This window comes from Finegoldia magna ATCC 53516, from assembly GCF_000159695.1.
In the GTDB taxonomy this organism is placed as follows: domain Bacteria; phylum Bacillota; class Clostridia; order Tissierellales; family Peptoniphilaceae; genus Finegoldia; species Finegoldia magna_F.
Window position 1 is genome coordinate 1,861,567 of the sequence record NZ_CM000955.1, and the last position, 54,635, is coordinate 1,916,201.

57 protein-coding genes, 1 rRNA gene and 1 other annotated feature (1 of these 59 running past the window's edge) are annotated in these 54,635 nt (G+C 31.3%); of the genes, 4 read left to right on the forward strand and 54 right to left on the reverse strand.

Features of this window, described 5'->3' with window-relative positions; genetic code table 11:
- The 4 genes in view from kdpB to kdpF are tightly spaced (at most 26 nt apart) and all read right to left on the reverse strand, a layout consistent with a single transcriptional unit that may run on beyond the window.
- Positions 1 to 427, reverse strand: the 5' end (the start) of a protein-coding gene (gene kdpB, locus HMPREF0391_RS08915; RefSeq protein ID WP_035109614.1) for a potassium-transporting ATPase subunit KdpB. It extends 1,631 nt beyond the left edge of the window; the window shows 427 of its 2,058 coding nt (coding positions 1–427); its start codon is at positions 425 to 427; its stop codon lies beyond the left edge, outside the window.
- 8 nt (positions 428 to 435) lie between these two features.
- Complete coding sequence (locus tag HMPREF0391_RS08920) at positions 436 to 2,172, reverse strand: potassium-transporting ATPase subunit KdpA (protein ID WP_002836772.1); 1,737 nt, start codon at positions 2,170 to 2,172, stop codon at positions 436 to 438.
- A gap of 26 nt (positions 2,173 to 2,198) precedes the next feature.
- Entirely contained in the window at positions 2,199 to 2,501 is a 303-nt protein-coding gene (locus HMPREF0391_RS08925) for a tetratricopeptide repeat protein (RefSeq protein WP_002836773.1), read from the reverse strand.
- Positions 2,502 to 2,523: 22 nt separating this feature from the next.
- Positions 2,524 to 2,601 (reverse strand): K(+)-transporting ATPase subunit F, encoded by a 78-nt coding sequence (kdpF, locus tag HMPREF0391_RS09740; protein ID WP_080545264.1) that lies wholly within the window; start codon positions 2,599 to 2,601, stop codon positions 2,524 to 2,526.
- 285 nt (positions 2,602 to 2,886) lie between these two features.
- Here kdpF and HMPREF0391_RS08930 point away from each other — a divergent pair, with 285 nt between their 5' ends.
- Entirely contained in the window at positions 2,887 to 4,776 is a 1,890-nt protein-coding gene (locus HMPREF0391_RS08930; RefSeq protein WP_002836774.1) for a sensor histidine kinase, read from the forward strand.
- 98 nt (positions 4,777 to 4,874) lie between these two features.
- Here the strand turns inward: HMPREF0391_RS08930 and HMPREF0391_RS08935 are convergent, their stop codons facing one another.
- Both HMPREF0391_RS08935 and HMPREF0391_RS08940 read right to left on the reverse strand, forming a co-directional pair.
- On the reverse strand, positions 4,875 to 5,366 hold the full coding sequence (locus HMPREF0391_RS08935) for a ferritin (RefSeq protein WP_002836776.1): 492 nt from the start codon (positions 5,364 to 5,366) through the stop codon (positions 4,875 to 4,877).
- Positions 5,367 to 5,426: 60 nt separating this feature from the next.
- A complete protein-coding gene (locus HMPREF0391_RS08940) occupies positions 5,427 to 5,702 on the reverse strand; it encodes a hypothetical protein (RefSeq protein WP_002836777.1) in 276 nt (91 codons plus the stop codon).
- A 106-nt stretch (positions 5,703 to 5,808) separates the two neighbouring features.
- Here HMPREF0391_RS08940 and HMPREF0391_RS08945 point away from each other — a divergent pair, with 106 nt between their 5' ends.
- Positions 5,809 to 7,002, forward strand: coding sequence for a S41 family peptidase (locus HMPREF0391_RS08945; protein ID WP_002836779.1), 1,194 nt, complete (start codon positions 5,809 to 5,811; stop codon positions 7,000 to 7,002).
- Positions 7,003 to 7,032: 30 nt separating this feature from the next.
- Here the strand turns inward: HMPREF0391_RS08945 and HMPREF0391_RS08950 are convergent, their stop codons facing one another.
- The 20 genes from HMPREF0391_RS08950 to uraA form a co-directional block, all read right to left on the reverse strand.
- Positions 7,033 to 8,172, reverse strand: coding sequence for a cation diffusion facilitator family transporter (locus tag HMPREF0391_RS08950; protein WP_002836780.1), 1,140 nt, complete (start codon positions 8,170 to 8,172; stop codon positions 7,033 to 7,035).
- 10 nt (positions 8,173 to 8,182) lie between these two features.
- Entirely contained in the window at positions 8,183 to 8,728 is a 546-nt protein-coding gene (locus HMPREF0391_RS08955; protein WP_002836781.1) for a glutathione peroxidase, read from the reverse strand.
- Positions 8,725 to 9,186 carry a MarR family winged helix-turn-helix transcriptional regulator gene (locus HMPREF0391_RS08960; protein WP_002836783.1) on the reverse strand — a complete coding sequence of 154 codons (462 nt, stop codon included), beginning with the start codon at positions 9,184 to 9,186 and terminating at the stop codon, positions 8,725 to 8,727. The genes HMPREF0391_RS08955 and HMPREF0391_RS08960 overlap by 4 nt, the downstream gene beginning before the upstream one ends.
- 43 nt (positions 9,187 to 9,229) lie before the next feature.
- Positions 9,230 to 9,961, reverse strand: coding sequence for an aminotransferase class IV (locus HMPREF0391_RS08965; protein ID WP_002836785.1), 732 nt, complete (start codon positions 9,959 to 9,961; stop codon positions 9,230 to 9,232).
- Entirely contained in the window at positions 9,958 to 11,286 is a 1,329-nt protein-coding gene (locus HMPREF0391_RS08970; RefSeq protein ID WP_002836787.1) for an anthranilate synthase component I family protein, read from the reverse strand. The genes HMPREF0391_RS08965 and HMPREF0391_RS08970 overlap by 4 nt, the downstream gene beginning before the upstream one ends.
- On the reverse strand, positions 11,273 to 11,866 hold the full coding sequence (locus HMPREF0391_RS08975; RefSeq protein WP_002836788.1) for an anthranilate synthase component II: 594 nt from the start codon (positions 11,864 to 11,866) through the stop codon (positions 11,273 to 11,275). The genes HMPREF0391_RS08970 and HMPREF0391_RS08975 overlap by 14 nt, the downstream gene beginning before the upstream one ends.
- A gap of 87 nt (positions 11,867 to 11,953) precedes the next feature.
- Positions 11,954 to 13,159 carry an ABC transporter permease gene (locus tag HMPREF0391_RS08980; RefSeq protein ID WP_002836789.1) on the reverse strand — a complete coding sequence of 402 codons (1,206 nt, stop codon included), beginning with the start codon at positions 13,157 to 13,159 and terminating at the stop codon, positions 11,954 to 11,956.
- Complete coding sequence (locus tag HMPREF0391_RS08985; protein WP_002836790.1) at positions 13,149 to 13,832, reverse strand: ABC transporter ATP-binding protein; 684 nt, start codon at positions 13,830 to 13,832, stop codon at positions 13,149 to 13,151. Before HMPREF0391_RS08985 ends, HMPREF0391_RS08980 begins: the two co-directional genes overlap by 11 nt.
- Before the next feature lie 2 nt (positions 13,833 to 13,834).
- Complete coding sequence (locus HMPREF0391_RS08990; RefSeq protein ID WP_002836791.1) at positions 13,835 to 14,971, reverse strand: efflux RND transporter periplasmic adaptor subunit; 1,137 nt, start codon at positions 14,969 to 14,971, stop codon at positions 13,835 to 13,837.
- Positions 14,972 to 15,018: 47 nt separating this feature from the next.
- Positions 15,019 to 16,416: a beta-Ala-His dipeptidase gene (gene pepD, locus HMPREF0391_RS08995; RefSeq protein WP_002836793.1), complete on the reverse strand. Its 1,398-nt coding sequence runs from the start codon at positions 16,414 to 16,416 to the stop codon at positions 15,019 to 15,021.
- Positions 16,416 to 16,862, reverse strand: coding sequence for a GatB/YqeY domain-containing protein (locus HMPREF0391_RS09000; protein ID WP_002836794.1), 447 nt, complete (start codon positions 16,860 to 16,862; stop codon positions 16,416 to 16,418). Before HMPREF0391_RS09000 ends, pepD begins: the two co-directional genes overlap by 1 nt.
- Positions 16,863 to 16,872: 10 nt before the next feature.
- Positions 16,873 to 17,502 carry a phosphatase PAP2 family protein gene (locus tag HMPREF0391_RS09005; RefSeq protein WP_002836795.1) on the reverse strand — a complete coding sequence of 210 codons (630 nt, stop codon included), beginning with the start codon at positions 17,500 to 17,502 and terminating at the stop codon, positions 16,873 to 16,875.
- Between the two features lie 101 nt (positions 17,503 to 17,603).
- Positions 17,604 to 18,239, reverse strand: coding sequence for a phosphatase PAP2 family protein (locus HMPREF0391_RS09010; protein ID WP_002836796.1), 636 nt, complete (start codon positions 18,237 to 18,239; stop codon positions 17,604 to 17,606).
- Positions 18,236 to 19,261, reverse strand: a complete 1,026-nt coding sequence (locus tag HMPREF0391_RS09015; protein WP_002836797.1) for a molybdopterin-binding protein — start codon at positions 19,259 to 19,261, stop codon at positions 18,236 to 18,238. Before HMPREF0391_RS09015 ends, HMPREF0391_RS09010 begins: the two co-directional genes overlap by 4 nt.
- Positions 19,262 to 19,351: 90 nt before the next feature.
- A complete protein-coding gene (locus tag HMPREF0391_RS09020) occupies positions 19,352 to 21,307 on the reverse strand; it encodes an FtsX-like permease family protein (RefSeq protein ID WP_002836798.1) in 1,956 nt (651 codons plus the stop codon).
- Positions 21,297 to 22,061, reverse strand: a complete 765-nt coding sequence (locus tag HMPREF0391_RS09025) for an ABC transporter ATP-binding protein (protein ID WP_035109625.1) — start codon at positions 22,059 to 22,061, stop codon at positions 21,297 to 21,299. Before HMPREF0391_RS09025 ends, HMPREF0391_RS09020 begins: the two co-directional genes overlap by 11 nt.
- 92 nt (positions 22,062 to 22,153) lie before the next feature.
- Positions 22,154 to 23,041, reverse strand: coding sequence for an ATP-binding protein (locus HMPREF0391_RS09030; protein WP_035109626.1), 888 nt, complete (start codon positions 23,039 to 23,041; stop codon positions 22,154 to 22,156).
- Positions 23,034 to 23,720: a response regulator transcription factor gene (locus tag HMPREF0391_RS09035; RefSeq protein WP_230454525.1), complete on the reverse strand. Its 687-nt coding sequence runs from the start codon at positions 23,718 to 23,720 to the stop codon at positions 23,034 to 23,036. The genes HMPREF0391_RS09030 and HMPREF0391_RS09035 overlap by 8 nt, the downstream gene beginning before the upstream one ends.
- A gap of 198 nt (positions 23,721 to 23,918) precedes the next feature.
- Complete coding sequence (gene tnpA, locus HMPREF0391_RS09040) at positions 23,919 to 24,374, reverse strand: IS200/IS605 family transposase (protein WP_002835435.1); 456 nt, start codon at positions 24,372 to 24,374, stop codon at positions 23,919 to 23,921.
- A 185-nt stretch (positions 24,375 to 24,559) separates the two neighbouring features.
- A complete protein-coding gene (gene uraA / locus HMPREF0391_RS09045; protein WP_002836802.1) occupies positions 24,560 to 25,816 on the reverse strand; it encodes a uracil permease in 1,257 nt (418 codons plus the stop codon).
- A 122-nt stretch (positions 25,817 to 25,938) separates the two neighbouring features.
- Between uraA and HMPREF0391_RS09050 the strand changes: the two genes are divergently transcribed.
- Complete coding sequence (locus HMPREF0391_RS09050) at positions 25,939 to 26,361, forward strand: Fur family transcriptional regulator (RefSeq protein WP_002836803.1); 423 nt, start codon at positions 25,939 to 25,941, stop codon at positions 26,359 to 26,361.
- Positions 26,354 to 27,199, forward strand: a complete 846-nt coding sequence (locus HMPREF0391_RS09055; protein WP_002836804.1) for an AraC family transcriptional regulator — start codon at positions 26,354 to 26,356, stop codon at positions 27,197 to 27,199. Before HMPREF0391_RS09050 ends, HMPREF0391_RS09055 begins: the two co-directional genes overlap by 8 nt.
- Before the next feature lie 44 nt (positions 27,200 to 27,243).
- Here HMPREF0391_RS09055 and yaaA read toward each other — a convergent pair whose 3' ends face one another.
- The 28 genes from yaaA to rrf all read right to left on the reverse strand — a co-directional run bounded on the left by yaaA (position 27,244) and on the right by rrf (position 54,076).
- Positions 27,244 to 27,978: a peroxide stress protein YaaA gene (yaaA, locus tag HMPREF0391_RS09060; protein WP_002836805.1), complete on the reverse strand. Its 735-nt coding sequence runs from the start codon at positions 27,976 to 27,978 to the stop codon at positions 27,244 to 27,246.
- A 78-nt stretch (positions 27,979 to 28,056) separates the two neighbouring features.
- A complete protein-coding gene (gene cydC, locus HMPREF0391_RS09065; protein ID WP_002836806.1) occupies positions 28,057 to 29,706 on the reverse strand; it encodes a thiol reductant ABC exporter subunit CydC in 1,650 nt (549 codons plus the stop codon).
- A 1-nt stretch (position 29,707) separates the two neighbouring features.
- Positions 29,708 to 31,435 (reverse strand): ABC transporter ATP-binding protein/permease, encoded by a 1,728-nt coding sequence (locus tag HMPREF0391_RS09070; protein ID WP_002836807.1) that lies wholly within the window; start codon positions 31,433 to 31,435, stop codon positions 29,708 to 29,710.
- Positions 31,425 to 31,736 carry a nitrous oxide-stimulated promoter family protein gene (locus tag HMPREF0391_RS09075; RefSeq protein ID WP_002836808.1) on the reverse strand — a complete coding sequence of 104 codons (312 nt, stop codon included), beginning with the start codon at positions 31,734 to 31,736 and terminating at the stop codon, positions 31,425 to 31,427. The genes HMPREF0391_RS09070 and HMPREF0391_RS09075 overlap by 11 nt, the downstream gene beginning before the upstream one ends.
- A 297-nt stretch (positions 31,737 to 32,033) precedes the next feature.
- Positions 32,034 to 32,684 (reverse strand): V-type ATP synthase subunit D, encoded by a 651-nt coding sequence (locus tag HMPREF0391_RS09080; RefSeq protein ID WP_002836809.1) that lies wholly within the window; start codon positions 32,682 to 32,684, stop codon positions 32,034 to 32,036.
- Complete coding sequence (locus HMPREF0391_RS09085; RefSeq protein WP_002836810.1) at positions 32,684 to 34,072, reverse strand: V-type ATP synthase subunit B; 1,389 nt, start codon at positions 34,070 to 34,072, stop codon at positions 32,684 to 32,686. Before HMPREF0391_RS09085 ends, HMPREF0391_RS09080 begins: the two co-directional genes overlap by 1 nt.
- Positions 34,072 to 35,835, reverse strand: coding sequence for a V-type ATP synthase subunit A (locus tag HMPREF0391_RS09090; protein WP_035109631.1), 1,764 nt, complete (start codon positions 35,833 to 35,835; stop codon positions 34,072 to 34,074). The genes HMPREF0391_RS09085 and HMPREF0391_RS09090 overlap by 1 nt, the downstream gene beginning before the upstream one ends.
- Positions 35,836 to 35,848: 13 nt before the next feature.
- Positions 35,849 to 36,160: a V-type ATP synthase subunit F gene (locus HMPREF0391_RS09095; protein ID WP_002836812.1), complete on the reverse strand. Its 312-nt coding sequence runs from the start codon at positions 36,158 to 36,160 to the stop codon at positions 35,849 to 35,851.
- Positions 36,153 to 37,151 carry a V-type ATP synthase subunit C gene (locus HMPREF0391_RS09100; RefSeq protein WP_002836813.1) on the reverse strand — a complete coding sequence of 333 codons (999 nt, stop codon included), beginning with the start codon at positions 37,149 to 37,151 and terminating at the stop codon, positions 36,153 to 36,155. Before HMPREF0391_RS09100 ends, HMPREF0391_RS09095 begins: the two co-directional genes overlap by 8 nt.
- Before the next feature lie 8 nt (positions 37,152 to 37,159).
- Positions 37,160 to 37,714 (reverse strand): V-type ATP synthase subunit E, encoded by a 555-nt coding sequence (locus HMPREF0391_RS09105; RefSeq protein ID WP_002836814.1) that lies wholly within the window; start codon positions 37,712 to 37,714, stop codon positions 37,160 to 37,162.
- Between the two features lie 11 nt (positions 37,715 to 37,725).
- Positions 37,726 to 38,202 (reverse strand): V-type ATP synthase subunit K, encoded by a 477-nt coding sequence (locus tag HMPREF0391_RS09110; protein ID WP_002836815.1) that lies wholly within the window; start codon positions 38,200 to 38,202, stop codon positions 37,726 to 37,728.
- A gap of 9 nt (positions 38,203 to 38,211) precedes the next feature.
- Positions 38,212 to 40,152 carry a V-type ATP synthase subunit I gene (locus HMPREF0391_RS09115; RefSeq protein WP_002836817.1) on the reverse strand — a complete coding sequence of 647 codons (1,941 nt, stop codon included), beginning with the start codon at positions 40,150 to 40,152 and terminating at the stop codon, positions 38,212 to 38,214.
- Entirely contained in the window at positions 40,152 to 40,463 is a 312-nt protein-coding gene (locus HMPREF0391_RS09120; RefSeq protein ID WP_002836818.1) for a hypothetical protein, read from the reverse strand. Before HMPREF0391_RS09120 ends, HMPREF0391_RS09115 begins: the two co-directional genes overlap by 1 nt.
- Before the next feature lie 80 nt (positions 40,464 to 40,543).
- Positions 40,544 to 41,173 (reverse strand): uracil phosphoribosyltransferase, encoded by a 630-nt coding sequence (gene upp / locus HMPREF0391_RS09125; protein WP_002836820.1) that lies wholly within the window; start codon positions 41,171 to 41,173, stop codon positions 40,544 to 40,546.
- Between the two features lie 44 nt (positions 41,174 to 41,217).
- The gene (locus HMPREF0391_RS09130; protein ID WP_002836821.1) at positions 41,218 to 42,246 is read right to left on the reverse strand and encodes an L-threonylcarbamoyladenylate synthase; all 1,029 of its coding nucleotides are present in this window, start codon (positions 42,244 to 42,246) and stop codon (positions 41,218 to 41,220) included.
- A gap of 1 nt (position 42,247) precedes the next feature.
- Positions 42,248 to 43,234, reverse strand: a complete 987-nt coding sequence (locus HMPREF0391_RS09135) for a gluconeogenesis factor YvcK family protein (protein ID WP_035109634.1) — start codon at positions 43,232 to 43,234, stop codon at positions 42,248 to 42,250.
- Positions 43,203 to 44,060, reverse strand: a complete 858-nt coding sequence (gene rapZ / locus HMPREF0391_RS09140; RefSeq protein ID WP_002836824.1) for an RNase adapter RapZ — start codon at positions 44,058 to 44,060, stop codon at positions 43,203 to 43,205. Before rapZ ends, HMPREF0391_RS09135 begins: the two co-directional genes overlap by 32 nt.
- A gap of 8 nt (positions 44,061 to 44,068) precedes the next feature.
- The gene (locus HMPREF0391_RS09145; RefSeq protein WP_002836825.1) at positions 44,069 to 44,818 is read right to left on the reverse strand and encodes a PHP domain-containing protein; all 750 of its coding nucleotides are present in this window, start codon (positions 44,816 to 44,818) and stop codon (positions 44,069 to 44,071) included.
- Positions 44,808 to 45,713 (reverse strand): UDP-N-acetylmuramate dehydrogenase, encoded by a 906-nt coding sequence (gene murB, locus HMPREF0391_RS09150; protein WP_002836827.1) that lies wholly within the window; start codon positions 45,711 to 45,713, stop codon positions 44,808 to 44,810. Before murB ends, HMPREF0391_RS09145 begins: the two co-directional genes overlap by 11 nt.
- Positions 45,700 to 46,947 carry a bifunctional folylpolyglutamate synthase/dihydrofolate synthase gene (locus HMPREF0391_RS09155; RefSeq protein ID WP_002836828.1) on the reverse strand — a complete coding sequence of 416 codons (1,248 nt, stop codon included), beginning with the start codon at positions 46,945 to 46,947 and terminating at the stop codon, positions 45,700 to 45,702. Before HMPREF0391_RS09155 ends, murB begins: the two co-directional genes overlap by 14 nt.
- An 88-nt stretch (positions 46,948 to 47,035) precedes the next feature.
- The gene (gene prfA / locus HMPREF0391_RS09160; RefSeq protein WP_002836830.1) at positions 47,036 to 48,103 is read right to left on the reverse strand and encodes a peptide chain release factor 1; all 1,068 of its coding nucleotides are present in this window, start codon (positions 48,101 to 48,103) and stop codon (positions 47,036 to 47,038) included.
- Positions 48,104 to 48,105: 2 nt separating this feature from the next.
- Positions 48,106 to 48,897: a peptide chain release factor N(5)-glutamine methyltransferase gene (gene prmC, locus HMPREF0391_RS09165; protein WP_002836832.1), complete on the reverse strand. Its 792-nt coding sequence runs from the start codon at positions 48,895 to 48,897 to the stop codon at positions 48,106 to 48,108.
- Entirely contained in the window at positions 48,891 to 49,787 is an 897-nt protein-coding gene (locus HMPREF0391_RS09170; protein ID WP_002836834.1) for a DUF1385 domain-containing protein, read from the reverse strand. Before HMPREF0391_RS09170 ends, prmC begins: the two co-directional genes overlap by 7 nt.
- A gap of 78 nt (positions 49,788 to 49,865) precedes the next feature.
- The gene (gene rpmE / locus HMPREF0391_RS09175; protein ID WP_002836835.1) at positions 49,866 to 50,069 is read right to left on the reverse strand and encodes a 50S ribosomal protein L31; all 204 of its coding nucleotides are present in this window, start codon (positions 50,067 to 50,069) and stop codon (positions 49,866 to 49,868) included.
- 100 nt (positions 50,070 to 50,169) lie between these two features.
- Positions 50,170 to 51,483, reverse strand: coding sequence for a transcription termination factor Rho (rho, locus tag HMPREF0391_RS09180; RefSeq protein ID WP_002836836.1), 1,314 nt, complete (start codon positions 51,481 to 51,483; stop codon positions 50,170 to 50,172).
- 11 nt (positions 51,484 to 51,494) lie between these two features.
- On the reverse strand, positions 51,495 to 52,178 hold the full coding sequence (locus tag HMPREF0391_RS09185; RefSeq protein ID WP_002836837.1) for a cytochrome c biogenesis CcdA family protein: 684 nt from the start codon (positions 52,176 to 52,178) through the stop codon (positions 51,495 to 51,497).
- On the reverse strand, positions 52,171 to 52,797 hold the full coding sequence (locus HMPREF0391_RS09190; RefSeq protein ID WP_035109637.1) for a thioredoxin family protein: 627 nt from the start codon (positions 52,795 to 52,797) through the stop codon (positions 52,171 to 52,173). The genes HMPREF0391_RS09185 and HMPREF0391_RS09190 overlap by 8 nt, the downstream gene beginning before the upstream one ends.
- Positions 52,798 to 53,959: 1,162 nt before the next feature.
- Positions 53,960 to 54,076: ribosomal RNA gene (rrf, locus tag HMPREF0391_RS09195) — 5S ribosomal RNA — on the reverse strand.
- A 41-nt stretch (positions 54,077 to 54,117) separates the two neighbouring features.
- Positions 54,118 to 54,635, reverse strand: a sequence feature (23S ribosomal RNA rRNA prediction is too short).

Consider the following 54,635-nt stretch of genomic DNA (forward strand, 5'->3'; position numbering starts at 1 on the left):
CATTAGGAATTATTTCGCCTGACTTTACTAAAACAATATCTCCTTTTTTTAACTCATTACTTGATTTTTCTATTTCTTCGCCATTTTCCAATATACATCTTGCTTTCGTATCTTTTTTTGTTTTCTTAAGGCTTTCTGCTTGAGCTTTACCTCTACCTTCTGCAACAGATTCTGCAAAATTAGCAAAAACTAATGTTATAAATAAAATAACAGACACTAAGCCATTATAAATGTTAGAATTTCTACTTCTATCATCAAATAGTCCCGGAAAGAAAGCAAGTAATAAACATATGAAAAATCCTATTTCAACGACGAACATTACCGGATTTTTTACCATATATTTTGGATTTAGTTTTAAAAAAGCTCCTTTTATGGATGATTTTAATATATCGTTTGTCACAAATTTTGTTTTTTTATTTTTACTCATAACTCCTCCTATAAGGTCAACCACTCTGCTATTGGTCCTAATGCAAGAACCGGCAAGAAAGTTAATGCAGAAAATATATAAACAACAATGACTATAATTATTGAGAAAGTAAGATTATCAGTTTTTAATGTTCCTATAGTTTCGTTAACATTAACTTTTTTAGATAAACTACCAGCTATAGCTAGCTGAATTATTATGGATAAATATCTCCCCAAAAACATTACTAATCCGCAAGTTATGTTCCAAAAAAGATTATTATCTGATAAGCCTTCAAACCCTGAACCATTATTTGCCGCTGAGGAAGAAAATTCATAAAGCACTTGGCTCAACCCATGAAATCCAGGATTAGTTATTCCTTGTACTCCTCCATTAACACTAACAGCTAAAGCTGAAAACCCTAAAATTAATAAAGGATGTATTATTATTGATAAGGCAGCTAATTTCATCTCGTTTCCTTCTATTTTTTTACCCAAGTATTCCGGAGTTTTTCCTATCATTAGTCCACAAATGAAAACCGCCAAAATGGCATATATTAACATATTCATTAGTCCGACTCCAGCACCTCCGAATACTACATTCATCATCATATTAATAAGAGGAACCATTCCCCCTAGAGGTGTAAGTGTATCATGCATATTATTTACTGTACCTGTTGTAAAAGAAGTTGTTACGGTGGTAAATAAAGTAGATTGAGAGATACCAAAACGCATTTCTTTTCCTTCCATATTTCCAAGATTTTGTGAAATTCCTGAAAGTGTGGCTCCATTAATTCCGTGACTTTCAGTGAAATAACAAATTCCCAATCCTATTAAAAACAATATCGACATCGCTACAAATACAGTTCTTCCTTCTGTACCAATTAATATATGCTTTCTATTAATTGATTTTATACTTTTGTGATCATCATTGTTTGTGGATTTTTCTTTTGAATTATCATAAGCCATTTTACCAAAAATAAAGATACACGATGCTGGCAATATCATCATAGATAGTAATTCGATTATATTTGAAATGATATTTGGATTTTCAAAAGGTGTTGAAGAGTTCGCTCCAAAAAAACCTCCTCCGTTTGTCCCCAAATGTTTAATTGATTCCAATGCCGCCACTGGTCCAGATGCAATTTGTTGGTTTTTCCCTTCAATTGTACTTACTATCATATTACTATTTAGATTTTGAGGAACTCCTTGTGATACTAATATTATTCCTACTATAATCGAGGCTGGTAATAAAAATCTAGTTATTATTTTAATAAAGTCAACATAAAAATTACCCATTTTTTTACCTAAAATACCTCTTATCATTGCAACACATGCAGCATATCCTGTAGCTGCTGAAGTAAACATCATCATTGTAATTACAAACATTTGAGAAAAATAGGATAAACCAGATTCCCCAGAATAATGTTGTAAATTAGTATTAGTCATAAAAGATATAATAGTATTAAAACTTAATGATTCTTCCATTGCCTGTATTTTATTTGGATTAAATAAATTAAATGATTGAACTCTTAGTACTAGGTATCCAACAAATACCAAACATGCATTAACTAACAATAAAGTTTTTGCATATTGTTTCCAATCCATATCATTTTTATCTATTTTTAATACTTTAAAAATTAATGAATCAAATCTGTCAAAGATAGAATCCAAACAAGTTTGTTTATTAACAGTTATCTTATACAAATAATTTCCAATCGGAAATATAATAATTAAAAATATCAGTAATGTTATCAATATTTGAAACATAATTTCTCCTTCTTAAATTAAAAATCTTATGAAAACACATATAATTTTCTCGATCCATTTGAACCCATATTGTCTAAATTAATACTAGCAGGTGTGTAACTAGGATCTAGAGCCCAAGCAGCTCTTAAGTGTTTCATTGCTAAAAGATGATTGCCTTTAATCTCCATCAATATTCCCAATAAATTATGTGGTACTGGATCATGAGGAAACTCAGCCATTTTTTTGTAAATTAACTCTAAGCATTCATCGTATTTTCCTAAATCAACTTTGTGTTTTATTATTAAACTAAATTCATACATACAATCTTTTTCATTTTTTATTCCTTCCATAATTTACCTCCAATTTAAAACCCTAAAATTTTTCAGGATTAATTAAAGCATAAAAAAGATAACAAATAATTCCTAATATTAATATTGATATAAATATCATAAAATCCTCCCTATTTTATTTCTTATTTATAATACGATCTATCATATATACAAAATATTTCAACATCAAAAATGATAAAAGTAAAATTACTATCATAATGATATCTTTCATATATAGCGCCTCCTATTTATTAAACTGTAAAATGAGTATATCATCATAGACCTTAAAATGGTTTTAAAAAAAGCCACTGCAATATTAAAATCGCATTAAAATTTAAGCTAAAGCAAAAATTCGATTGTATTTATAGTAAACTATATCTGATAGAGTTTTCTAGGAGATGATTTTATGGATAAAAAAGGAAAATTAACCATATTCTTTGGCTATTGTGCTGGCGTAGGAAAAACTTACAGTATGCTAAAATATGCACATGAAAAAGACTTGGATGGAGCAGATGTTGTAATTGGATATATCGAACCTCACGACAGAAAAGATACGCTTGATTTAATAAATGGTTTGCAGAGAGTAGAAAACAAAAAAATCACATACAAAAATCATGTTTTTTATGAATTAGATATAGATTCTACTATTAAAAGAAAGCCTCAAATTGTATTGGTTGATGAATTAGCACACACTAATGCTCCAACTTCTAGGCATAAAAAAAGATACCAAGATATAGAGGAGTTGCTGAAAGCAGGCATCGACGTATATACTACATTAAATGTTCAGCATTTAGAAAGTCTTCATGATATCATCGAATCAATAACGAGAATAAAGATAAATGAACGTATTCCTGATTATATTTTTGATAACGCTGATAATATAAAAATTATCGATATTGAAGTTGAACAGTTGCTCCAGCGATTAAAAAGCGGAAAAATATACAATGCGATGCAATCACAAAAAGCACTTGCTAACTTTTTTACAAAGGGTAATCTGGTTTCGTTGAGAGAAATAACTCTGAGAAGATGTGCTGATCGTATAAATTTATACACTGATGAAAAAAATAGACCTTTTTTAAAAGAACACATTTTAGTCTGCATTAGCCCTTCACCCACAAATCAAAAAGTAATTAGAACTGCTTATAGAATGGCTAAGTCTTTTCATGCAGAATTTAGTGCATTATTTGTTGAAACATCAAATTCTAAGTTTTTATCTCAAAAAGAAAAATACGATTTACAAGCTAACATAAATCTTGCAAAACATTTAAAAGCAAATCTAGTTTCAACATATGGAGATGACGTAGCTTTTCAGATAAGTCAATACGCAAAAGTCAGCGGTATTTCAAAATTAGTTTTAGGAAGATCCCTTCAAAAAGTATCTTTATTGAGAAAATCAACAATCATTGATTCAATTACAAAAACAAATCCAACACTTGATATATTTATAATCCCAGATGCAAATCAAGAACCTAAGAAAGTAAAGCTAAACCTTGAAAATCCGTTTCAATTTGATATAGAAGACTTTTTGACTACTTTTTCTATTATTCTAGTATCAACACTGTTGTCTTTTTTCTTCTTTGAACTTGATTTTAGTACAACAAATATTGTATTGGTTTACATTTTATCAACATGTATTGTTGGATTTACAACGAAACATCCAATTTATAATGTAATTTCGTCAATAATTAATATCCTGATAATTGATTATTTCTTTTTAGAGCCTTACTTTTCCTTTATAATTAACTCTAAAGAATATTTTATGATATTTTTAATTATGAGCATTGTGTCATTTATAATATGCTTAATGCAAAACAAATTAAAAAAAGAAAATTTATTAGCTATTGAACAGTCTCATAACTTTGAGATTTTATTTAAAATTAGTCAAAGTTTACAGTCAGCAAATAATTACGATAAAATAATGTATCAAACTTGTTATCATCTTTATAAATTATTGAATAGAGTTATAGTTTTTTATCCTATAAAGGATAATGAACTTAAAGCTCCCAAAATTTATAATCCCGAAAATAATGAAAGCGCAAATAACACATATGTTTCAGAAGCAGAAAAAACTGTAGCTCAGTGGGTTTATTTGAACAACGAAAGTGCAGGAGCTACTACAAATACGCTCTCTAGTGCTAAAGGGCTCTACTTTGCTATTAGAAAAGGAAATTACGTATATGGTGTAGTCGGAATCGACATGTCATATAGTAAAAAAAATATTTCTTTAAGAGATAAATCTCTTCTTTTAGCTATGTTAAACGAAGTTGCATTAGCAATGGACTCCATAGAACATTGAGCAATAATACAATAGAAATATTTGATTCAATAAAAAACAAAGTCCCCATAAGTTAAAAAATATTAACCTACGGGGACTTTTATACTAATTTGCTAGAATTATTGTCTTTGTGCCATTTCGTGATCTAATATTGCAAGACCAGCATTACTGTTTTCAGTTCTTTCAAGTTTTGCTATGATATTATCAAAAGTAGCTTCTTCTTCGATTTGTTCGTCAATGAATTTTTGTAGAAGAGTGTATACTTCATAGAATTTGATTTCATGAGCTGCATCAAATAATTCTCTGATTCTTCTTGTAACTTCTTTTTCGTGTTCTAAAGCCGCTTTAAAAATGCTTAATACATCTTTATCGTAGTCAGCTTTTGGAGCTTCAATTGTTTTATATTCAATCTTATATCCAACTTCTTGTAACCAATGTCTGAAGTATTCAGCGTGTTCATATTCTTCATGAGCTTGCTTTTCCATGAAGTGTTCAAATCCATCCCAATCCATATCATTGAATTCAGAAGCCATTTGTTTGTATTCATAGCCTGATTGTAATTCAAAAACTAATTGTTCGTCAATTTTTTTTAATAATTCTTCTCTGTTCATTTTATCATACTCCTTATAATTTAATTTATGTGACTGTTAGTTAATCATTTTACCATAAATTTAAGAATACAAATCATAAACACCATAAACTTTCAAATTATTTTCCACCAATACCTTCATGATTTCAGGAATCAATTTTGCCTTTTGTTTGGTAGTAAACCCATTGTAATTTATTTCGGTGTTATTTAAATCCATATATTCTGATGAGTCAATAACTTTAATTATTTTATCGTGAACTTCTTGTAAATGCATGTCTGCAATTACAAAAGTAATGTTGCAAATTCTATCGTCATCAATTGTAGGAATTATTCTATTTATCAGTAAAACATTATTCATAACTAACCTCTTTTTCTCTTTCTATATTTATATACCCAATTTCTACTATTTTATTCAATTGACCCTTTCTTTTTTTTATATTATACTGATTAAAAAGAGGTGAGAAATGAAAACATCACATAATAGAGCGAATAAACAAAGAAAAAGAAATAAAATTGCGAATAAAATATTTTTATTGGTTTTATTACTTATCTTTGGCTTTTTCGGTTACAAATACATAAATTCTAGACCAGCTGAGTACAGTCAAATGATTCCCAAAAAATACATACTCAGAGATTTTGATGAGTTATGTAATCAAATTGAAAGTTCATATATGAATTTACCACAAACAAAAAAATACAAAGATATCGACTTTTTATCTTTAAAACCCAACTTTAAGTCTAAAATAAAATTGGAATCAGGCAAGAAGAAAGACGAAATGTCGACACAAGAAGTAGTTGATTTGTACAATGATATTTTGAAAAAGCTCTATGATTCAAATGTTAGAATAGCGGATAAACACACTTTTAGTGAAATTCTACAACAAGATAATCACAATCAAATATTAAATAATTTATCAATGAAGAGATATTCTAATTTGACTGAAGAAATTCCTGAAAAAACTTTCAGAGCATATTCTATCGACAATTACAAAGATGCATTGTATGTAAAAGTATCAGACTTTGATTCTGTAAACATTCAACAAGATGCTCAAATTTTCAGCAGTATCTTGAAAACTAATAAAAAGAAAAATAAAATCATAATAGATTTGAGAGATAATGATTCCGATAATTTAGATTATGCGATTAATGTGATAATCAAACCTCTACTAAAATCAGACATAAATGTTGAGTTTAATGTCGCAAATAAAACTCAACCTATTATCTCAAAAAACATTCTAGATAGAAATGGTATCAGCTTTAAAACTACAGAAAATGTGGCGAACATCAAAATAAACGATAATCAAAAAAGTATAAAATACATTACTAATTTTAAACTAGCAATAAAAAAATCAGAAGAACAAAAATGCGATGTGTATTTATTACAAAACAAAAATACCAGAAACAGTGCTGATTTCGTGTGTCAAATAGCCAACAGAACGAAGTTTGCAACTACTGTAGGAGAAACAACTTCTGGAAATGGTCTGAATATAGTTCACACTTACAAGTCACTTCCTAACACAGGATTAATCGTGGAGTATCCACTTGGACAAGGTCTTAATGAAGATGGCACAACTAATGAAGAAGTTGGAACTATACCAGCTATAAAATTAGATGATAACAGCGAAATCGTAAAATTATTATTATCTAGAATAAATTAAGAAAAACGACTAATATTAGTCGTTTTTCTTTTAAACATCTGTAATATCTATATCTGGAATCATAAGTATTTTGTAATCAGGATACTTTTGTTGCACTTCATCAGTTATAATTTCAACTGCATCTTTAAAATCTTTTTCAAAACTTACAATTACATCAAACCTCATGTTTTTTTGTTCAATATCAATATAAAATCCATGTAACTGTAATGCCCAATCATGTGATAATACAAGCTTTTGAACGTCATTTCTAATTCTAGAAGCTTCATCGTCTTTTGTGTTGTAGGAATATACCCCTACTCCAATTAAAATAATTTCCATTTTTTTGTAAACTTTCAATTGAAGTCTTCTTGTTAATTGATCTACTTCAGCTACAGACATTGTGTCAGGAAGTTCTAAATGAACTGTAGCGTAGTATTTATCGGGACCATAATTAAAAAGTATCAAATCATAAGTTCCTATTACCTGTTTTTCTTCATTAATTAGATCTTTTATTTTATTTGAAATCTCTTTATCTTGTCTTTGACCAATTATATGATTGATAGTTTCCATCATCATTTCAATACCGGCTTTTATGATAAATCCAGAAAGTAGTACCCCAACATATGCTTCAAGCGAAATACTCCAAATCATATAAATTATTGCCGAAATGAATACGGATAATGATAGAATTGAATCGAAAATAGAATCTGCACCAGAAGCAATTAATGCTCCAGAGTCAACTTTTTCACCTTGTCTCTTAACGTATTTCCCGAGTATAAATTTCACTACTACCGCTACTGCGATGATAACAATTGAAATAATACTGTATTCAGCTTTTTGTGGATGAATTATTTTCTTTATTGATTCAACCAATGAAGTAATACCAGCATACAAAACAATTGCTGCCACAATCATTGAACTCAAATATTCAATCCTTCCATAGCCCATTGGATGCTTCTTGTCTGGTGCTTTAGAAGCTAACTTTGCTCCAGCAATAGTAACAACAGATGATAACGCATCTGAAATGTTGTTGATAGCATCCAAAATTACAGCAATAGAATTTGTAATGTAACCAATTATAGCCTTGAAAATTGCTAGAAATACATTGGTAAGAATTCCTAAAATACTTGTTTTAATAATAATCTTTTCTCGCCTAGAATTGTTTGCTGTTAAATTTTGATTTTCGTACATAATCAAACTCCTAAAGGACACTTTGAACTTTTTGTTTTACTATATCCATATCTACAGTAGGTTCGAATCTTTCTATAACATTTCCTTGTCTATCGATTAAAAATTTTGTAAAATTCCATTTTATATAAGCTTTGTCTCCAAATTTGTTATTGTTTAACTTAGCAAATTTATCAAGTGCAAGGTTTTTTATTCCTTTACCAAACCCTTTAAACGGTTTTTCTGTAGCTAAATAAGAAAATAACGGATCGGCATTTTCTCCGTTTACATCGATCTTATCGAATTGAGGAAATTCTGTTCCGAATTTCATTGTGCAGAATTTTTGAATGTCTTCATTACTTTCAGGAGCTTGATTTGCAAATTGATTACAAGGAAAATCCAAAATTTCAAAACCTTTATTCTTAAATAATTTATACATTTCTTCCAAAGGTTCGTAATGAGGCGTAAATCCACAACCAGTAGCAGTATTAACTATCAGTAATATTTTACCTTTGTATTTTTCTAAGCTTACATCGTTTCCATCCATATCTTTGACATGAAAATCATATACATTTTTCATAGTTGTCTCCTATTTTTTTTGCTATCATTGCTATTCAAAAAATCTTGTAGCAAATCATATAATTGAACTTTTTTCTCATCTGATAATTCTAAGCACCCATTCATTAATTTCGGAATATCTTTTACTTTTTCTTGTAATTTTTTCCCTTCATCTGTTAGATAAATTATTACAATTCTATCGTCATTTGAGCTACGAACTCTTTCAAGATAACCTTGCGATTGCATCTTTTTAATAATAGGCGTGATAGTACCGTTATCCAAATATAACTTTTCACACAATTGTCCCACGGTAATTCCATCTTTTTCCCACAGAACTAAGAACACAATGTATTGAGTGTAAGTTAGTCCTAAAGGTTTCAAAAATTGCGTGTAGGTACTTGTCACCATTCTAGAAGCTGCATAAAGTTTAAAACAAAGTTGATTTTCCAACTTCATATAGGTTTTGTAATCTTGATCCATAAACTCCTCCGATTTCAAAAATACGTCATTTTAAAATTGTAAATTAATATTCGTTCATCAGTTTTTCCGATATTTCACAAAACAGATTGCTTTTTGAAAACATTATCTCATCAATTTGTCTTACAAATCTCATTTCCATCAAAGAATTCGTTGCAAAACAACAATCCATACTTTGTAAATCGCTTAACTTAATTGACTTTTCAATTATATTATAACCATTAATTTTCAAAAATTCTATAAGTTTTTTGCGAAAAATCCCCGGTAACATACCATCAGCCACAGGTGGCGTGATAAATGTATTCTCCTGAATAAAAAACAAATTTGTGTACGTTCCTTCTGTTACATTTCCGTCTTGATTTAGAAAAATCCCCTCATCAAATCCTTCTTTCAATAATTCTTTGTGCAAATAATCATTCAGTAAGTAATTATTTGTTTTGTGATAAACTAGAGGATTATTTTTGTCCCTTAACTGATTAAGAACTTTTAATTTCAATCCTTTAGTGTATTTTTGATTGGAATAATCTGTGTTTCTAGTGTTTATGAACAAATCATAATCTCCATTATTATCCAACACCATTATTCTCAAACAATCTGTATCCAAATCAATATTTTCTATTTCTGCTTTGATGTTTTCTCTTATATTTTTCGTACTCATCCCCAGAAAATTCATTGAATTTTCAAGTCTTTCAATATGATCTTCCAAATAAACAGGCTTACGCTCTACTACTTTTATAGTTTCAAAAAGTCCCTTACCGTATTTTATTCCATCGTTCATATCAAAGCCTCATATACTTTTTTCGATTTTTGAATAGTTTCATCGTATTCGCTATTCATTTCAGAATCCCATGTTATAGCTCCACCACCTGAGAAATAACAACGGTCATTTATTTTTAAAATCGTTCTGATTAAAATATTGAAGTCACAATTTTGGTTAAATGAAATGTATCCAATGGATCCTGTGTAAATATTTCTGTTGTATTTTTCAACCTTGTCAATCGCTTCAATTGAAGCAAGCTTCGGAGCTCCAGTGATTGATCCTCCTGGAAAAATATTTTTAATTAAACTAAATACATCTTCATCTTCTCTCAATTTACCAACAATTGTAGCTACCAAATGATGAACATTTTCATAAGTTTCCAATGAATAATTGCTAATAGCTTTTATTGTTTCAGCATCACAACTCATTCCCAAATCATTTCTCATCAAATCAACTATCATTAATAATTCTGAAATATCTTTGTCGCTATTTAGTAATTCGTTTTTCAATCTTTCATCTTCATCTTTGTCGTCAGATCTTCGAATTGTTCCTTTAATAGGTCTAGCTTGAACAAGTCCATTTTGACAATCAAAAAATCTCTCTGGCGATGAAGATAAAACACAATATTCACCAAAGTCCATATAAGCCATAAAATCTGCTTTGTTAACTTCGCGAAGTTTCTTATAAATATCGAACTTATCCTTAGTCGTATCTACAATGAACTGTTGCGTTAAGTTAACTTCGTACACATCACCATTTTCAATCATAGTTTTTATGTTATCAAAGCTTTTCGCATATTCTTCTTTGGTTACTGTTTTTATAAGTTCTGATGTTTTGTATTTTTTTCCTTCATAATTAGATTTTTCAAAAACTTTTTCAATATCTGTAATATCTGTATCATTCAAATAAAAAATTGTGTATTCCTTTGTATTATTGTCAAATTCTATTATTTTGAAATAAATTCCAAAATAAGCATCGTATACTTCGGTGTTTTTTTCAGAATTTAAAACTACATTGCAATTAGAACTTGTAAAATCATAAGACAAAAGTCCAACAGCTCCACCGATAAATTGATTATCATCTTCTTGCAAATAATCATCCATCAATAGTTTGAGTTGATTAAGAGGATTATCACTAACTTTTTTGTTCACAAGTCCACTGATTTCTACGTTGTTATTCTTTGATTTCAAAACAATTTCCGGATCAAAACCTATATATGTTTTATTGCCTTGATTGTAACTTCCCTTTGCACTATCTAATAAAAAAGGTAAATTTTTGTCTTTGATGCTATACAAAATATCTAGAATTGTTACATCAGATTTTATTTTTTTAGAATGAATCATTTCTTACCTCCTTTAAGAAGTTTTCAATCATTTTCAGCCCAAAATCAGTTCCCACACTTTCAGGATGAAATTGAACGGTTTCTATCTTGTTTTTTGAATCTCTAAATCCCATAATTATTCCATCAGAAGTTTTTGATGTTATCACCATATCTTCAAACATTCCATTATAGAATTTGCTATCATCAACGATTAATGAGTGATATCTCATAACTTTAACAGGATTTGGAATATCTGTAAATATTCCCTTGCCATCATGATTAATATCTGTCATTTTACCGTGCATTGGACGTGGTCCTTTCACAATGTCAAGCCCCATTGAATAAGCCAATGCTTGATGCCCCAAACAAATTCCAAGAATTGGATATTTGCCCTTCAATCGTTCAAATATTTCAAGCGAAATTTTGGATTCTTTTGGAGTTTTAGGTCCTGGAGAAATCACTATAATTTCCGGATTTAATTCTTTGATTTCTTCCAAATTTATCTCATCATTCTTCTTCACGATAACTTCTTCTTTTAAAATTCTCAAATAAGAAACAATGTTATATGTGAACGAATCGTAATTATCTATCATTAATATCATTTAATCACCCAATAAAAATATATAGGATTCTATACTAAAAATCAAATAAAAAAAGAGCTTATCAAATGATAAACTCATTTTCAAATCTTAAATTATATCTATTACATTTTTATTTGCTGCCGTATTTGCTGGAGAATAAGTAAACACAATTCCTATTCCCAAAGATATTCCTAAGGATATTAGAACCGGCATTAATTCTAGTTTAATTGGGAACGGCAAAAATTTCGATGCAATAAATGCAGCTACCATCCCAATGATGTATCCAATTATTCCACCAATAACAGTTACAATAATTCCCTCTAGCATAAATTGATGCAAAATTTCTTTTTTCTTTGCGCCAATCGCTCTTCTAATTCCTATTTCTTTGATTCTTTCCGCTACTGAAATGTACATCATATTCATCATTCCAATTCCTGCAATTAGAAGGGAAATAGCTGCTATTAAAGATATAAATATAGTCACAGATCCCAATACACTACTGATGCCTTCGATTTGTTTTGCAATATCGACGAAGCTATAAGATCCTGCAGCTTTCATTGGGCCATTTTTTTCAAGATATTCTTGAATTTCTTTTGCCTTGTCTTGAACTTTTGTACCATTTTTCAGTATAACATTAATCATAGATATGGAATTATTATTTTTAGGTTGACGCGATTTTAATGTCTCTTTCGGCAAATCTACATCATTTCCCATCACAAATAAATTTGTAGCAGCATTATTTTCCTTAATACCGACGATAACATAATAATCATTTTTAACAAGAACAGTTTTGTTGATTGGATCTTCATTTTCAAACATTTCATCAGCTAATTTTTGAGTAATAACGGCGACTTTTTGGTTAGTATCTCCGTCTAATTTTGTAATAGCTCTTCCCTTTACGATTTTACTTTCAGTTTCTTCGACAGGTTTTGCAAATGCACTTTCCATTTTCCCGTCATTTTTTTGTATCGAAACATTAAGCAAATCATTTTGAAATTGTTCTGGATCAGATTCAACTTTTACGACATCCGTAATTTGTGAAATATCTCTAATATTTTTCTCAGTAAATACTGATGTGTTGCTTCCGACTGAATTTGTTGGATTTTCAGGTTGGAAATAAAACGCAACGCTAAGTTCCTTGCCTTCTCCACCCATTAAACTGTCAACAACATAATCTTGGAAACCCCTACCAATTGCAATAATAGTTATTACCGCTGCTATCCCTATAATTATACCAAGCATAGTCAATAATGATCGTTTTTTGTTCTTGATGATATCTTTGAAGGCAGTATTTAATAAAACATTAAACTTCATAACTATCCCTCTCTTTTAAAACACCATCTAGCATAAAATATTTTCGGTTGCAATTATGTGTAATATTTTTATCGTGAGTAACCATTATTATCGTGATTTTGAGTTTCTGATTCAACTCATTGAAAAGCGCCATTATTTCCTTGCTAGTTTCAGAATCAAGAGCACCTGTTGGCTCATCTGCTATTATAAATTTAGGATTGTGAACGATGGCACGAGCTATAGCTGCTCTTTGTTGTTGTCCACCTGAAAGCTGTTTAGGCCTTTTATCTGCTTGATTTTTAATTCCGACCAAGTCCAAAGCTTCCAACGCTTTCTCTCTTGCGTATTTGTAGGATTTACCTTGATACAGCAAAGGTAGTTCTACATTTTCAGCTATAGTATAGTTTTGAATAAGTTGAAATTGTTGGAAGATAAATCCTACAGATTTGTTGCGAAGATCGGACAATTTATTATCTGAAAATTTACTTATCTCAACATTTTCAAACTTATATATTCCTGTAAAATTCTTATCCAAAAAACCAAGAATATTAATCAACGTAGACTTTCCAGATCCAGATTCACCCATTATTGCGACAAAGTCACCGCTATTAATGTCCAAGCTAACATCTTTTAATACGTGAAGTTTGTTCTCTCCTGAATTGTAAAACTTATTAATTTTAATTAAATCTATCATGACTAATCTTCAACCTTTATTTCTTGATTATCTTTCAAATCTTTTACTTTAGAAATAATTTTATCACCAGATTTTAATCCAGAAATCACAGTATAAGAATTAGAATTTTTTTCAAGTTGAACTTCTTTTTTTACAGCTTTTGAATCTTTGTACTCAAAGACATAGTATTTAGAATCTTCTTCTTTTACCATGTCTTTGCCAAGTTCAATCTTGTCTGATTTTTTCCTAACTTGAACATTAAATCCAATGTGTATAGGTTTTTGTGTTTTGATTTTAAATACAAAATTTGAAGAATTACTTCCAGATTGTTCTGTCATATTTTGCATTTGATTAGCTTCAAATGATCCAGCCTGACTTTCTGGAGTATTGGAAATCTCTACCACAGTTCCTTTTGTTTTTTCATCCCCGTTAATAGGAATTACTTCAACCTCATCATTTTCTTTTAATTTGTTGTAGTCGTATTCAGAAATATTTCCTTCAATAATATTTTCATCGCTTGTGACTTCAATCAATGCTCCTTGACTCATCGGATTATCAATATTTTTGTCATTAACTTTACAAACTCCAGCAATTGTAGCCTTGATTGTTTTTCTTGAACTTTCTTTTAAATCATTAAGTTGTTTTCTTTGTAATTCTACTTGGTCAAGTGCTTGTTTGTAAGCTCTATTGGATTGATTAAGTGTCGGCTCCATTTGGTCAATTTGCATTTCCAATTCTGGAGAAAAAGTTTCGTTATATTTTTCTACTAATTTATTGTAGGATTTGTATGTGCTATTTCTATCTTCAAGTGCATAATTTGCTTGACTTTTTGCTTGTTCCAATTGCATTTCCATTTGATCAATTTGTTTTTCAACTTCCTTGTTCACAAAGGTAATCAGTGAATCTCCTTTTTTAACAGATTGACCAGTTTTCACATGAACTTTTTCAACCTCACCATAAGCTTGATTGTTGTAAACTTGTTGTGCATCTCCAGTTTTTGATATTGCACTGAACACCAAATCACTTCCTGCAGATACTGTATACAAGCTATACTTAGTTTCGTTTTTCTTATTAGCTTTAACTAATTTAAAGACCAATCCTCCAACACAGGCTAAAGCAATTATGGCTAAAATAATTGCAAATTTTTTATTATTTTTCATACGACCTCCTAATTGTATCTCTGTAATACTATTATAATACAGCGTAACTAATTAGTCAACATATTCAAAATTTTATTGTAGAATTTAATAAATCTCTCTAAAGATTCAATATCTAATCTTTCTTTTGTTGTGTGTACATCGTACATTGTAGGTCCAATTGAAATGCAATCAATGTTTTTATATTTCTCTGCAAACACCCCACATTCAAGTCCAGCGTGTATAACTTTAACATCTATTTCTTTGTCGTTTACTTTTGAGAAAGCTTTCTTTGCTACTTCCATTAGCTCTGAGTTTTCATTAAATTGCCAAGTAGGATAATAATTGTAATCGAAGGCTATTGCGTTGAATTTATTTGCTTTTGAAACTATATCTTCTCTCAGCTCAACTAATTTGTCGTGATTTGAAGATCGCGTAGACAATATGATTTCGAATTTATCATCCAAAGAATTAACAATCGCCAAATTGCAGGATGTTTCAACTGTTTCATCAAGTCCTTCGATGTAAGAAATCACACCAGAGTTTAATTCTCCAATTATATCAGATAAATTTTCTGTTGTTCTTTTATCTAAACATTTTTGTGCATTTACTTGTTCAATTACAAGCTTCAAATCCTTATCAAAATCTTCCAAATCAATCTTAGAGATAAATTCTTCTGACTTTTTGCTAATTGAATCAACAGATTCATCTGTAGATAAAATTAATTCTGCATTTGTAGGAATTGCATTGTCTTTTGTACCACCCTTAAAATCACAGATATAATAATCATCTAATGATTCCAAGAATTCAAACACAACCTTGATTGCATTTTTGTGGTTCTTATCAATTTCCATTCCAGAGTGTCCGCCTTTAAGTCCTTTTACAGAAATTTTGTAAAAATTAGACAAACTATCTGAAACGTAATTTTTGTCTATTTCAACATTGACATTTTCTCCACCACTGCTGCCTACAATCAATTCATTTTCATCTTCTGAATCTATGTTAATGAAATATTTTCCAGACAAATCAAAATCAAAATTCATCGCACCACTCATATCAACCTCTTCACTTGTAGTCACTACAGCTTCTATTTGAGGAAGTTTGTTGTTGGATGTCAAAGTAGCCATAGCTATGGCAAGGCCAATTCCATTGTCTGCGCCAAGGCTTGTCTTGTCAGCAAACATGAATCCATCTTTTTCTATGATTTTAATTCCATTGTCAAAATCATACTCTTCATCAGAAACGCAAACCATATCCATGTGTGCTTGAAGAATTATTCCTGGTTTATCTTCCAAACTTTTGTCTGATTCTCTTTTAATGTATATATTGTTGAACTTATCTCTTTTGCATTTCAAATTATTGTCGTGAGCAAATTTTTCCAAATAATCTGCAATCTTTTCTTCATGCTTTGAACATCTATTGATTTTAGAAAAATCTCTAAAATAATTTAATACAGTATTCTTATCCACTACGCACCTATAATTTCTTGTACTATTTTGTTAACTGTCTTACCATCAGTGTATTTGCCGTATTCTGCCATCATATACTTCATAATTTGTCCAATTGATTTGTTAGATTTTTCAAGAGAATTTTCTTCCATAAATTTTTCTATGATTTCTCTTAATTTATCTTCGGAAATTTGTTCTGGAAGATAAGATTTGATTATTTCTATCTTTTGTTTTGTTTCTTCTATAGTTTCTACTCTGTCTTTTGGAGTTTGTTCCAAAGCATCCACAGTTTCTTTAAGTTCTTTCTTAACAAACGCAATTTGTTCATCATCTGTCAAATCTCTTTTCTTTTCCTTTTGTTCCAATAAAATGTTGCTCATCATCAAAGAAATTACTCCGGCTTTTAATTTATCCTTGTTCTTCATAGCTAACATTTTGTCTTTTCTTAATTTTTCAATTGTACTCATAATTTCACTCCTAACCAAAAATAAATGTAAAATAATAATTCATTCTGAACATATATATAGACCAATATGCGCATATTAGCCCAATAAAACTACCTATTACGACATCCGTAAACCAATGTACTCCCAAAATAATTCTAGAAATGGCAATCATAAACGCAAACACAATGGCAATTAACATCGTCACGAAGAAAAATTTGTACCCATAACTTAGCACATAAGCAATTGTCAAATAAAAGCTCATACTAACGCAAGAATGACCACTTGGAAAAGAATATCCCATATAATTGATTCCACTTGTTACTTTTGGTCTTTTTCTTCTAAAAACAAATTTCAAAGTGTGAACTGCAATAACGCTAAGCATAACGCTCATTATTATAGCTGATGCTGATACATAATTGTGTTGACTCACAGTAAAAAACACAATAGGTATACTTATAATCATAAGTGTTTCAACGTTACCAAATTTTGTGATTTTTGCCATCATCGCAATCAGGGAATTGTGTCCCATTTTAGTAAAATGTTCCTTTAATCTTCTATCCAAATTTGTTTCATTGTCTTTTAATACAACAAATCCAAGAAAAAAAGTAATCGATAACAGAACAATACTACATATTATTACAAACCAATCGTATTTATCCATTTTAAATCCTTCCTTTAATACTTCATATTAAATTTTATACCAACCAAGTTCAAATGTATAGTAGGAAGACCTCCAATTAAAAATGAACCATAAAAATAAATCTATAGTTCATCTAAATTTTTATTTGATTTTATTATATATTTTTCTGCCACGAAAATCGTAGCTAAATAACACACATATCCCACTAACATTCCAAAAAACACATCAGTTGGCCAATGCACTCCCACAACAAGCCTACTAAAAGCAATTACAAATGGAATTATTCGCAAATAAATGAATTTGTAATTTTTCAAACTGCATAACAAATAACTCAGAGTAAAATAAAAGCTTGTACTTACCAAACTATGACCGCTGACATAACTGTAACCACCTTGTTCTATTTTGAAAAAATCTAACGGTCTTACTCTCACAAAACTATATTTGTACACATTCATAACTAAAAGACCTATCAAACAAGACATTAATGTTATTGAAAAAAATGAATTTTTGCCAATACGTTTTGAATAATATAAGCTAACTGCCAATATTAAAAAATACGTGCTGAAATTTCCGAGTATTGTGAATGATTTGAAGATATAAAAAGTAAAATTATCTGTAAGATTTTGTGCAAAATTCATTATTTTAGGTTCAAATGATAGACCAGATTGTTTTCTAATAAAAAAACCAAAAATCAACGAAGTTACAAGAATTGCCGCTGACAAATATATTTTTTTCTCGTTTATTACTTTTCCAATCATAACCCTTTACCATATTCACAATTTGGGAAGTGACACTCTGAACATTGCATACAAAATCCACCATAACCCAAACTATTAATCATATCTTTTGTAACTTTAATATTTGCAAAAATATAAGGCAATATTATATCGAATACTGTAGACTTGTTGAACATAACACATCCTGGAAGTCCCATTATTGCGGTGTCGTTTTTGTAAGCCAACATAAACATCGCTCCTGGTAGTACAGGAGAACCGTAAGTTATCACTTCTGCCTTGGAATCTTTTATAGCTTTTGGTGTCATATCATCTGGATCGACGCTCATTCCACCTGAAACCAAAATTATATCGGATTTGTTTTCTAGTGCCTTATTAATTTCTCGTGTAATATTTTCACTATTATCGTCGACTATGACGTGATTTATTACTTCACAATTGTAATCCTTCATTTTTTGTTTTAACACAGGTCCAAATTGATCTTTGATTAGACCTTTGTACACTTCAGATCCTGTCGTAATGATTGAACATTTTTTTGTCTTATCAAATGGAATGATTTCCAAAATAGGAACACCATTCATTATTTTCTTAGCTTCATCCATTATTTTTTCTTTTGTGAAAAGCGGGATAATTCTCATTCCAGCAATTTTTTGTCCTTTTCTTACTGGTTGATTGCCAAGAACAGTTGCAATGGATATGTCATCAATTGAATTTAACTTGAATAACCTATCTCTGTCGACTTTCAAAAATCCATCCACATCAGAAACTATTTCTATCTTGCCTTCTTTTATATCAGATGAATGCATATGTTCATTAATACAAATATCTTTCAAAATAATTGCACAATCATTTTCGTGTAAATCATCATCTTCCAATTCCATAACATAAATATGTTCCTTGCCCATACTTAGAAGAACAGGAATATCTCCTTCTGTAATAACGTGACCTTTTTTAAAAGCTCTCTCCTTGACCACGTCTTTTACAATTCTAGTCATATCGTGCGGTAAAATGTGACCTACCGCATCCTCAGTTCTAACTACTTTCATTTAAAAACCCCTCTTAATTGATATTCCTATTTTATCACGAAATCATTATTTTTTAAAACACACAACGAAAAAACTGGAGTTTCCTCCAGTTTATTCTTCTTCGCTTACCAAATCATAGTAGACTTTACTTGTTATTTTAAATATTATGAAATACACTGCAATTATTATAGCTACTGATATTGCAAATGGAATCGCAAATTCAGATATACTTCTTACCCCGAACAATCCCGATAATTGATACAACATTTTTGATGCAACAGCAGAGTGAATAACTGCCACAAAAAGCGGTAGGAAGAACATCCAATAAATTTGTTGTGATGATGTCTTTTTTATCATTTTGTTTGACAGTCCAACTTTTTTCATAGTTTGAATGTTTTTTCTATCTTCAATTCCTTCTGACAAATGCTTGTAATACGCAATTATAGAAGTTCCAATTAATAAAACAAAACTTATGATGAAACCAATGTACAAGAATGCTCCAAACATAGTGTACACAGCGGACTTTGTTTCTTGTCTAGATACAAATTGAAGAGAATTGTCTTTTGAGATAAATTCTTTTCCATCTAGTTTTTTGTCCGAATCTAAAAAGTAAGATACCGCTACTTCTAATGGTTTATATCCTGCATCATTTTTCATTGGCATTTTGAAATCATTGCAAAATCTTACCAAATCCTCATCAGTTTTCACTACGACGTAAAACATATCCACAGCAATATTTCTTCCTTCAAGCTCATCGATTTTTTTGAATTTATAATCAGCACTTCCTAAAGTTATCTTATCTGATGTTATATATTTCATATAATTTGAATTCAATAAAATTTCTCCGTCGTTCAAAGAATAATTCTTGGAAAATTCATTGTTAAATGAATCCAAAGTTTGAATCATAATATAGACAGGCTTGGTATTATTCTTTCCCATTTTAGAAAATTTATTGCCATCAAGGTTTGCAAACATCATTGTACTAACTTGATAATAATCATTTTTAGGATTTGTTTTTTCTGTGACTAAACTTTTTAATCTAGTTTTTTCTTTTTCGATATTTTTAGAAAAATTCTTATCTGGTGTGATCGTTCCAGTTAATTTGTAATCTCTGTTTGTTGTTGAGTTTACAACTTTTTCTGCACTGTTGTAAATCGCCATTGTAGTCGACAACGATACTACAACTCCTGTACATAAAATTGCAATACTGGCTAAACCAACAGCATTTGATTTCATTCTGTAAAGCATTCCAGAAACTGTAATAAAATTTTTCGATTTGTAGAAGAAATTCTTGTTTTTCTTCATCATTTTTAGTACAAAAATAGTTACTGCAACAAAACCAAAATACGTTCCAAACAATACAAGTAGACTTGCCACGAAAAACATCAACAAGCTTTCCAAGCTTCCTTCGATTGTCAACGCAATGTAATAACCAATTGCTGTTAGAATTATTGCTAAAATGAAAAATACTACTTTGACTTTTGGTTCAGATTCCGATTTTTGTCCTTTTGCAAATAAATCCCTAGTTGTAGCAGATTTTATATTTAATATATCGTAGATAAATGTTACCACGCTAATTACAAGATTAAATGCCAGTGACAATATAACTGCTTTGGTTGAGATTCCAAACTGCATTATGCTGAAATTTTCTTGCATCAATTTTCCAACTGCCAAGAACAATACTTTTCCTAATGTAATCCCAAAAACTATTGTTAGGATTGAAATAATCACAAAAAACATCGACTTTTCTTTTAGCAAAATTCTATTGATGTGTTTGTTCTCCAATCCAAAAACACGATACAATCCAAATTCTTGAAATCTTCTTTTTATCAAAAACCTATTCGCATACATAATAATCGCAAATGTAAATATCGATATTATAATCGATCCGAATACTATTATCGTTCCAAATTCGTCTTGTTGCATAACATATTTGTTATCTAATAAAGATATCATTATGAACAAAATCGCCACCATAATACTTGTTGATAAAATATATGGAATATTTACAATTTTGTTTGCTTTTAAGTTTTTGAGAGCAAATTTTGTAGATAACTTAGAATTCATTATCTACACCTCTATTATTTATGACAGATAATGACTCATTTATTCTTTGCATAAATTCATTGTTGTCGCTATTTCCCTTGTAAATTTCATGGAACACAACACCATCTTTTATGAAAATTACTCTGTTAGAAAACGAAGCTGCCTTCACAGAATGAGTTACCATCAATATAGTTTGTCCTAATTTATTGATTTTTGTGAATAAATCAAGTATCATATCTGATGATTTTGAATCCAATGCCCCTGTAGGTTCATCTGCCAATATCAAATCCGGTTTTGTAATCAAAGCTCTTGCAATCGCAATTCTTTGCCTTTGTCCACCACTAATCTCATAAGGATATTTGCCCACAAAAGATTCAATTCCCAATAATCCTTGGATTTCAGACAATCTTTGCTCCATTTCTTTTGGCTTATAATCTGAAAGTACCATTGGCAAAAATATATTGTCTTTGTTTGAGAAAATATCCAATAAATTAAAATCTTGAAATACAAATCCAAGCTTTTCCCTTCTGAACTTTGCAACTTCCGATTCTTTTAATGTGGATATATCTTTGCCATTTAACACAACCTTTCCATTAGTTTGCTTATCTAATGTTGATATTACATTAAGTAAAGTTGTTTTACCTGAACCTGATTCCCCCATTATTGCTATAAATTCATTCTTTTCTACAGAAAAATTCACATCTTTTAATGCTACTGTTTCAACATTTTTCGTTTTGTATACTTTTCTTACGTTGTTTAATTCTAAAATATTCATAACACCCTCCATAACTATATGTTAAATGAATTTAGAAAAAGTAGCATTTATCTAAACTAACAAAAATCATTCAATCTTACAAATTTGTAAGATTAGTTATTCACAATTATATAAAATTTACTACCTTGACCTACGACAGAGTCGACTTTCAAAGTTATTTCCAGTTTATCTGCTATAGATTTTGCCAAATACAATCCCAAACCACTTGATTTTTGTTTTAATCTTCCATTAAATCCAGAATATCCTTTATCAAAAATTCTATTGATATCTTCTTCTGGAATTCCTATTCCGTGATCTTCTATTAAAATCACGACATCATTATCTTTTTTGAATGAATCTATGATAATCTGTGAATTTTCAGAATATTTAATCGCATTAGATAGGATTTGCTCCAATAAAACACTTAACCATTTGCTATCTGTAATGCATTTTAAGCCATTTTTTCTAAAATCCAAACTAATATGTGAGTTGATGAACAAAAGTGAGTATTTTTTGACTAAAATATTCAGCAAATTATCCACATCGACAACGCTTATATCCAGGTCTTTTTCGTGCAAATTTAGCTTCAAATAATTTATAGCCATATTCGTGTAATTGTCGATTGATTTAAGTTGCATTTTCATTTCTGTATTATCTTCTGTCAAAATTTCCAAGCAAGTTATCGGTGTTTTAATCTGGTGTACCCACATAGAAAAATATTCTTGGATATCTTTTTGCCATGAAATATACTGATTTCTATTATTTTCAATTTGCATTTCCAAATCTTCTATTTTCTCATCTTTTGACAAGTCTTTTTGAAAATCTAGGTATTTAATTACCAAATAAATTAAAAATACTATCAAACATATTTCAAAGCCTTGTACGAACACTTTTATATCAACATTGTTCAAATAACAGACCATAAAATAAATAGCATTTATTGATACAAAAAATAAAATAGACTTGAGGTTTTTCTTCAAAAAACACATTAACTTACTCATTTTGATCTCTTCCGTCATTTAAATAGTATCCCGAATATTTTTTTGTCAACAAGAAATCTTCCAAGCCAAGTTTGTTTAATTTTTTTCTGATTCTATTGATATTCACAGCCAATGTATTATCATCTATAAAAAAATCATTTTGCCAACACTGATCCATCAATTTTTCTCTTGTTACTATTTCACCTTTTGCTTCGAATAACGACTTTAAAATTAGCATTTCTGTTTTTGTGAGGTTAGTTTTATTCTCATTGAATTCCAATCTGAATTCATTCACAAAAAGCATGACATCATTAAACTCCAAAACGCTCTTGATGATGTTATTGCCATAATATCGTTTCATAACGGCGTTGATTTTTACCATAAGTACATCAAAATTAAATGGCTTGGTAATATAATCATCAGCACCCATCTGCATTCCCATTATTATATCCAAATCCTCTGATTTTGAAGATATGAAAATTATTGGAATATCAGTAGTATTTCGTATTTTTTCGCACCAAAAATATCCATTAAAACTAGGAAGAATAATGTCCATCAAAATTATATCTGGCTTTATGTTTTTGACATCCTCCATAATATTTATTCCAGAATTTGTGAACACTTCGTATTCCCAATTTTCTAAATATTTTTTAAGTGAATTTAAAATAATTCTATCGTCTTCTATAATTAAAACCTTCATACTAAAATTATACATAAACTTGTGAAAAAATGATACGATAGCAATTTTCCAATCATGACCACCCGTAAAACGGGTGGTTTGTTCAAGGGCTATAAGCCCGAGTGATACCAACCAGCGTCTCAAGGCGCTGGTTTTCACTCCGTTCAAACCTAACTGTTTTTGCCACTTTAGCCTATCTCTGAAAGGGATTTTTAATTTCTATTTCATAAACGGATCTGTATATTCTTTTACACTCAATTTATCAAGTGCTATATCATGTTGCTCTTGTTCTCTTATATATTTTGCTATTGTCTTTTCATTCAATCCCACTGTGCTCACATAATATCCTTCTGCCCAAAAATGACGATTGCCAAATTTGTATTTTAAATTCGCATGTCTGTCAAACATCATTAGAGCACTTTTCCCTTTTAAATATCCCATAAAACTTGATACTGATATTTTGGATGGAATGCTTACTAACATGTGTACATGATCTGGCATCATATGCCCTTCTATTATTTCTACTCCTTTGTATTTACAAAGTAATTTGAATATTTCTATGAGACTTTCTCTATATTGATAAAATATCACTTTTCGTCTATACTTTGGAGTGAAGACTATGTGATACTTGCACATCCATTTTGTGTGAGACAATGAATTAGTTTTATTTGCCATAAAATCACCTCTTATTATTTTAGGTCTGAACAACTCTATTATAATACTTGGTGATTTTTTTGGTATAACCTAAGAACGCCTACCCGCATAGCGGGTAGTTTATTGTTTCGTTCGCAAGCGAACTCAACTGACTAAAGTCATCAAATAAAAAAATTAGTGAACTTATAAAAGTCCACTAATCTTTACTAGTCGTTCATTATTCCCATTCTATCAAACACATAGAATAATAAGCTCAACACTACTGCAACAACTGATGCTAGAACCATTCCTGATAATGACACTCCCAAGAAGTTTATTTTCAATCCTGAAAGTCCAGTTACAAATATTACAGATGTTAATATTAAGTTTTTGGATTGTGAGTAATCTACTTTTTGGTCTACTAATAATCTGATACCACTTGTACCAATCATTCCGTAAAGTAAGAATGTTACTCCGCCGATTACATTTCCTGGTATTGATGAAATAAGTGCTGATAATGGTCCAATAAATGCCATCAAAATTGATATACAAGCAGCTCCTGCTATTACATACACTGAATAAACTTTTGTAATTGCCATTACACCGATATTTTCACCGTAAGTTGTAGTTGGAACTCCTCCTATAAATCCAGATAATGCAGTTGAAAAGTTGTCTGCAAAAATCGATCTATGAAGACCAGGTTCTTTTAATAAATCTCTTCCTATGATATTACTTGTAACTACTTGGTGTGAAATGTGTTCACTTGTTATTACTAATATTACAGGTAGCATTGTGATTATTGATTTTAGGTCAAATATTGGAAGTTGAAATTTAGGTAATGTAAATAACGATGCTTGCATCACCGGTGTAAAATCAACCATTTTTAATGCTACACTTACAATATAACCTGTTATAATTGCGATTAATATCGGTATTGTAGCTAAGAATTTTTTGAACAAAACAGAACCTAAGATTGCTACTGACAATGTAACCAAGAAAACTATAACATCATTTGTAGTTCTCGTATCTGTCATGATATTTGCACCGATCTTCCCACCAGAAACAGTTGCTTGCGCAAGTTCAAATCCTATCAAACTTACAACACTTCCCATAGCAGCAGGTGGCAAAACAACATCAATCCAATCCGTTCCAAATTTATAAATTATGTATGCTAAAATACATCCAATAAGTCCTATTGCAACGAAAGCTCCCTGTGCATAACGAAATCCCGATTGTCCAATTATTATAGTTGCTGGTCCTAAGAAGGCAAAACTACTTCCCAAATACGCCGGTGCTTTTCTTTTTGTTATCAAAATAAATAACAGTGTACCTATACCGTTCATCAATAAAACAATACTAGGATTAATCCCCAAAACTATAGGCACCAATACACTCGCTCCAAACATAGCGAAAGTATGTTGAATACTTAGAGGTATTAGCATCTTTGGAGATACTTTTTCGTCTACTCCAATAATTCTTTTCATAAAACACTCCTTTGATTTTTTATCCTATATATTCTACATTGAAGTCAAATATATTTCAAGTGGTTTGACTTGTATATCTTCTAGCTGGTATAATAAAAAGCGTTATTTGAAAGGAAATTATTATGGAAAACAACGGAAATTATTTAAGAACAAAATTACTAGACAATGGTATTAAACCTACATATCAAAGAATTGTAATTTTAGATTATTTGGAAAATCATCATATTCATCCAACTGTAGATGATATTTACAGAAATTTAGCTCCTAAATTGACTACATTATCTAGAACAACTATCTATAATACGGTTAAAGTCTTCGCAAAAGCTGGTATTGTATCTGAACTTAACATCGATAATTCAGAGCTAAGATACGACATAACGACAGAAACTCACGGACATTTTAAATGTGATAAATGTGGCAAGATTTACAATTTTAATATGGATAATAATGTGGAAAGCTCTGATTTAAAAGGATTCAAAATCAATTCAACAAATATTTTGGTTAACGGAATATGCAAGGAATGTTTGGATAAAGAAAATGAATAGTGAGTTTTACAAGATTGAACCTAGAGATGATTTGTACATAAAGTTATTGTTTATTTCTAAAACCGAACTTAAAATGAAGGAAGAAATAAAACGAGGGATTCTCCCATTCTATCAAATGTACTATTGTCTTAAAGGAAATGGAACTTTTATTGTAAATGACAAAAAGATAGAAATTCTACCTTTTGATGTATTAATCGTAAATCAAGGCTCCAGAATAACAGAAATTTCTAAATCTGAAAGTTTTGAGTTCTATAGACTGGCTATTTCTGAAGTATCATTTGATACAGAACAAAAAGATAAGGCAGTGCTTAGTATCAAACACAATCACATCAACGACCGTGATATGGTAATTTTGTACTATATCAACAAAATTTTGGAAGAAGCCAAGTATAAGAGATTTAGATACCAAAGAGTGTGCTCTTGTTTGATAAGTATTTTGATTACAGAAATTCAAAGACGTGGCGATTTGAAATTCACAATGGATGATCCTGCACAAGATTCATTTACTAAACATGTCGAAGATTATATTTATGAAAATTTCAACCAAGAAATCACACTAGATTCTATTTCAGAAAAATTTATGGTCTCTAAGTCACATTTAATCCACGAATTCAAAAATCATTATGGTAAAACTCCAATGCAATTTTTGCTAAACAGAAGAATGGAATCTGCGATGTTGCTATTAAAAACATCAAACAAGCCAATCAATGATATAGCAAAACTCTGTGGATTCAATTCACAATCTTATTTTGATCAGGCATTTCGTAGAGTAGTAAAAGTTACCCCAAACGATTATAGAAACAAATACAAAACGAAAATAAAAAAAATCAAAAAATAGACTTTGTTTAACATCAACATGTTACAAACAAAGTCTATTTTTACTTAATCGGACTCTTTTGTTTTCACAAAAACAAGCTTATTTATATCACTGTAATCTTCAGAATAATTATATCCATCACAAGAAAATTTCTTCAATTGTTCAATATCTTCAACATTATTTCTTGCCATATAATTTACCATTCTACCTCTAAGAATCTTGGAAGGAGTTGCTTTTGTCTTTAACTTAATTTCTCCATCTACCAATACTTCTTCTTTGAAATCAATCTTAACAGGTGTTTTATCTAAGTATTTGTAAATATTTTGTCCATACTCTTTTGATGCCAAATCGATTATATCTTCACCTTTAAAGTGATTTCTTATTTCATCTTCCCAAAATTCATACAGATTTATTAATTTATCTTCGAAATCCAATCTATATTTTGATATTTCATCTAACGGTCGAAGTATTCCGTAAAGTCCTGATAATATTCTAAGATGTTCTTCCAGATATTCAAGCTGTTTTTCATCCAATGAGTCAACATCCATGTACTGATATTGAATTCCATCAAAGCTTAATATCGCACAACCTTTTGGTGCTGAATCAAAATTTTCATATAGCTTGTAACTTTCGTTTGCTATTTTGTCAGAACATTTCCAGACTGATTTTAATTCTTCAATGGATTTTTCTTTCATTATTGAAACTAGCGCATTTTTCTTATTTTCAAATAAACAATCAATATTCTCTTTTTTTAATTTTCTAATCTTAAATGTTTTCGCTGGTGAAATTATAATTTTCATTATCCGTTCCTGTTCATTTTTTCAAATCACTCATGATAAAATCGCTCGTAAGAAATTTTCATCTACTCAATCAAATCTTTACGAATTTCTTTTTGTCTTTATCTCAATAGTCTTATCAGCGATATTCAACGCAGATTTCCTGTGGGACACTATTAACATAGATTTGTTTTCTTCTTTCAAAATCGCATTTAAAATAATGCCCTCATTCAACGCATCTAAATTACTAGTTGGCTCATCTAAGATATATAATGGCGCATCGTGTAGAAAAACCCTCGCTAGACCAATTCTCTGCTTTTCACCACTGGACAATTTTTCTCCGAGTTCTCCGACATTTGTCTCATATCCATCTTTAAGCGAGCAAATAAAATCATGAATCGATGCTTTCTTGCAAGCCTCTATCACCTCATTCAAGCTCGCATCTTTTTTTGCTATCTTAATATTTTCTAGTATGCTACCTTGAAAAAGATACGTCTCTTGGGTCATATAATTTTCTATGTCACGCAAATCTTTTGTGTTGACTTGTTTGATGTTTCTGTCCGATATTTTAATCTCGCCTTTGTCGACATCCCAAAACCTCATTATAAGTTTCAAAAGAGTCGATTTTCCAGAGCCGCTTTTTCCAAAAATCGCTAATTTTTCGCCATTTTCTAAACTGAGGTTGAAATCATTCAAAATAATCTCATCATTATAGCTAAAAGTTATGTCCTCAATTTTCAAATCACTAAAATACGTTTTATTTTGGTCGTAAACTTCGAGAACTTGAGGTTTTTCTTCAAGTATGTTTAGCACTCTATCTCCACTGGCAAAAGTGCTTCTAAGATTTGCCGACAAACTTGAAAGAGCTATCACCGGCCCAAAACTGGACATAAAAAGAACTGTGACTACAATTAATTTATTTATATCGAAGATAGCTACCATTTCGTTTTTCATAATTACAAACATAATAAGACCAAGAAGTGCAACAATCGATGTTGTAAAACCCCTATTTTGTGCTTCAAAAACTTTTATACGTTCTTGTTTTCTATTGAGTTTCACAGTGGTTTCATCAATGTAGTCGAGTCTTTTTTCTCCATAAGAGTATTGTATTACTTCCTTCATTCCTCTCAAAGAATCCAAAAGATATGAATTTAAATCTGCAAATTCATTTCTCAATTCCAACCCTTCCTTCTTGCCACTTTTTGAAGAAAAAATAGGTAGAAATAGCCCAACAATTAAATATGAAATCATCGCAAAAATTGCAGCTTTAACACTGTATGCGAATAAAATCGAAACAACTATAGCGCTTGTGATAAAAGCGATAAAAATTGGCGATATAGTGTGTGCATAAAAAACTTCAAGAAGTTCTATGTCGCTTGTAATAAGAGAAATAAGATTTCCCTTTTCTTTTCCTTCTAGCTTTGCTGGTGCAAGTCTCCTAAGCGCTCTAAAAACTTTATTTCTTATTATAGCTAGTAGCTTAAACGCGATAAAGTGGTTGCACAACTGCTCTACATATCTCAAAAATCCTCGTGAAATCGCCAGCACTAACAACAATATGAAGCTCATATTCAAATTAATTTGATCTGCTCTTGATACAATATTCGCTATTACATAAGAAGAATATGCAGGGATAAAAATTGCTGCCAAATTCCCAATAACTCCTGCTATTATTGCCAGAAACATAAACCCTATTAGCGGTTTTACAAGAGTTATCAATTTCATCATAATATTAAATCCACTTCTTCTCATATTATATTTCTCCTAGATTTTCTAATTTATATTGCTCTGTGAACATCTTTTTATACAAACCATCATTCGAGATTAATTGCTTATGGCAACCTTGCTCTATAATATTTCCGTTTTTTAAAACGTAAATTTTTTCTGATGAAGTAACATTTGCAAGTCTGTGAGAAATCAACACAACAATTTTGTCTTTTGCAATTTCATTTATGAGATTCATTATTATTTCTTCGCTTTCCAAATCTATGTTAGATGTCGCCTCATCAAAAATATATACTTTGCTATCTTTTAGTATGGCTCTCGCAATTGCCAATCTCTGTCTTTGTCCACCTGATAGATTTGAGCCCGCTTCGTTAATTTTTGTGTCCAATGAATTTTCAGATTCGAAAAAATCATAGAGATTTACTTTTTTCAGTATAGTATACATATCATCATCTGATACATCTACATTTCCCATAGAAAGATTATCTCTTAAACTGCCTTTGAAAATATAACTGTTAGCCGAAACTATCGTCACATTTTTCATCAAATCAGATTCTTTAATGTCGAAAAGCTCGGTATTTTCATACGTTATCTTTCCGGAAACTCTTTTGTTTATACCGAGAAGAAGAGATGCAACAGTTGATTTTCCCGAACCAGATTCTCCAACAAAAGAAGTAATAGAATTGGAACTTATACAAAAAGACAAATTGTTTATTATGTTTCTAATTCCGTCGTATGAAAAATCCACATTTTCAAATTTAATAGAAGATAGTTCTCTCGGAAATTCACTATCTCCTCTTTCTTCAATATGAGAATCAAGTATTTTAAATATTTTATCGCTCGCTGCCATACCATTCATTGATACGTGAAAAAACGAACCGAGTTGCCTTAGTGGAATGAAGAAATCCGCTGCAAGTAATATCACAATAATCGCAGATTTTAGTGAAATTTGACCATTTACAAGTTGAACTATTGATATGATAGAACCAATCGCAGCTCCTCCAAATGCGATTACATCCATCACGGTAATGGAATTTAACTGCATACTCAAAACTTTCATCGTTATCCTTCTGAAATCTTCAGCTTCCCTGTCCATTTTTTTCTCGTAGTCGTAATCTCTTTGATATATCTTCAATGTAGTAAGACCAGCTACATTGTCGAGAAATGTCTGTCCTAAATTTGCGTAATTTCCCCAGTATTTTCCCAAAAGTTTTTTTGCAAATTTCATAATTGCTACTATGGATAATGGAATCAAAGGAACTGCTATTATCATCACCAAAGCTGCTTTTGGAGAAAAAAACATAAGTACCGCAAATAGAGTAACTGGTGCAAGAATGCTATATCCAAACTGAGGTAAAAATCCACCGAAATACATTTCAAGTTGTTCTATTCCATCGACTGCAAGTTGCAATAATTCTGACGTGTTTACGAATTTGTTATATGATGTACCAAAGCTAAGTAATTTTTCGTATAATTTATGTCTCAACTCTTTTTTCACTATAACAGATGCTTTCTGCGATAGAATATGACTATTATAACTTGTAAAATACCTTACAATTATTGTCAAAATCATAATAACCAAAGAAATGTAAAATGAGTCTCCAATTTCTTTTTTTTCATAAATATTTTGAATAACGCCTGAAATCGTTATTACAAAAATAATATTAAAAACAAGCCCAATCCAGTTTAATAAAACAGTGTACAAAACATATTTTGTTGAATCTTTCATCATAGCAATAAGTCTTTTATTTATCATTTAAATTCCTCCAAAAGTGATTAAATGTATGTCTGAGAAGTGCTAATGGTCTGTAAAAAATCAACCTCGGCCCTGAATATTTCATAACTCTCTTGATATCTTCTCTTCTGTTTTTGCTGAAACATCTAATTGAACATGATGAACAAAAATTTCTTTTATCTTTATTCTGACAATTTTCCAATCTATTGTGAGAATACAGCCTTAGGCTTTCCATCGAATCTTTCTCACTGTTATGGTATTTTATGTAAATATCAAACATCATATCCAATAATTGTTTCTTATAATCTGTCGTAATTTTCATTGAGCAGTCCCTTTCCAAGTATAAAGTTTTATATTTAAAAAATTCTAATTAAAAGCGATTTTTAATAAAAAACAATATTTTAAAATAGTTCAAAAAATTAAATAACTAAATCTGATAAAAATTTTTTCATTTATCCTTCAAACTTAGATTAATACTACTAAAATAATAGCATAGCTAATAAATATTATCAACATAACTAATCATAATTTTATGCGAAATTTTTAAAAAAATTTATCCAAAAAAAAACAAAAAAGACTGAGTAATCTAATTCTAAAATTATTTTACCCAGTCTTATATTTAAGCTTCGTTTTCTTGCTTTGCGATAATATCTTTGACTTTCATAAGTCTTGTAATATTAGCACGTTCATTTTCATCAAGCTTAGCTCTGATATATTTAATTGTTTCTTCCAGGTCTGGAATTGTTCTATATTCCAAAGCGTTTACTCTTCTTCTAGTTTGTTCAATTTCATCCGCCATTAATTGTGTGGCTTTTTCGATTTGTGCCAATTCTAACATTTCATCCATTACTGAATTCAATGAATCAATTGCCAAGTCCAAATCTTGTGATGTTTGTGCATACCCATAAGGATATATCTCACTAGAATCAGCTTCGCCTTCACGAGTAAATTTCATTTGTGGAATAATAACACTCATTACGTTTTTAGTTTCGATATCAACATTTACCTTTGTTTTTGGAAAAGATACCGCTTCATCTAAAAACTCTGGGCTCATTATTGCACTTGCCATTAGAAAATCACTAAAAGAGTTTTGAAGTTTCGCTTCAACTTTTTCTCTTAAAGCTTTGTTCTCTTTGATCATTTCGATGAATTGTCTCATAAGTTCATCTTGTTTGTCTTTTAATAACTTGTGACCTCTAGAAGATGTTTTGAGCCTAGCTTTCAGCTCCGAAAGAGCCATTCTTGTAGGATTGACATTGAGTCTTGCCATTACTCATCAGTCCCTTCACCATTTCCAAGATATTTATCTATTAATTCATCTTTGATTCTCTTCAATTCTGTACGTGGTATTTCTTTTAATAAATCCCAGCCGATATTAAGAGTTTCTTCAATTGATCTATCAGTATAATAACCTTGATCTACATATTCTCTTTCGAATCTTTCAGCAAATTTTGCAAATGCTTTGTCAGCATCACTCAACGCGGATTCACCGAGGATTGCAGATAATTGTTTTGCATCAAGTCCAGACGCATATCCTGCGTAGATTTGGTTCATTGTATCTGCATGGTCTTCTCTTGTTTTGCCTTTACCAATACCTTTATCTTTAAGTCTTGATAATGATGGGATAGCATTGATAGGAGGTTCATATCCTTTCTTGTATAATTCACGAGAAAGTATGATTTGACCTTCTGTAATGTATCCTGTCAAGTCTGGTATTGGGTGAGTAATATCATCTTCTGGCATTGTCAAGATAGGAATTTGAGTTATAGATCCTTCTCTTCCAACGATTCTTCCAGCTCTTTCATATAAAGTTGCAAGGTCAGTGTACAAATATCCTGGATATCCTCTACGACCTGGAACTTCTTTTCTGGCAGCAGATACTTCACGAAGTGCTTCTGCGTAGTTTGTCATGTCTGTCATGATTACTAATACGTGCATGCCTTTTTCAAAAGCCAAGAATTCTGCACAAGTAAGTGCCATCTTTGGAGTTGAAAGACGTTCAATCGCTGGGTCATCAGCTAAGTTCATGAACAATACAGCTCTGTCGATAGCGCCTGTTTTATTGAAGTCTCCGATGAAATATTGAGCTTCTTCAAATGTTATTCCCATCGCAGCAAATACTACTGCGAATTTATCATCTTTACCCAAAACTTTTGCTTGTCTTGCTATTTGAGCTGCTAATTTGTTATGAGGAAGACCTGATCCTGAGAATATAGGAAGTTTTTGTCCTCTAACAAGAGTATTCAAACCATCTATTGTAGATACGCCTGTTTCGATAAATTCTGATGGATAGTCTCTAGATACTGGATTGATAGATGAACCATTGATGTCCACTTTATCTTCTGGAATAATTTTAGGACCATTATCTATTGGTCTACCTAAACCATCGAATACTCTACCAATCATATCTTCAGATACTCCAAGTTCCAAAGGTCTACCCAAAAATCTTACTGTAGTTTCTTGTAAGTTAATTCCTGATGTACCTTCGAATACTTGAACCATCGCTACATCGTGGTCAATTTCTACAACACGACCACGTCTTTTTTCTCCATCTTGTAATTCTATTTCAACAAGTTCGTCGAATTTTACGCCTTCTACACCTTCTACCGCCATTAATGGTCCGACTACTTCTGTTACTGAATTATAATCTTTAATCATTAACGTTCACCTCCATTAACTAAATCGGTAATTTGTGATTTAATTTCTTGTTTAATTTCTTCAAATCTTTGTAATTCATCTTCTGGAATATTTTTAGCACGTGTGATTTTTTCTCTTACAGCAAGTTTTGAAATTTCAGATACATAAGCTCCTTCTTCCAAAGCTCTCAAAGATTCCTTGTGGAATGTTAAGATTAAATCCAACATTTTTGCTTGTTTGTCCAATGAACAGAATGTATCTGTTTCATGGAATGCGTTTTGTTGTAAGAAATCTTCTCTTAATGATTTTGAAGTTTCAAGTTTGATTTGGTCTTCATCACTTAATGAATCACGTCCAACCAATCTTACGATTTCTAGTAAAGATGATTCTTCTTGTAATAATTTCATAGCTTGTTTTCTGTAATCTGAGAAATTACTATCTACGTTACCATCCAAATATTCGTCGATCTTATCTTGATACAATGAATAAGAGTTAATCCAGTTTATTGCTGGGAAGTGTCTCATATAACTTAATGCGTAATCCAAACCCCAGAATACTTTTACAATTCTAAGTGTTGATTGTGTAACTGGTTCTGAAATATCTCCACCTGGAGGAGATACCGCACCGATAACAGTCAATGATCCGTCTCTTCCATCACTACCTAAACATTTTACTTTTCCTGCACGTTCGTAGAAATCAGCAATTCTTGATGCCAAGTATGCAGGATAACCTTCATCACCAGGCATTTCTTCAAGTCTACCACTCATTTCACGAAGAGCTTCTGCCCATCTTGATGTTGAGTCCGCCATCATCGCTACCGAATAACCCATATCTCTATAGTATTCAGCGATTGTAATTCCAGTGTAGATACTTGCTTCTCTGGCAGCTACTGGCATGTTTGAAGTGTTCGCTATTAAAACAGTTCTCTTCATCAATGATTGTCCAGTCTTAGGGTCAATCAATTCAGGGAATTCATTAAGAACGTCTGTCATTTCGTTACCACGTTCTCCACAACCTACATACACAACTATTTCAGCGTCTGCCCATTTAGCTAATTGGTGTTGAACTACTGTTTTACCACTACCGAAAGGTCCTGGAATTGCTGCAGTACCACCTTTTGCAACTGGGAAAAATGTATCGATAACTCTTTGACCTGTGATCAATGGTTTGATTGGATCTTCCTTTTCTTTGTAAGGTCTACCATTTCTTACAGGCCATCTTTGAATCATATTTATTTCAATATCTTTTGACTCTTGTTCTACAACGCAAACTGTTTGATCAACAGTGAATTCTCCAGATTCAATTGATTTAATTTTACCAGATACATTAGCTGGAACCATTATCTTGTGAACAATTACTTCAGTTTCTTGAACTTCACCTATAATATCTCCAGCTTCTACTTCATCACCTACAGACTTAACAGGTTTGAATTCCCATTTCTTTTCTCTGTTTAATGATGGAGCGCTAACTCCTCTTAACAAGAAGTCTCCAGCTTTTTCTTGCAATGATTTTAATGGCCTTTGAATACCATCAAACATTTGCTCTAATATACCAGGTCCCAATTCGATTGATAGTGGGTGACCTGTAGATATAACTTTATCTCCAGGGCCAATTCCTGTTGTTTCTTCATATACTTGAATTGAGGCTTTATCGCCTCTCATTTCAATAATCTCTCCAATGAGCTTATCGTCTGAAACCTCAACAACGTCATATACGCTTGCGTTTTCCATTCCTTCAGCAACTACCAAAGGTCCGGATACTTTTAATACTTTACCTTCTTTCAATATAAGCTCTCCTTTACAAAATGTTCGCTCCAACAGCTTTTTCGACATTAGTATTGATTCTGTTCATTCCAATGTTCAAGCTACCTTGATTAGAAGGTATCAAGATAATAGCTGGTGAAACTTTATCATTATATCTATCTATTGTTTCTTTGATTTTTTCTGCTATTTGTTCAGTAATAAAAATCACTCCGTAGTCTTCTTTTGCTAGGCGGTCTACAGTTTTTCTAGCGTCTGTGCTCTCAATAGATTCAAATACATCTACTCCCAGAGCTTTGAAGACCAATACAGAATCTCTATCACCTACTACAGCTACTTTTTTACGCATAACTTAACCTCAACTTACTCCTGATATAATCAGGTTTCAATGAGTTAATCTTTCCTACAAAAATAATCCTAAGATTCTTAATTTCAGTTTCTTTTGCAAATAAATATCCAAACAAAACCTCAGGTCCATAAGTAACCTTTTTGATTTCTTTGATTTTTTCCATCAAATAATCATCCATTGCCTTTTCAAAGGCAGATAAACTATTTGATTTCTTATACTCACTGATAGCTTCTTTTACATAATAGTAAATTCTAGCTTGTTTGAATAATGGACTATCTTCGGTAATTTCAGAATGCAATTCACTTTCAAACTTTTCAGATTCAATACTACCATTAGGAATAATGACTTTTTTCAAAAATTCTAAACTTTTCTTTTGGTTTTGAACTCTAAGTAAAGTTTTAATATTAGTAAAATCTATCAAATCTTCCACGTATTCATTTATCAAATCTGAATCAATTTGTTTTGCAATTTCTGAAGTTTCCACAAAATACTCTCTGTCGGCATAAATATCTACCATTTGAGGATCTTTGTTTTCTTCGTAATCAGCGATTGACTCTTTGATAACTTTATCAAAATGTTCCATTTCAATTTCAGTATTTTCTCTAATTGAATCTCTCATGCTTTTGAATTCAATTCTAGTTATATCGCTTAACATTGAAGAAAAATCTTCATCTTTTAGATATTCTTTAATCAAAACTTTTAAATTATGATAATCGTATTTTAATGCCATTAAATCGACAGGAAATTGGAAACTACTCATATCATACATGTATTTATAAGTCTTTTTTAACTCATTTTTCAAAGCAACATCGTAATTCTTATAATTATCAAGCTTTGCAAATTCTGATTGATACACTGAATCCGAAAGTAATCTTACAGTTTCTTCTAAATTACTAGCATCTATCAGTCTTTCATAATCATTCTTACTCAACAATTCCTTTTCTTTGACACGAGTTATAGCAGATTGATGTATGAAATCTTCTTTTTTCATATTATCACCTACTTCTTAAAAAGAGTTTTTGCAATTTCTACTTCCAATTCATCTTTCATTGAATCGACCAGTGAAGAAAAATTATTATTTATTAATACATTACCTCTTTTAATACAAAATCCGCTATCAACAGTTTCATCTGATATTTTTACATTAAAGTTTTCATTCTTCAAACTGTCGTACTTATCAGATTGTAATACTAACAAATCATCACTATTCAAATCCATTTTGGATAAACTATTTATTAGGTATTTTTTATAATCTTCAAGTGACATATTCTTTAATTTATCTTTAATTTTTTGTAAAACACTATCGATTACTTCTTGTTTTGCAAAAAGCGCATTATCTCTTGATTTTAAAACAACTTGAGATAAGTGTCTGTCGTACACGCCTTTTGCTTCAGATTCTGCTTTGTTTAATATTGTATCTTTTTCTTGATTAGCCTGGTCTATTTTAGTTTCAATGATTTTTTCTTTTTCTTGATTTGCATTATTTAGAATTTGTTCAGATTCTTTTTTTGCATCTTCAAGAATTTCATTAATTATATTATCTAAATTAGACATCTAAATCACCATTAAGCTTGGATTTGGTTCATTAATAAGAATGAAATAGCGAATGCTAAGATGGCATATAACTCAACCATTACTGCATAGATAATACCTTTTGCTTGTTGAGGTTCATTCTTTGCTAAGATATTGATACCACTAACTGCTACTTTACTTTGAGCAATTGCTGAGAAATATCCTACAACTCCTACTGGTAATGCTGCTGCAATATAAACATATCCTTGTGCTAAGGAAATACTTCCACCTGCAAGTTTGAATAGAATTAAAATACCAATTACGAATCCGTACAAACCTTGTGTACCTGGTAATAATTGAAGTACTAATGACTTACCAAATTTTTCTGGTTCTTCAATAACTACTCCAGCTGCAGCTTCCCCTGCTCTACCTACACCTTTAGCAGATCCCATACCTGAGAATAAAACTGCTATTACTACTGATAATACTCCTAAAACTAATCCACCGTTTTCTAAAAAGAATTTTTCCATAATATCCTCCTATTTGTTTGTTATGTTAAAATATTCTGATTCTGTTATAAGTTTCTTGAATGGCACTCCACCACCTTCGTAGAATTTATTGAACATTTCTACGAAAATCAATCTTGCAGAGTGAACGTATGCTGACAAGTACGATAAGAATGCGTTGAATGCTTGGAATACCACGAATACGATAAGTCCAAATATAAATCCTATGATACTTGATTCAGCCATCATTTTTACAATCATATTAATTGCTACCGCAATATATGCTCCTGATAAGCCCAATGCCATAAGTCTCATATAAGATACGAAATCTCCAATCCAGCCAGATATTCCGTACAATGAATACAATCCTGAACCAAGCTTACCACCGATGCTTTTTGCATCTCTTCCTGCTGTAAGAATAATTCCAACAGCTGATGCTATAGCAATCCATTTTGCAATTGTCAATGCCACAGCTGGCAATGCTAAAGTCTTACCGATTAGTAAAACTAATATACTAATAATAATTAAATACCATAGTCCAACATCATAAAATGCATCTAAAGGCTTGTGATCTCTAATCAACATGTAAGCCTTGATTCCCAATGCAAAGAATAAATGTATAAAACCAAAGATTAAGCATAAAACTATTAAAGTCATTGCGTTTTTGCTTGTGTCAATGATTGGAGTCATCGGTATAATTCCACCGAAGAATGATCCATAAATGTATCCCCAGAACATTGAGGCAATTGATATGAACATAAAGAATTTCAAGAATTGCTTTTTCTTTTCATCAAGATTAAAAATCTTGAGAGCTACTATTATTGCTAAAAATACAATCAACCCGTATCCCAAATCACCAATCATCATTCCTGAAAAGAAACAATAGAAAGGTGCCAATAATGGTGTTGGATCAACTTCGTTGTATTTTGGCAATGAATACATTCCTGTTATACTTTCAAAAGCTTTTGCAAATCCTCTGTTTTTCAAAATAATCGGTACATTTGGATCATTTTTATCTGCTGGATTCATTTCCAAATAATACTTATTATTCAATGAGTTTTGTAGTAGATTTTCAAAATCTTTTTCCTTATCTGTAGGAATATATCCTTCGATTATATCAATCTTATCTGTCTTCTTAATTTTGCTTGTAGCTTCTTCTTTTAAGCTGTTGTTTTCAAGATAATCATGATAAATCTTAAATTGTTCAGTCAAACCTGTTTTTGATTTAATTTGATCTTCAATTTCTTTGTAATGCTTTTTATTTGCAATGATTTGTTCGTCAATATTTTTAATTTCATCTTTTACAAGTCCATGTGATTTAATATTAATGTTGACAAATCCATTGTCTCTTAGGATATCTTGTGCTTTTTCATAATCCTTAGCGATAACAAGCAAGTAAACAAAGCCTGAATTTCGAGAAATTTCTTCGATATAAATATCTTCAATGTCTTTTGTGTTTAATTTTAACTGATCGATGAATTTATCACTTACAGTTCCAGTAACTACTTTAACTCTTTCAAAATCATCGATCTTTGAAATATCCAAATCCAAATTCTCCCATGGAGTTAATTCAGATTTTTTTTGGTTCAAAGTTTGATTGTTCTGATCAAGTTCAGTTAGTTGTTTATCCAAAGATGAAAGTTCTTTGTAGTGGTCATCAAAGTCAAAATCAAGCGCTTTTTTAGTAAGCTCATCTAGTCTAAATGTTTTCTTACCTTGCTTTAGTTCGTCTATCTTATTATGCTTTTCTGAATACTTTTCAAGCAAATCTATAGCCCATTTTACTTTGGTAAGCTTTTCACTAGTGCTAACAATTTGTTCAGAATTATCTAAATTCCTTAAACCTTGATTTTCGTCTTCTACTTTCTTTTCATCAATATGAACATAATTAAACTTTTGAAGATCTTCGAGTAATTTTTCCCTATCATAATCAAATGAATACAAATCAAATTTGCTCATTTTTACAATAGCCATTAACTCACTATCCTTTCAACGATTTTGTCTACAAGTCCTTCAACTGTATCAGTGTCGATGTTTTTAATACTTTCATTATTCATCTTGGCTTTTTGTTCCAAATCTTTTGATTCTTCAATTGCTTTATTCTTTGAAGATTCTAGTTTTTCATTTCGAACTTGTTGTGCTTCGTTGATAATTTCATCATATTTTTGTTCAGCTTCTGATTTTGCATCTTCTAAAATGCTTTTTCTTTTTTCATTAGCTTCATCGACAATAAGCTTAGCCTTCTCTTCAGCTTCTTTAATTTTTGATATAGCAGTATCTGACATTGTTTCACCTCCTAATTAGAGATGGTTTTAGAATATGAAAAATACTCTAAAACCATAAGTATATAACTAAAAGCTTAAAGCTATTTAGTACCAAATAATCTGTCTCCTGCATCACCTAGACCAGGTACGATATAACCGTGTTCGTTTAATTTTTCATCAAGACCTGCCACGTATATATCTACATCTGGATGCTTTTCTTGAACCATTTTGATTCCTTCTGGAGCTGCTATGATATTAACCAATTTGATGCTCTTACATCCATGTTCTTTTAAGAAAGTAATCGCTGCTTCTGCAGAACCACCTGTTGCAAGCATTGGATCTACAACGATAATATCTCTTTCTTCAACATCTTTTGGCAATTTACAATAATATTCAACAGGTTTTAATGTTTCAGGATCTCTGTACAATCCAATGTGTCCCACCTTTGCTGCTGGTAATACACTCAAAAATCCTTCAACCATTCCCAAACCTGCTCTTAAAATTGGAACTACTCCTAATTTTTTACCACTAAGAGTTTGGCCGGTAGTTGTTCCTATCGGAGTTTCTACTTCACAATCTTCTAATTTAAAGTCTCTAGTAACTTCATAGCACATTAAAGTTGCTATTTCAGAAACTAACTGTCTAAATTGATTGCTTCCTGTGTTTTTATCACGTAAAATTGTTAATTTGTGTTTAATCAACGGATGATCAAATACAGTTACTTTACTCATAATTCCTCCTATAAAATAAACTTTATACTCTTTATTATAACATACTAAATTACTTCTATGTTATTAGCACAAGATTTTTTAAGCCTGTTCATTATACTTATACCCATTTTTTGTTCATTTACCCCTTCACAAATTAATAATTTGTAATTTAATTTATCTAACTCCCTGAGGTAAGCGAAGATATTATGCGCAAAGTTCAAATAATCATTTCGTTTTGAAATAATTTTTACATTTTTGAAGTTTACATTCTGCGCTGTTTCTTCTGTGAGTATAAATCCAATTTCATCGGTATTTATTTCTAAGCTATCAACATAATTTTGTATGTTATCCATGTTTCCTTTGATTACTATGAGTTTTGTTTTAGGTGCGTAGTGCTTGTATTTTTGTCCTGGTGATTTCGGAATAGTCTTAGAATCGATTAATGATTTATCGTATACAACCTCATCCAAATACTCTTCCAAATCTTCTTTTGTGTAAAACCCCGGTCTAAGTATGGTGTATGGTTTTTCTGTCAAATCGACAACCGTGGATTCTATTCCGATGTTGCAACTTCCTCCATCCAAAATCATTTCAATCTCACCTTGCATATCACTGTACACATCTTGTGCGTTAGTTGGTGATGGTCTTCCTGATTTGTTCGCAGAAGGTGCTGCTATTGGACAATCAGATTTATCTATCAAAAATCTTGCGATTTCATCTGATGGATTTCTAATTGCTACGGTATTTCCTCCACAACTTACAACGTCATTAACTTTGTCACTTTTTTTGAAAATTATAGTCAATGGCCCTGGCCACAAATTATCCATCAATTTTTTTTGATCTTCAGTGATTTCTGATGATAAATTCCTGACCATTTCTTCATTAGTTACGTGTAAGATTAATGGATTGTCTCTTTTTCTTCTCTTGACATCGAATATTTTCTTGCAAGCTTCTTCGTCTAATCCATTTGCACCTAATCCGTATACTGTTTCTGTAGGAAATGCAACTACACTCCCATTTTTTATTAAATCTGCTGCTTTTTCAAGTGCAGATATTTTATTTTGTCCGTCTAATTTTTCAATAATTGTATTCATACTAATATCTTTCTAATATAGTTTTCATCAATTTATTCGAATCGTGCACGATGTAATCATAGCTGATATCACATATATCGGCTTCTATGATTTCTATGCCTAATTTTTCCATATTTTCACGATCTTCATCTGTAATATAAATCGGCGTAGAATTTTCGATTGATTTGTATCTGTACTTCGCGTATTTGTCTACTTCCTTGGAATTAACGACGATTTTGTCGATAATATTTGAGTTTGCGTGATCAATAATGGCAACTACATGATCTGTAACACTGTAACCATTAGTTTCACCAGGTTGAGTCATTATGTTCAATATGTACACAACTTCTGCCTTTGTTTCTTTTAGCGCTTGTGATATGTCTGTTACTAAAAGATTGGGAATTATTGATGTGTACAAAGACCCTGGACCTAAAAGTACAATGTCAGCATCCATTATGCTATCTATGGATTCTTTTAATGGCAAAAGTAGTTTCGGAGATGTGTATACTCTTTTTATTTTACCTCCGTTTTTTCTGTTCAAAAACGTGATGTTTGATTCACCTTCAATAGTAGATCCATCTTCTAATTCAGCAAATAATTTGACATTATCCAAAGTCATTGGCAACACTTTTCCCGTAATCGCCAAAACATTGCTTATTTCTTTTATTGCTTCATTGAAATCGCCACAAATATCATTCATTGCAGCTATCAATAAATTGCCTAAGCTCTGACCTTTTAATTGACCATTTGAAAATCTATAATTAATTAATTTTTCCATTATCGGTTCAGTATTAGCAAGTGCCACAAGACAGTTTCTAATATCACCAGGAGGTAACATTCCCAAATCTTCTCTAAGAACTCCACTTCCTCCACCATCATCAGCTACCGTTACAATTGTAGTTATGTTTGATGTGAAATTCTTGACACCTCTTAACAATATAGAATTGCCTGTTCCTCCACCGATAGTTACTATCTTTTTACCAAAATTTTTGGTCTCTGTGGGATACATAAACTTTTTCTCCATTTCCTTCAAGCCTTGCTGTCAAAGCTTGTGCTATTGCAACGGACCTGTGCTTTCCGCCGGTGCATCCTATTCCTATAACCAAGTTTGTCTTTCCTTCTTTTGAATATTTTGGAATCAAAAATTCCATCATATCCACTAATTTGTCCAAGAATTCATTTGCTTCTTCAAATCCAAATACATATTCTTTGATATCTGTATTTAGCCCTGAAGATTTTTTTAATTCTTCGATATAATAAGGGTTTGGAAGAAATCTAACATCAAATACCAAATCTGCATCTAGCAATATTCCGTGCTTAAATCCAAATGATACCACAGATATCGCTAGTTTTGTGTCTACATCTTTGAGTGAAAATGCAGATAAGATTTTTCTTCTCAATTCTCCCAATGTCAAATTAGAAGTGTTGATAATTGAATCTGCTGAATTTCTGACTTCAGTTAGAAGTTCTCTTTCGTTAAAAATCCCCTGAGAAATATTTCCGTTGATAGCCAAAGGATGTGGTCTTCTATGTTCTTTGTATCTTCTGATTAGAATTTCATCTGATGCATCCAAATACAAAATTTTGACATCAATACTTTGATTTTTCAAAAGTGTTATGGATTTCATCAAATCAGCGAAGAATTCTCCACCTCTAATATCTACCACACATGCAATTTTGTTGATTTTTTTCTTGCTTTTTGTAGTCAAATCGATAAAACTCAATAAAAGAGATGGCGGCATATTATCCAATGTATAATATCCCAAATCTTCAAAAATATCGCTACTGGCACTTTTGCCAGCCCCACTCATTCCTGTAATAATGACAACTTCCATGAATTCTCCTAATCGATGTTTATAATTCTACTAATATCCAACCCTGATTCAATTACTCTTTTGATGCTGTTATTCACATTTGCAATATTTTTTCTGTGATGAGCATCACTCCCTAAACTAAATTTAACATTATAATGTGAAGAAATTTTGATTTCTTTTACAGATAAATGTGGATGATGATTGTTAATCTCCATAACCGTGTTTGTTTTTTCGCATGTTTGTGCGATTCTGTCTATATCCACATCTATTTTATCTCCTGGATGCGTTATTATAAAAATATCGTTGTTCTCCAACGCTTTTACCATTGTATTTGTGTTCAAATCAATCATTTTTTCTCTGACCGATTGTCCCATCCAGCTCATTCTTTTTAAAACATGATAATTATAAAAAGATTTTTTGTCTACAAATCTAACTCCATCGTGAAATCCAAGATTGATAAAATCAAAATACTTTTTTTCTTCTTCTCTAATATCTATCTCTCCATTGTAGCCAATTACGTTGGCTTCAACTCCCATCAAAATTTCGATATCGTCGTATTTTTCTTTTAATCTGTCGATCTCTTCACGTTGCACAGGAATTAATTTTCTTTTTATCCCATACATTATGTGTCCTGGACCATGATCAGTTATGCTTATAGTCTTCAACTTTTTTGATCTGGCTTCTTGTACAATTTCTTCGATTGTACTTTTGCCGTGATTATTGCGACTGTAAACCGAATGCACGTGATATTCTCTGGTTAATTTTATCTTATTTTCCACCGATAATTCTCACTTCTGGTTCTAACTTCACATTGAACTTTTCAAACACGACTTCTTGCACATGTTCTATAACCGCTACAACATCAGAGCATTTTGCATCTCCAACATTAACTATAAAGCCGCAATGTTTTTCACTAACCATCGCATCATTGTATCTGTAGCCTCTAAGACCTGCTTCATCAATTAATTGTCCTGCAAAGTGACCTTCTGGTCTTTTGAAAACTGAGCCACAAGAAGGAAGTTCCAATGGTTGCTTTGATGTTCTTCTTTCTGTGTAATCGTGAAAATTATTGAGGATTTCTTGTTGGTCACCTTTTTTTAGCAAAAATTCAACTTCTAAAACTATCAATTTTTCATCTTGAACTCTTGAATGTCTGTATGAAAAATCCATCTCATCACAGCTATAATATTTTACATTCAAATCTGAATCAATAACTTTAACTCTGTGAACAATATCATTCATTTCTGTTCCATAAGCACCTGCATTCATTGTAATAGCCCCTCCAATGTCTCCAGGTATGCCGCTAACAGCTTCAAAACCAGCGTATGAGTTGTTAATAGCTAATTTGCTAACAGCGCTCAATAACGCCCCTGATTTTGCAGTTAAAATATCACCATCAATTTTCATGTCGTTGAAATTATCGTGTAATTTAATTACGACTTCTCTCAACCCTTCATCGCTAACTAACAGATTCGATCCATTGCCTATAATTCTGTAGGCAAATCCATTTTGTTTTATTAATTGAATGGCATTTATTATTTGTTCTTCAGTTTGAGGAAATATCATAACATCACAACTACCTCCAATTTTGAAGGTAGTATGATTTTTCATTGGTTCATCGTATAAAATTTCTCCGATGTCTTTTCCATCAAAAACTTTTTTATAAATGTTCATAAGCTTGCTCCGCACTGTACAATGTTCCGAAAATTATGATTACATCATCTTTGAAGTGTTCAATAGCATAATCCACGGCGTCGTTCACATTTGATTTTGCAACAACATTATCACTGTAGGCTTCGATTTGTTTTTTCAAATCCTCTGCTTTTAATGCTCTTGGTGAATCTGGCGTAAATGTCACAAATGCTTTGGCATTTTCGTGAATTAGTTTGATTTCGTCGTCATAATCCTTGTCCTTCAATACTCCGTAAACAAACACGATTTTTTTATCGCCAAACACAGATTCTATTGATGATTTCAAAGCTTTTACACCATCTGCATTGTGTCCACCATCGTAGATTACTGTAGGATTGTGTCTTATCACGTCAAATCTTGCAGGAATGTATGCGTTTTTGAAACCTTTTATTATATCTTCATCCGACAAATCAAGTTCATCTCTTAATACATCAATTGCACTCAATGCTAATTGGGCGTTGTATAATTGATATCTTCCAACTAATCTAGTTTCAATGTGCAAATTTTTCCAATCAAAAGAGTTATAAGTTGCGTTGATTTCGATATTTTTTGCTTCATCAAAATCGCAAATGTATAGCTTATTGTTTCTTTCTTCTGCAACTTCTCTGAATACATCTAGTACACTTTCTTGTTGATCATAAACGACACATCTTCCATTTTGTTTCATGATACAAGCTTTTTCGTATGCGATTTCTTCTAAAGTATTTCCCAAATATTCTTGATGATCCAATCCAATTTTTGTAATTACAGATAACAATGTTTCATCTGTTGCGTTGGTCGCATCCAACCTTCCACCCATTCCAACTTCAAGTACAACATATTCACATTTTTGTTCTGCAAAATAATAAATCGCACACAAAGTTATAAATTCAAATGTAGACACCTTTATATCATTTTCTTCAATAGTATCCTTGATAATTTCGAAAATTCTCATGAAATCTTCTTCCGAAATTTCCTTGTCGATTTTTATTCTATCGTAAAAATTAATTATGTGAGGTGATGTAAAAAGTCCAGTTTTATATCCATGTTCTTTAAGTGTTTGGTATATAAAAGTTGATGTGGAACCTTTGCCGTTAGTTCCAGCAACGTGGATTATTTTAAAACTTTTTTCGGGATTGCCTAGAATTTTCAAAGTTTTTTGCATTCTATCAAGTCCCAACTTGTAACCATCTCTTCCGATTTTATCCAAATATTCATAAATTAATTCGCTATTCATTTTTATCTCCTAAATTTAAATATATATCTAATTATATCATTACTTGCTCTAATATAAAAAACTCGAGCGTTTAAACTCGAGTTAATTTTTAATTCATCATTTTTAATTTTTCAGCTTGATCATAGCTTGTCAAATCGTCAATCATTTCTTCGATATCTCCATCTAAGAAATTTTGTAATTGGAATATTGTTTTGTTGATTCTGTGATCAGTTATTCTTCCTTGTGGGAAGTTGTAAGTTCTAATTCTTTCAGAACGATCACCAGTACCTACTTGGGATTTACGCGCATCTGCTCTGTCTTTATTCTTTTCTTCTTCCATCAAATCGTACAATCTAGATTTCAAAACTTTCATAGCTTTATCTTTGTTCTTGATTTGGGATTTTTCATCTTGACATGTTACTACAAGACCTGTTGGAATGTGTGTAATTCTAACCGCAGAGTCAGTAGTGTTTACGCATTGTCCACCGTTGCCACTTGCTCTGAACACGTCAATTCTCAAATCTTTTTGTTCGATTTTAACATCGACATCTTCTGCTTCTGGCAATACTGCAACTGTTGCAGTAGAAGTGTGAATTCTTCCAGAACTTTCAGTTTGAGGAACTCTTTGTACTCTGTGAACTCCAGATTCGTATTTTAATCTAGAATAAGCACCTTTTCCTTTTACCATCATTACAACTTCTTTTATCCCACCAACACCTTGTTGTTGAATATCCATTATTTCAGTTGTCCAGCGTTTTTTGTCGGAATACATTTGATACATTCTCAAAAGTTCACCAGCAAATAAACCCGCTTCATCTCCACCGGCGCCGGCTCTTATTTCGATAAACACGTTCTTTTCATCGTTAGGATCTTTTGGCAACAATAAAATCTTCAAATCTTCTTGATCTTTTTCGATTTGTTCTTCCAAAGTTGAGATTTCATCTTTCAATAGTTCTTCCATTTCACTATCTCCAGTAGTACCCAACATTTCCTTGTCTTCTTCCAAATTTTTCAAATTGTCTTTGTAAGACAAATATTTATTAACAACTGGTTCTAAATCAGCGTGTTCTTTCATTAATTTCGTCCAATTTTCCATGTCAGCGATAACTTCAGGATCTGCGACTTTTACTTCTAAGTCTTTGAACTTATCTACAACACTATCTAAATTTTCAAACATAATTACCTCCTCGCAATTATTACTCTATCAAAACCGTTAAAGTCTTTTATGCAGTAGTGATTTTTGAATCCATTTTCATCTAAAATTTCAAATATACTCTCTCTTTGATTATATCCTATTTCAAAAGCAAGCATACCATCTTCATTCAAATAATCACTAGCTTGATTTATTATCTTTCTATAAAAATAAAGTCCATCATCTCCACCAAAAAGTGCAGATCGTGGTTCTTTTAAAATTTTTGTTTCAAGTGAATTGAAATCTTTTTTGTCTATATAAGGTGGATTGGAAACTATCAAATCATACTTAGAATTCACATTCTCATACAAATCAGAATAAACAAACTCAACGTTAGTAGCATTTAAACTCTCTGCATTTTTCTTGGAAAGTTCAATAGCTTTCTCGTTTATATCTACTCCCAGAACTTTTGAATCCAATTCCAAATTCAAAGTGATTGATATTATTCCTGATCCTATCCCGATTTCTAATATATTGTCAAACTTACGATTAGTCTTGATTATTTCATCCACCAAAATTTCAGTATCAAATCTAGGAATCAAAACATTAGGATCCGTATAAAACTTTCTATTGTAAAAGTATTTAAATCCAAGTATATATTCAATCGGAATATCTTCATCGTAAAGTTTTTTATATTCTAATATTGTTTTCTCATCATCATCACTTATCTCATCATTCGAATGAATAATAGAATCAGAGAAACTATAGTTGTATAATTTTTCCAAAATCATCAAACAATCGGATTTGTCGAACAAATTATAAATATCATTTATTACCATAAATCTTCATCTTCTTTTTCTGGAATTACACTTTTAAGTGCCAGTATAGCAACTTCTATCATCTTGTCATCAGGTTCTCTCACTGTAAAAAACTTTTGAACCCATAATCCTGGCTTCACAAGTAATGTCGTTATTGTATTATCGTATTTGCCGATTAATCTATTAATTTCATAAGAGATTGACACAATCACTGGAAGTAATATTATACGATACAACATTCTCAGCAATGGATTTGGCCATCCAACTAAGCCCAACACCAAAATGGAAATTATCATAACAGTAAACAAAAAACTAGTACCACATCTTGGATGAAGTCTGCTTTGTTTTCTAACATTTTCAATCGTCAAATCCAGCCCTTGTTCATAACAATAAATACTTTTGTGTTCAGCACCATGATATTCAAACACTCTTTTCATATCTTTTGAATGTGAAACTATAAAAAGATATGTGAAAAATATTATAATTCGTATCAATCCTTCGATTAAATTGAAACTAAAAGATGAATCATTAAGCTTAACAAATGATGTAAGAAAAGTTGGAATGAAGAAGAAAAACAATAACGCCAATGCCACTGATGCGATTATAGAGAACACATTTTCTACTTTTCTGGCATTGTTTTTGAAATGTTTGTCGAAGAAGTTTTCGCTATCGTCTTCATAAAAACTTGCAGAATACATTAATGCATCCATTCCCAACTTCATAGAATCAAACAAGCTAACAACTCCTCTTATGAAAGGAATCTTCATCAAATTTATTTTATTGTTTTCTAAGTCTTTTACAACCAAATCAATTTCTTGATCAGGTTTTCTGACCGCTATTGAATACTTCGAAGGGCCTCTCATCAAAATTCCTTCGATTAAAGCTTGTCCACCAATTGTCGTTTTCTTCATTCCAATTTACCTTTTCATTGTTCATTATCTATTTTTTAACACAAAAATACCAGCACCAAAAAGGTACTGGCAAAAATGCTAATCCATGTTGTATTTTTTCTTGAATTTTTCTACTCTACCACCATGTTCTACAAATCTTTGACGTCCTGTATAAAATGGGTGACATTGACTACAAACTTCGACGTTTATGTTTTCTTTAGTAGATCCTACTTTAAAAGTATTGCCACAAGAAGCGCAAGTTACTGTAGCTTCGTGGTATTCTGGATGTAAATCTTTTTTCATATTATCACCTCGTTTTTCTCAAAATTATTTTCGACTTACCTATTATAACACATGAGTATGAACTTGTCTACAAAATTTGAATATTTCATTATAATTTTCTTTACAAACTTTGCAAATTATTTATTGATTTTACAAATTCTTGGTTTGATTTTGTGTTTTTAATCATTTTGATAATTTGATCTGCAATATCTTTGTTTTCTTGTGAGTTTAATTGTTTTCTAATTTTATTAATAGCAGATAATTCTTCTTTTGTAAGAAGCAATTCATCTTTTCTAGTTCCAGATTTGTTCAAATCAATCGCAGGGAATACTCTTTGTTCCGACAAATTCCTGTCTAATTTGATTTCCATATTTCCAGTTCCTTTGAATTCTTCGAAAATAACATCATCCATCCTGGAACCAGTTTCAATCAAAGCTGTCGCTAATATAGTCAACGAACCGCCTTCTTCAATATTTCTTGCCGCACCGAAAAATCTTTTAGGACCATTCAATGCTAAAGGATCAAGTCCTCCAGACAACGTCTTACCTGAATAAGGACTTGTAACATTATATGCACGAGATAATCTAGTAATTGAATCAACCAATATTACAACATCCTTTTTATGTTCCACAAGTCTTTTCGCTCTTTCAATCACGATTTCAGCAACCCTAATATGATTCTGAGGCATCTCATCAAAAGTAGATGCTACTACATCTGCTCCCAAAACAGAACGCTTCATATCTGTAACTTCTTCCGGTCTTTCGTCAATCAATAAAACAATAACGTGAATATCTGGATAATTTTTTCTTATAGAATTTGCAATGTTTTTAAGCAAAGTCGTCTTACCAGTTTTAGGAGATGCCACTATCAATCCTCTTTGGCCCTTTCCAACCGGACTTATCAAATCCATAATTCTCATTGAAACATTCTTAGAATCTCTTTCTAAAGTCAATCTTTCTCTTGGATAAATAGGCGTCAAATTCTCAAAATCAGGTCTATTTCTCAGATTTTCAACCGTATCTCCATTTACACGATTCACATAAATCAATGCATTGAATTTTTCTTTATCTTTTTTCTCACGACATAATCCTTCTACGAAATCTCCTGTCTTTAGTTTAAATCTCCTAACTTGAACAGGTGGAACATAAATATCATCATCTCCTGAATCATATCCTTCCGATCGCAAAAATCCATATCCATTTTCGTGTAAATCTAAGATTCCTTCCACTTTCAATGGATCCTTCACATCTTTTTCATCATTAGAAGTATCATCGTAATCTTCCTCAGAATTATTTCTCTCGTTAATATTAACCTGACTAATAATCTCTTTTATCAAATCTTGCTTATTGTATTTACTAATACCTGCAACCCCTACAGCCTTAGCAATAATCTTCAAATCTTGCAATCTCTTCGATTCTAATACGTCTTTTTCCAATAAATTTCCTCCTAAATACCTTGGTACAAGAAATACAATCCAAATAACATCAATACTGCACCAAGAACTATTTCTATAATTTTAGAAACCTTAGTATATGAATCATTTTGAATAATCTCTTCAACTTTACCCATCAATAAAGCAGACATAAATACTAAAAAGCAATTACCAATACCATAAAATATGAACAAAACAATAGAAAATAAAATATTTCTAGTGTTAGCCGCTATAGCCATTAATGAAACCAAAACAGGTGTTGAACATGGAGATGCGAACACCGCTTGAATAACACCAGCTATGAATGCTCCCAAAAGTCCAGTTTTGGTAATCTTACTGGACTTATTGAGACTAATAATCTTGATAACATGCCAATTTTGAAACGCCATAAGAATTAAAAGTATTCCAATAACGATATAAAATACTCTACTAAATTGATTTAAAATTTTACCAACCAAGGCAGCCGTCAATCCAAAAATTGTGAAAACTAAAATGCTACCTAAACTGAAAACCAAAGCCACCTTGAACGATTTTTTCTTATCGTAATTATTCCCCGATAAATACCCTATTATTATTGGAATCATCGGCAATGAGCAGGGAAGAAAACTAGTCAAAATCCCTGCTATTAAGGAAATAATCGGCGCCAAATAAACATAATCTTTTACTAGTTTTGACAAAAATTCTAATAAACTATCCATTGATCATATCCGAAATCAATATTTCTAATTCATTTTCCTTCAACAAACCTTCGTGAATATATCCCTTTTTACCATTAACAGTAACCTCTTGGAAATACTCATCCATCACGCTTTGAGCCTTATCAGAAAATTTAAAATCTTCTTTTAAAGGAATAAAAATTTGCGTAGGAGTAACCCTAATACCAGCTTGTGATGCAAAATCATTGCTCACATTCACTTCAACATCCTTAACAACGGCTTTCCCTTTGAACTTATTGAAAGTATTGTCTATATATGGAGCCATTTCCTTACAAGGAGCACATTCAATCCAAGTGAAATTTACAAAAACAGGCTTATCGTATGAGAAAAACTTCTCAAAACCAGCATCTTTCCCTGCAAATAAAACATCTTCCTTGTCTACTTCTTTGTAAGCTTCTTTGAAATTATTCAAATTTGATGAATTTGTGTCTTCACTGTTAGAACTACTTTCTTGCTTATTATTTCCATCAGTCTCAGTTTGCTTAGCACTATTTTCATTATTAATAGGCATAACAGGTTTGTTCTTTATAAAAAACATCACTAAAACAGCCACCACAATAAATGCAATAACTAAAATAAATTTCGATTTATTATTCTTCATAATCATTTCCTTTCTTTACTTCTGATCTATTTTATCTTCAAATTACTATTGATTTATTATACTATTATATCAAACTTGCGTTCTTATTTACACCTCAGTTCATTTTCATAATATAAGATTTCTGAAGAGAGGCTGAGCGAGTCAGACAATTAAATTTCCCCTAAGATATTCTTGTGAGATGTTTGCTACAATTCTGAACCTTGCTTGTCCTTCAACTGTCATCTAGTGAATCCTTTGCACCATTTTTTTGTCCTTGTCCTTAAATTCCCAACATAACGAAACCTTCAAGCAAACAATCGAAGCTAAGAATATCATACGGAGAAAATAATCATAAATTCAAGCAAAGTGAACCGTTAAAAAATTGTGCTGTTTGAGTGCGTAGCACGAGTTCACAATTTTAGGTTCACAAGCTTAGAATTTATTTATTTTCGTAGTCTAGATATTCGTGCGAGATGTTTGCTATGGTACTTACCCATGTGTGTCTTGCAATTTTCATCTAGCGAAATGTATGAATAATTTTTTAAATTAGTTCTTACCAATGTGTATTCTACAACTATTGGCGTATTATATCTATGAATGATTTTCTATTATTTTCACGTAATTCCCAACTCCGCGAAATCTCAAAGCAAACGATCGTAGCTAAGAATATCATACGAAGAAAATAATCATAAATTCAAGCGAAGGGAACCGTTAAAAAATTGTGCTGTTTGAGTGCGTAGCACGAGTTCACAATTTTAGGTTCACAAGCTTAGAATTTATTTATTTTCGTAGTCTAGATATTCGTGCGAGATGTTTGCTATAGTTCTTACCAATGTGTATCCTGCAACTGTAATCTAGCGAAATCTTCACACCATTTTTATCCCTTGTCCTTAAATTCCCAACATAACGAAACCTTTAAGCAAACAATCGAAGCTAAGAATATCACCATATATAATTTAATGCTTCTTATAAGTGACGCTTCGAACGATGAAATCTTCATTTCTTTTTCATAAAAGAAGATTTCTGAAGTGAGGCTTAGCGAGTGAGAACATTAAATTTTACCCAAGATATTCGTGCGAGATGTTTGCTATGGTCTTAACCCTTGTGCGTCCTGCAACTGTTGTCAAGCGAAATCTTTACACAAAAAAAGATCTAACGGATTAAATCACGTTAGACCTTAATTGTTTGGCGACTACCTACTCTCCCACGACGTTTCCATCGTAGTACCATCGGCGTTAAGAGGCTTAACTTCTGTGTTCGGCATGGGTACAGGTGTATCCCTCTTGCTTTTATCACCATACTTATTTACTTTTCCATTTCAATCAATAACAGTATATATTTCCAGTCAAGTTTTCGATTTATTAGTATCAGTTAGCTTTGATATTACTATCTTTACACCTCTGACCTATCTATCTTGTTTTCTTCAAGTAATCTCATAGAAATCTTATCTTGAGGTTGGTTTCGTGCTTAGATGCCTTCAGCACTTATCCTTCCCAGACGTAGCTACCGAGCTGTGCACTTGGCAGTACAACTCGTACACCAGCGGTCTGTCCATCCCGGTCCTCTCGTACTAAGGACAGATCCTCTCAAATTTCTCACGCCCACGGTGGATAGGGACCGAACTGTCACACGACGTTCTGAACCCAGCTCGCGTGCCTCTTTAATGGGCGAACAGCCCAACCCTTGGAACCTACTCCAGCTCCAGGATGAGACGAGCCGACATCGAGGTGCCAAACCTCCCCGTCGATGTGGACTCTTGGGGGAGATAAGCCTGTTATCCCCGGGGTAGCTTTTATCCGTTGAGCGATGGCCCTTCCACTCGGTACCACCGGATCACTAAGTCCGACTTTCGTCTCTGC

Coding starts and splice junctions, on each gene's coding strand:
- HMPREF0391_RS08920 (WP_002836772.1), bottom strand. CDS start 2,172: ATGTTTCAAATATTGATAACATTACTGATATTTTTAATTATTATATTT.
- HMPREF0391_RS08925 (WP_002836773.1), bottom strand. CDS start 2,501: ATGGAAGGAATAAAAAATGAAAAAGATTGTATGTATGAATTTAGTTTA.
- kdpF (WP_080545264.1), bottom strand. CDS start 2,601: ATGATATTTATATCAATATTAATATTAGGAATTATTTGTTATCTTTTT.
- HMPREF0391_RS08930 (WP_002836774.1), top strand. CDS start 2,887: ATGGATAAAAAAGGAAAATTAACCATATTCTTTGGCTATTGTGCTGGC.
- HMPREF0391_RS08935 (WP_002836776.1), bottom strand. CDS start 5,366: ATGAACAGAGAAGAATTATTAAAAAAAATTGACGAACAATTAGTTTTT.
- HMPREF0391_RS08940 (WP_002836777.1), bottom strand. CDS start 5,702: ATGAATAATGTTTTACTGATAAATAGAATAATTCCTACAATTGATGAC.
- HMPREF0391_RS08945 (WP_002836779.1), top strand. CDS start 5,809: ATGAAAACATCACATAATAGAGCGAATAAACAAAGAAAAAGAAATAAA.
- HMPREF0391_RS08950 (WP_002836780.1), bottom strand. CDS start 8,172: ATGTACGAAAATCAAAATTTAACAGCAAACAATTCTAGGCGAGAAAAG.
- HMPREF0391_RS08955 (WP_002836781.1), bottom strand. CDS start 8,728: ATGAAAAATGTATATGATTTTCATGTCAAAGATATGGATGGAAACGAT.
- HMPREF0391_RS08960 (WP_002836783.1), bottom strand. CDS start 9,186: ATGGATCAAGATTACAAAACCTATATGAAGTTGGAAAATCAACTTTGT.
- HMPREF0391_RS08965 (WP_002836785.1), bottom strand. CDS start 9,961: ATGAACGATGGAATAAAATACGGTAAGGGACTTTTTGAAACTATAAAA.
- HMPREF0391_RS08970 (WP_002836787.1), bottom strand. CDS start 11,286: ATGATTCATTCTAAAAAAATAAAATCTGATGTAACAATTCTAGATATT.
- HMPREF0391_RS08975 (WP_002836788.1), bottom strand. CDS start 11,866: ATGATATTAATGATAGATAATTACGATTCGTTCACATATAACATTGTT.
- HMPREF0391_RS08980 (WP_002836789.1), bottom strand. CDS start 13,159: ATGAAGTTTAATGTTTTATTAAATACTGCCTTCAAAGATATCATCAAG.
- HMPREF0391_RS08985 (WP_002836790.1), bottom strand. CDS start 13,832: ATGATAGATTTAATTAAAATTAATAAGTTTTACAATTCAGGAGAGAAC.
- HMPREF0391_RS08990 (WP_002836791.1), bottom strand. CDS start 14,971: ATGAAAAATAATAAAAAATTTGCAATTATTTTAGCCATAATTGCTTTA.
- HMPREF0391_RS09000 (WP_002836794.1), bottom strand. CDS start 16,862: ATGAGTACAATTGAAAAATTAAGAAAAGACAAAATGTTAGCTATGAAG.
- HMPREF0391_RS09005 (WP_002836795.1), bottom strand. CDS start 17,502: ATGGATAAATACGATTGGTTTGTAATAATATGTAGTATTGTTCTGTTA.
- HMPREF0391_RS09010 (WP_002836796.1), bottom strand. CDS start 18,239: ATGATTGGAAAAGTAATAAACGAGAAAAAAATATATTTGTCAGCGGCA.
- HMPREF0391_RS09015 (WP_002836797.1), bottom strand. CDS start 19,261: ATGAAAGTAGTTAGAACTGAGGATGCGGTAGGTCACATTTTACCGCAC.
- HMPREF0391_RS09020 (WP_002836798.1), bottom strand. CDS start 21,307: ATGAATTCTAAGTTATCTACAAAATTTGCTCTCAAAAACTTAAAAGCA.
- HMPREF0391_RS09025 (WP_035109625.1), bottom strand. CDS start 22,061: ATGAATATTTTAGAATTAAACAACGTAAGAAAAGTATACAAAACGAAA.
- HMPREF0391_RS09030 (WP_035109626.1), bottom strand. CDS start 23,041: ATGAGTAAGTTAATGTGTTTTTTGAAGAAAAACCTCAAGTCTATTTTA.
- HMPREF0391_RS09035 (WP_230454525.1), bottom strand. CDS start 23,720: ATGAAGGTTTTAATTATAGAAGACGATAGAATTATTTTAAATTCACTT.
- tnpA (WP_002835435.1), bottom strand. CDS start 24,374: ATGGCAAATAAAACTAATTCATTGTCTCACACAAAATGGATGTGCAAG.
- uraA (WP_002836802.1), bottom strand. CDS start 25,816: ATGAAAAGAATTATTGGAGTAGACGAAAAAGTATCTCCAAAGATGCTA.
- HMPREF0391_RS09050 (WP_002836803.1), top strand. CDS start 25,939: ATGGAAAACAACGGAAATTATTTAAGAACAAAATTACTAGACAATGGT.
- HMPREF0391_RS09055 (WP_002836804.1), top strand. CDS start 26,354: ATGAATAGTGAGTTTTACAAGATTGAACCTAGAGATGATTTGTACATA.
- yaaA (WP_002836805.1), bottom strand. CDS start 27,978: ATGAAAATTATAATTTCACCAGCGAAAACATTTAAGATTAGAAAATTA.
- cydC (WP_002836806.1), bottom strand. CDS start 29,706: ATGAGAAGAAGTGGATTTAATATTATGATGAAATTGATAACTCTTGTA.
- HMPREF0391_RS09070 (WP_002836807.1), bottom strand. CDS start 31,435: ATGATAAATAAAAGACTTATTGCTATGATGAAAGATTCAACAAAATAT.
- HMPREF0391_RS09075 (WP_002836808.1), bottom strand. CDS start 31,736: ATGAAAATTACGACAGATTATAAGAAACAATTATTGGATATGATGTTT.
- HMPREF0391_RS09080 (WP_002836809.1), bottom strand. CDS start 32,684: ATGGCAAGACTCAATGTCAATCCTACAAGAATGGCTCTTTCGGAGCTG.
- HMPREF0391_RS09085 (WP_002836810.1), bottom strand. CDS start 34,072: ATGATTAAAGATTATAATTCAGTAACAGAAGTAGTCGGACCATTAATG.
- HMPREF0391_RS09095 (WP_002836812.1), bottom strand. CDS start 36,160: ATGCGTAAAAAAGTAGCTGTAGTAGGTGATAGAGATTCTGTATTGGTC.
- HMPREF0391_RS09100 (WP_002836813.1), bottom strand. CDS start 37,151: ATGAAAAAAGAAGATTTCATACATCAATCTGCTATAACTCGTGTCAAA.
- HMPREF0391_RS09105 (WP_002836814.1), bottom strand. CDS start 37,714: ATGTCTAATTTAGATAATATAATTAATGAAATTCTTGAAGATGCAAAA.
- HMPREF0391_RS09110 (WP_002836815.1), bottom strand. CDS start 38,202: ATGGAAAAATTCTTTTTAGAAAACGGTGGATTAGTTTTAGGAGTATTA.
- HMPREF0391_RS09115 (WP_002836817.1), bottom strand. CDS start 40,152: ATGGCTATTGTAAAAATGAGCAAATTTGATTTGTATTCATTTGATTAT.
- HMPREF0391_RS09120 (WP_002836818.1), bottom strand. CDS start 40,463: ATGTCAGATACTGCTATATCAAAAATTAAAGAAGCTGAAGAGAAGGCT.
- upp (WP_002836820.1), bottom strand. CDS start 41,173: ATGAGTAAAGTAACTGTATTTGATCATCCGTTGATTAAACACAAATTA.
- HMPREF0391_RS09130 (WP_002836821.1), bottom strand. CDS start 42,246: ATGAATACAATTATTGAAAAATTAGACGGACAAAATAAAATATCTGCA.
- HMPREF0391_RS09135 (WP_035109634.1), bottom strand. CDS start 43,234: ATGTATCCCACAGAGACCAAAAATTTTGGTAAAAAGATAGTAACTATC.
- rapZ (WP_002836824.1), bottom strand. CDS start 44,060: ATGGAAGTTGTCATTATTACAGGAATGAGTGGGGCTGGCAAAAGTGCC.
- murB (WP_002836827.1), bottom strand. CDS start 45,713: ATGAACATTTATAAAAAAGTTTTTGATGGAAAAGACATCGGAGAAATT.
- HMPREF0391_RS09155 (WP_002836828.1), bottom strand. CDS start 46,947: ATGAATAGCGAATTAATTTATGAATATTTGGATAAAATCGGAAGAGAT.
- prfA (WP_002836830.1), bottom strand. CDS start 48,103: ATGTTTGAAAATTTAGATAGTGTTGTAGATAAGTTCAAAGACTTAGAA.
- prmC (WP_002836832.1), bottom strand. CDS start 48,897: ATGGTAATAAATGATATTTATAATTTGTTCGACAAATCCGATTGTTTG.
- HMPREF0391_RS09170 (WP_002836834.1), bottom strand. CDS start 49,787: ATGAAGAAAACGACAATTGGTGGACAAGCTTTAATCGAAGGAATTTTG.
- rpmE (WP_002836835.1), bottom strand. CDS start 50,069: ATGAAAAAAGATTTACATCCAGAATACCACGAAGCTACAGTAACTTGC.
- HMPREF0391_RS09185 (WP_002836837.1), bottom strand. CDS start 52,178: ATGGATAGTTTATTAGAATTTTTGTCAAAACTAGTAAAAGATTATGTT.
- HMPREF0391_RS09190 (WP_035109637.1), bottom strand. CDS start 52,797: ATGAAGAATAATAAATCGAAATTTATTTTAGTTATTGCATTTATTGTG.